This is a genomic window from Aquabacterium sp. (assembly GCF_036279675.1).
In the GTDB taxonomy this organism is placed as follows: domain Bacteria; phylum Pseudomonadota; class Gammaproteobacteria; order Burkholderiales; family Burkholderiaceae_C; genus Aquabacterium.
This window is the reverse complement of record NZ_DASUIS010000053.1, coordinates 1-43,955: the sequence shown is the minus strand read 5'-3', so window position 1 is coordinate 43,955 and position 43,955 is coordinate 1. Positions and strand designations below refer to the sequence as shown.

The window sequence follows — 43,955 nt, the reverse complement described above, 5'->3', positions numbered from 1 at the left end:
GAGCAGACCGCCATCCTGGGCGATGCCTTTGACGAGCTGATTCTGTTTCAGGATGCCTGTCAGCGTGGCCGTGAAGATGGCGAGGTGCTCAACCTCCTGCGCGAAGGCCTGGCCAAGGCGCAGCGTGCCCAGAAGGTCGACGAGGTCCGCGGCGAGTTCGTGGCCATTGATCTGGCACTGGACCGCCTGCAGGCCGGTGACCTGTGCCTGATCCTGGTCGATCAGGTGGAAGAGGCGCTGGCCCACCTGGCCAGGCGTTGCGCGGAGGCTCAGCAGGCAGCCTGATCCAGCGCCATCGGGTTGAGTCAAAGCGCGGCCGGGGTGTGCGAAATGTGCACCCCGGCCGCGTGCTTTTCTGGGAGATCCAACCATTGGGCGGTTGGTGGTGCCATGATGGCGACACTGCGAAAGTGGAGTCCCGAACATGCTCAGAGCTTTGTCTGATGACGCCCTGCAAGACCTGATTCAAGAGGACGCCCCCTACGGTGACATGACCACCCTGGGCTTGGGGCTGGGTGACATGCCGGGTCGCGTCGTGATGGCGGCCAGACAGCCCATGACGGTATGCGGCACCGAAGAGGCTGCCCGCTTGTTCGAGCTGTACGGCGCCACCGCCACGGTGATCGCGCCTTCAGGCAAGCATGTGCTGGGCGGTGCCGAGTTGATCAGTGCCCATGGCCGTGCCGCCACCTTGTTGCTGGTCTGGAAGGTGGCGCAGACCCTGATGGAATACGCCAGTGGCATCTCCAGCGAGGTGGCGCGCATCGTGACCGAGTTGCGAGCCGCAGGGCATGCTCAGCCACTGGCTTGTACGCGCAAGACCTTTCCGGGCACACGGGCCCTGGCGGTCAAGGCCGTTTTGAGTGGCGGTGGGATCATGCACCGCATGGGCCTGTCAGAGACCATGTTGCTGTTCCCCGAGCACCGTGTCTTTCTGGATGTCAGCACCGATGACATGGTGGGCCGCCTGCGCAAGTACCAGCCAGAAAAACGCCTGGTGGTGGAGGTGGGCAGCATGCAGGAAGCCCTGGCCATGGCCACGTCATGTGCCGACGTGCTGCAACTGGAGCGCTTCACGCCCGAGGCCGTGAGGCAATGCAAGGTGGCCTTGCACACCAGCCACCTGCATCCGACGCTGGCCGTGGCCGGTGGTGTGAACGCCAGCAACGCCGTGGCCTATGCCGAGGCAGGTGCCGACATCCTGGTGTCGTCGGCACCCTATCACGCACCGCCACGCGATGTGGAAGTACGGTTCTCTCGCGATGTCTGAGCGGCCATCGTCAAGCCGCCGTCGATCCAGTCGCCCTTGAGTCAGTTCGCGTCGCTGCCCTTGCGGCCGGGACGGCGTGGGCGTTCACCGCGATGGTCCTTCACGGCCTCCTTGCATTCGGCCGATACCTCGTCCTTGTGCTCCTTCAGGCAGGCGGCAATGCGACCACCGCCGGGCTTGACGCCGTTGCACAGGGTCTTGGCGTCCTCCTTGCAGGCGTCCCGGACCTTGTCTTCAGCGTGCGCGACGCCGCCCAGACCCAAGGTGAGCGAGAGAGCCAGGCCCATCAAGGCTGATTGATGCAGTTTCATGATGCAGTTTCCTTGTCGTGCTGTGTGGGGGAATCCAAAGAATCAGGGTTGCGCTTGCCCGTTGAGCCAGGCTGCGCGGATGAGTCGCCCGCAATCTACCGATTGCACAGCGGGCTTCTGATCGGGATCGTCCGAGCGCATGCCGCTGCGGTCTTCACGTGCGAGCACGCCGTAGAAGGTCTTGCTGGCATCGATCCAGGGGTAGAAGCCGAATGCACCTGGGCTGCTGAAGGCGCCGTCGCCTACCTTGGGGTCGTCTTCCACCCAGTGGCCGATCGAGTAATGCCAGGTCTCGGTTGGCGGAATGGGTGTCTTGAGGGCCTCATTCGGGCAGGTAGCAGGGTTGGTGCACACCGCATGTGTGCCAAGCAGAGCGCCGATCTGCAGATCGTTGCGGAGCACGGCTCGCAGGAAGCGGCTGTATTGCGATGCCGTCCCCACCGCGCCGCCTGCCAGTTGTGCCTGGCTGTAGCTGATGTCCCAGCCTGGTCCGATCGGGCGCAGGCCGCGCTGGATGGCCACTGCCAGCGCGTCCTTGTTGAGCATGCTCAACCCCATCAGGGTGGCGTGTTTCTGCATGTGCCCGCCGTTGTAGTCGAACAGGTTGCTGGTCTGCAAGTCGATGCGGCCCCGGCCGTTGAGCAGGCTGGCCTGGCATTCGCCTACCGTTTGCCCTGGCAGACAAACCTTGAAACGGGTGTAGCCGCTTTCAAAGGTGAGGAAGCGGATGTCTTCATTGCTGAGCTTGCCTTGCCGCTCTTGCGCAACGTAGGCGCCATACAGCCATTTGGAGGCCGAGGCCAGCGCCAGCCGGGTTTGCGCGTCGGGCGCCTTGTCGCCAGCCTGGCCTGCGGCAAGGGGGCGTTCCGCGTTGCCGATTTCCCAGAAAAAGGGCTGGGCTGCCTTGCAGGCCGCGGCCTCGTTGGCCGTGGTGCGAGCGGCTTCACTGCGCTGTGACAAAGGGATGCGTGTGGCGAGATCAGCGGCATGGCCAGACAGGGCCGTGACGAGTCCCAGTGTGCTGAGCGTGAGGGTGCGCATGGATGGTCCTTGTGTTGTCGCCGGCGTTGCAGTTCACAGGTGTGTTGGAGGTGTGAAGTGACTGTGTCGCAAACGCGGGCCGACTACCAGACAGACAACGTGACATCCATGGCAAGCGATGACATCCACGCGGCGCGTGTCATCGTTTGTCATGATTTCGTGCGGCGCGTTGTGGGTGAGGCCATGGACCGCCGCCTTCGGCCGCCTATCATGCTGCGCAGAAGAGTTGAACGACCATGAACGAAGCGCCCCGAATCCTGATCGCCGACGATGAAGCGGAACTGCGCAGCCTGCTGCAGCGATACCTGGGCGAGCAGGGCATGCAGGTGCGCGCGGCGGCCGACGCTGCAGCGGCCGAAAAGCTGCTGGCCCGCGAGCGCTTCGATGTCCTGGTGCTGGACGTGATGATGCCGGGCGAAGATGGCTTGTCCCTGTGCAGGCGTCTGCGGGCTCAAGGTGAAACGGTGCCTATCCTGATGCTCACGGCCCGGGGCGATCCGGTCGACCGCATCCTGGGCCTGGAGATGGGCGCAGACGACTATCTGCCCAAACCCTTCTTGCCACGCGAGTTGTTGGCGCGTGTGCAGGCCATGGTGCGCCGGCAGCGCCTCCTGGGCGCGCATGGCGGCCCGCTGGGCGAGGAGCCCGTTTTGTTCGGGCGGTTCAAGCTCCTGGCGGCTCAGCGCCGCCTGCTGCGCGATGAGGAGGACGTGGCCCTCAGTACCGTGGAATTCAACCTGCTCCATGCCCTGGTGATGAACGCCAACCGGCCGCTCGGGCGTGATCGCCTGATCGAACTCACACGCGGACGCGATCACGAGGCCACGGACCGCAGCATCGATGTGCAGGTCATGCGCCTGCGGCGCCTGATCGAGGCTGATCCGGCCAGCCCTCGCCATATCCAGACGGTATGGGGAGTGGGCTATGTGTTTGTGCCCCATCCTGACAAGGCGGGCTCATGAACTGGCTGCCTCGCTCTCTGTTTCACCGCAATCTCCTGTTGATTGTGGTGCTGATCATCGTGGCGCAGATCAGCAGTGCAGGCCTGTTCCGCGAGTTGGTGATGAAGCCGCGTGTGCGGCAGGCTGCGCTGAGTGCAGCCCGGCACATCCAGGCCTTGCAGGCCGGCCTGTCCGGCTTGCCGCCAGCGCAGCGCAAGGCTTTTGTTGAACGCTTGAATGACCGGGAGCTGGCCTTGCTGGCCCAGGCGCCGGACGCCGACAACCGCCCCCGTGATCTGAAGCGATTGACGGCGCTCGAGCAGGTCTATGTGGATCAGATTGCGCAGGCCCTGTCCGTGCAGTCAGCAGACCTGGCCTGGCGTCGCGAACATGGGCGGATTCTGGCTGTGTCCATCTCGCTGGACGGCGTACCGTACTGGTTGACGGTGCCAGGGCTCGTGCCTGGGCACGCCTTGTCTCGCGCCTGGGTGTGGGGATCGGTCGTGTCTGCCTTGCTTGCCATTGGCGGTGCCTGGCTGATACAGCGCAGGCTCAACCAGCCTTTGACGCGTGTGATGGAGGCCGCTCGCGCTTTGGGACGCGGCGAGCGACCGCCCGTCTTGCCGGAAGATGGGCCGGCAGAAATCGCCACAGTGGCCCGAGGCTTCAATGAGATGGCGGCCGATCTGGCTCGCCACGAGCAGGAGCGTGCCTTGATGCTGGCGGGCCTGTCGCATGATCTGCGTACACCGCTGACCAAGATCAGGCTCGCCACCGAGATGCTCAAGGGGCAGGGCGACGCAGCGCTGCTGGCGAGCCTGGATCGCAGCACGGATGGCATGGCGCACTTGCTGGAGCAGTTCATGGATTTCACGCGCGCCAGCCATGGCGTGGGTGATCAGCCCTTGGAGCCGCTTGTGTCCGTCGACGTGAACGATGTCGTGCGCGAGGTCGTCGCCATGTGTGTGCTGGATGGCGCGGTGGCCGACGAGGTGGGCCTGCAACTGGCTGATCTGCCGCGCATGACCTTGCCTGTTCAGGGGGTGCGCCGCGTCTTGACCAATCTGGTCGTCAATGCGCAAAGGCATGGTCGCCCGCCGATAGCGGTGCGCACCGGCTGGAACGAGGGCCATTTGCTCATTGATGTGATGGACCGCGGGCCGGGGATCGCGCCCGAGTTGCTCGAACACGTCAGGCAGCCCTTCGCACAGGGCAGCGAGGCGCGCTCACAACGGGAGGCCGGTGCCGGCCTGGGGCTGGCCATCGTCGAGCGCATTGCCAAGGCGCATCACGCCAGGCTTGAGTTGCTGGCGCGAGAAGGCGGCGGGCTCGTGGCGCGGGTGCGCTGGCCTGTGGCGATCAATAGTTGATCGCGTAGCGGTAGCCTCGGTACTTGAACACCGCTGATTTCAGGCGGATCTCTTCCAGCACCAGCCCTTGATAGGGTTGATCGCCTTCATGGAAGACCTGGCTGTTGATGATCAGCATGCGGCTTGATGGTGTCTCGGAGTACATGGCACCACCAATCACCAGTTGGGGCAGGTCGCGCCGAACGTCGTCAGGCAACTCGTTGACGGAGGGCACGCGGGCATTGGCCTGTGGCGCGGTGGCCGTCGCCGACGCATTCGTGGTGGTGCGGGCTGGAGTGGGGGCCGGTGCCGCCGTTGGGGCGGGTGCGCGCGCCACATCAGGTTCTCTGGTTGGCGGGGCCGGCGGTGGTGGGTAAGGCACGGCGTGACCAGGTGGGTTCGCTGGCGCTGGCGAGACAGGGACCGTCGCCATCTCAGGCGCGGGCATCGGCGCCGCAGCTTGTGGCGCCGGCTCACGCATGAGCAGTTGCCAGCTCAATACGGCGATCAGGCAGATGCCTACGCCCGCACCAATCCACACAGCCGGTGCGATGGCCTTGCGACCCCCCGCGTCATCGTCTTCGACCTGGCCCAGCGGCTGCGAGTGCAAGCCCGGCACCGTGCCACGCTCGCGTTCGGCATCCGCCTTCTTGAGGGCGTCAAGGATGTAGGACATCGTTTCGTCTCGCAGTGGTCTGGCCGGTTTGCAATCGAGGCTCCTCAATGCCGACAGCCCGGTTGATCAGCATGAAGGTGGTGGCACCCACGACACCGTCAGGCTTGAGGCCCTGGGCCATCTGGAAAGCGTACACCCGCGATTGCATGGTGGCATCAAAAACCTGCTTGCCCGAGGGCGCGGCAGTCTTGTCGATCTTGCTGAGCTGGATGGCGAGCCAGTCCACCACGACACCCGTGTTGCCAGGCAGGATCTTCATCCTGAATTCAGGTGGCGTGCGCCAGAAGGTGGTGAAGTCGCCGCGCCACATGCTGGCCAGTGCGCTCAGCGGCAGGGCATAGGTGTGGCCATCGAACTGCAATAGCGCAGTCTGGTCCTTCAGGCCGGTCAGCACGGCGTAGATGGCCTGGTTGTGGTCGTCATGCAGGGCCAGCACGACCGGGCGCTCCAGTTGACGTATCAGTGCCAGGCCGCCACTGTTGCGGAAGCAGGCAAGGTTCTGTTGCTGCGCCTGGGTGCAGGCATCGCCGCCGTCGCCCAGCGTGACCTGCCACATCGGAGCCAGGGCCCGCAGCGCATCCTTTTCCTTGCGGAAGGCCGATTGGTAGACCATGCGGGCGTCGATCGGCGGTGCGGCCAGTGAGGTACTCATGGCCCCGCCAGAAGCAGATGATGCCGTGTGCTGGGGCGCGCTGGCCGCGCGCGAAGCTGAAGCTGCGCCGGCCGCGTCCTTGCCAGGCAGCTTCGATGTCTGGTTCTTCTGGTGTTGATGCAGCCAGGCAGCACCGCCTATCCCGGCAATGGCGGCAAACAGCAGGCCGCCAGCCAGCCAGGGCATCCAGGGTTCCTGCTTGCCCTTCTTGCGGCGAGGTGGTGTGCCTGAGGCGCTGGTGGACGCGGTTTTGGACGTGCCTTGATGTGCTGGACCAGTCTTGGCGGTCTGGAAGACCTCCTGGGCTGCCTTGTCCACGATCTGCCGATCGACCTTGCTTTTGTTTTCGACATAGGCGCCCAGCAGGGCCCGGTCGCACAGCAGGTTGATGCGGCGCGGCACGCCACCCGTGAGCTGGTGAATGCGGCGCACCGCCTTGCTGTCAAACAAGCGGCCCCGTTTGAGCCCGCCAATGGACAGGCGATGCTGGATGTATTGCCCGGTCTCTTCTTCGGTCAGCGCCTCCAGGTGGAAGTGCGCGATCACGCGTTGGGCCAGCTGCTCCAGTTCAGGCTGGGCCAGCATGGTGCGCAACTCGGGCTGGCCGATCAGCATGATCTGCAGGAGCTTGCGCTCGCTGGTCTCCAGATTGGTCAGCAGGCGCAACTGCTCCAGCACGTCGGTGGACAGGTTCTGGGCTTCGTCGATGATGAGGACGTTGTTCTGCCCGACGGCGTGCGTCTTGAGCAGGAACTCGTTGAGCGGGTCAACGTAGTCCTTGATCGTGGCCTGGCCAGGGCCCTGGTGCTCGTAGGGGATGCGGAACTCGTCGCACACCGACTTGAGCAGTTCGGCCACCGTCACCTTCGGGTTGAAGATGTAGGCCACGTTCGTGCGGCGCGGGATCTGTTCCAGAAAGCAGCGGCAGACCGTGGTCTTGCCCGCGCCGATCTCGCCCGTGAGCACCACGAAGCCACCGCCACCGCCCACGCCATACAGCAGGTGAGCGAGCGCCTCGCGATGGCGTTCGCTCATGAACAGGTAACGCGGGTCGGGCGCGATCGAGAACGGCGCCTGTTTCAGGCCGAAATATTGCGCGTACATGGGGCAAGCATAGCCTTACTGTGGCCCAGTCCGTGACAGTGGACATCCCACCACAGGCGGGCGGGCGTCTCAGGGGCAAAATGAAGTGTCAGCCCGCTCCATCCATGTCGCATTCCCGTCACCCCGTTCCCCCCGCCACGCCAGACGGCCCCGGTGCAGCGACCTACGTCGTGGACACCAATGTGATCCTGGTTGCCAACGGCCAGCACCCCGGCGTCACGCAGGATTGCATCCGGCGCTGCGTACTTTGGCTGGAGGCCCTCATGGCCTCGGGGCGTGTGGCGGTGGACGAGGGCTTCGAGATCGTGCGCGAATACCAGCACAAGACCCACGCCAGCGATGGCCAGGGCAAGGGCGATGCCTTCCTGCGCTGGCTGCTGCACGAACTTGACAACCCGGCGCGTTGCGATCAGGTGGCCCTGATCGCGCAGGCCGAACGGGGTTTCGAGGCCTTTCCCGATGACCCGGCGCTGGCTGCTTTTGATGCGGCGGATCGCAAGTTCGTGGCCGTGGCCCGCACGCATCCGGAGTCGCCTGTGATCCTGCAGGCGGCCGATTCCAAGTGGCTGGACTGGTCACCCGCCTTGCTGCGGCATGGGGTGCGCGTCCAGTTCCTGTGCGATGCCGAGTTGCACCAGTTCCACCTCCACAAGTTTGGCCAATGAGGTCCGAGCATGAATGAGTTCTTCCGTTTTCCTCACACGCCCCACATTGCCTGGTTGTCCAAAGGCTCACCACGGGATGACAAGGTGCTGGCACCCGATGAGATCAAGGCCTTGCTGGATCACCCCGTGGTGGTGGAAGAAAAGCTCGACGGCGCCAACATGGGCATCTCCTTCAACAGTGAAGGCGTGCTGCATGTGCAGAACCGCGGTCAATACCTCAACAAGCCCTATGGCGGCCAGTTTGCCCGCCTGGACGAATGGCTGGTGATCCGCGAAGACGCGCTGTTCGATGCCCTGGGCGACCAGCTCATGCTGTTTGGCGAGTGGTGCGCGGCCAAACACTCGCTGGACTACGAAACCCTGCCGGACTGGTTCCTGGCCTTTGACGTGTATGACCGCGCCACGGGCCGCTTCTGGAGTACGAGGCGCCGCCATGAACTGGCCGAGAAGCTGCAGATCCGGCAGGTGCCCCGCGTGAGCCAGGGGCGGACCACGCTCAAGGAACTGACAGACTGGGTCGAGTCTCATCGCAGCCATTACCGCGACGGCAATCTGGAGGGCGTGGTCGTTCGCCATGAGGACGACGACTGGCTCATCAACCGTGCCAAGCTGGTGCGGCCTGATTTCGTGCAGAGCATCGAAGAGCACTGGCGCAGCCGCGCCTTGCAGTGGAACCGCATCAGCTGGGACGCGGGCGAGCAGGCCTGAGGCCTTCCACGATCAGGTTCATCGATGCGATCAAGGTGGCTTCGGCCTGTGTGATGTCCACCTGCCACTGCGGCAGTTGGCCGTCCACGTGCATGCGGGCCAGGCCATAAGCGAGTGCGCGCAAGGCCAGGGCGAATTCAGGCAAAGGGCCGGGGGGCAAATCCCCGGCTTTTTGCGCCTGGGCAACCAGATCCAGGGTGATCTGGCGCACCGCATCGAAATGCACCGGCAGGCTGGCCGAACGGTCGAATTCGAACAGCCTGCGCGAGGACAGCAGCTTGAACTGCGTCGGGTTGTGCAGGGCCCACTGGATGAAGGAACGGCCCAGGGTCTTGAGCCGGTCGATGGGCGCGGGCGGGGCATCGAGCAGATCTCGCTCGACCCGCAGACGCAGTCGCATGAGCGCCTCTTCGGCGACCGCCGTCATCAGGGATTCGCGGTTGGGGAAGTGCCGAAACGGTGCGCCGGACGACACCCCCAGGCGGCGCGCCACCTCCCGCACGCTGATGAGATCCTTGCCGGTTTCCTCGGCCACCGTCACGGCCATGTCGATCAGGGCCTGCTTGAGCTTGCCGTGGTGATATGGGCGTGAGGGTGGGGTGGGCATGGGCAGTGGGTCTGGCGGGCGGTTCAGCGGGCAATCAGGCAGGCAATGTAAGCACTGCGTATTTTGCTTGGTGTTGCGCGAACGTGCCACCTAGGATCGCGCCGACATGGACACAACAAGGAGCGCGGTCATGAACTTCCCAGGCAGGAGCAGCCCCAGCGAGGCAGGCGGCGAGTGGGGTCAAAGCGGCAGATTGGTTGGCGGAGGCGTAAGGCCCTGGTTAGTCTGGCTGGTGGGGGCCGTTCTCCTGGGCCTCATGGCCGCGAGCTGCCTGCTGTGGCTGCCGGGCGTGGATGGCGTGCGCCTGCTGATTCGCGCCACGGCGCGTACCTCGCTCGTGTTTTTTCTGCTGGCCTATACCGCCCAGGCGGCGGTGTTGACCTGGCCGGGTGCCTGGTCAAGCTGGCAGCGCCGTTACCGCCGGCAATGGGGCTGGCTGCTGGTGACCTCGCACGGGCTGCACTCGGCGGCCATCATCAGCCTGGCCATGATGGCGCCGGTGTTGTTTGCCACCTTGTCGCCCCCGGCGCAGCGCATCGGGCCGGGCCTGGCCTATGTGTTCATCGCGTTGATGGGCTTGACGTCGTTTGATCGCACGGCAGCCTGGCTTGGCAAGGTCTGGTGGGCTCGCCTGCACACCTGGGGCATGCACTACATCTGGCTGAGTTTTCTGGTGGCCAACGGCAAGCGTGTGGCCGCGCATCCCGAGTACGCCATGCCAACTGGCCTGTTGATCGCCGCCTTCCTGTGGCGCCAGTGGTGTCGGCGAAGCCGTGTGATCAGGGCTGAGCCAGCCAGCGCTGGGCCAGCTTGACCCACAGGGTGGCACCCAGCGGGATCAGGTCGTCATTGAAATCGTAGCTGGGGTTGTGCAGCATGCAGGGCCCCAGGCCATGGCCCGCATCGCGGTGCGTGCCGTCGCCATTGCCGATCACGAAGTAGGCGCCTGGCTGCGCCTGCAGGAAGAAGCTGAAATCTTCCGCGCCCATGGTGGGTTCGAACTCCAGCACCTTGTCGGCACCGGCCACCTCGGTCATCACCTGGCGCGCGAAGGCCGTCTCGGCCGGGTGGTTGATGGTGGGCGGGTAATTGCGGCTGAACTCGAAATGCGCCGTGGCGCCGTAGGCCGCGCACACGTGTTGTGTCATCTCGCGCATGCGGGTTTCGATCAGGTCCAGCGTGTCGTTGGTGAAGGTGCGCACCGTGCCCTGCATCGTCACCGAGTCGGGGATCACATTGGTGGCTTCACCGGCCTCGATCATGGTCACCGAGATCACGCCCGTCTCGATGGGGCGCATGTTGCGCGTCAGGATGGTCTGGAAGGACTGAACCAGCTGGCAGGCCACCGGCACCGGGTCCACGCCCAGGTGGGGCATGGCGCCATGGCAGCCCTTGCCGCGGATGGTGATCAGGAACTCGTTGCTGGAGGCGAAGCAGGGGCCGCTCTTGATGGCGAACTCGCCCACGGCCATGCCCGGCCAGTTGTGCATGCCGAAGATGGCGTCCATCGGGAAGCGGGTGAACAGGCCGTCGCGGATCATCTCGCGCGCGCCACCACCACCTTCTTCTGCGGGCTGGAACACCACGTACACGGTGCCGTCGAAATCACGTGTGGCGGCCAGTTGCTGGGCGGCGGCCATCAGCATGGCCGTGTGACCGTCGTGACCGCAGGCGTGCATGCGGCCCTGGTGGCGGCTGGCATGCGCGAATGTGTTGTGCTCGGTCATGGGCAGCGCGTCCATGTCGGCGCGCAGGCCGACGGCCCGTTTGCCTGGCCGCCCCTTGATCACCCCCACGACGCCCGTCTTGCCCAGGCCCGTGTGCACCTCGATGCCCCAGTTGCGCAAGGTTTGCGCGATCAGGTCGGCGGTGCGTTCTTCCTCGAAGCACAGTTCGGGGTGGGCATGGATGTCGCGACGCAGCGCCCTCATGGCATCAGCCTGGTCCAGCAACTCGGGCAGGACGGTCGGGGGCAGTTCAACGTGCGACACAGTCATACATTCAGGGGACTTTTCGAACAAGTTCCAGATATTACCCGGCCGAGCTTATTTATAGTGTGCAGGCGTTACGACCAATGAGGAGATTCGCCATGAGCGACGTCAAGTTTTCCCAAGCACACACCCTGGGTCTGGAGAAGGCCCGCGAGCTGGCCAAGCAGTGGGCCGAAGATTCGGCCAAGAAAATGGGCCTGGATTGCAAGCACACCGAAGGCGCCGACAAGGACACCATCACCTTCGAGCGCATGGGCGTCACCGGCCTGATGACCGTCACCGGCACCAGTTTTGACCTGGACGTCAAGCTGGGCATGATGATGAAGGCCTTCAAGCCCATGATCGAATCCGAGATCGCCAAGAACCTCGGCCGCATCATCGACAAGGCTTCGGGAAAGGCCTGATCCCAGGTCGCTGAAAATGCAAACGGGCTGCGCAATGCAGCCCGTTTTGCTTGTTGCGCGCGCCGCGATGGCGCCAGCGGCTTACTTCTTGAGCGACTCGACCAGGTCGATATAGCCTTGCTTGGCTTCGTCCTGGCTCTTGCCCTTCAGGGCGGCCCAGGCGTCGTACTTGGCGCGGCCCACGAAATCGGTGAAGCCGGGGCGGTCGCCGGTGGCGTCGCCCACGCTGCCTTGCTTGAACAGCGAGTACATCTGCAGCAGGGTGTTGTTGTCAGGCTTGGCGGGCAGCAGCTTGGAGTCTGCCAGGGCCTTGTCGAAGCGGGCTTGAAGATCGGACATGTTTGTCTCCTGTGAAAACGCAGGCGCATGTTACTGCCCGTTTGACGAAGCTGCATCACCGCGGGCCCCCTCAAGCCAGTGCCAGAGAAACCATGGGGTCATCCAGGATTCTCTAGAATCCTTCCCCTCATGAGCGCAGTTTCATTCCAGAACGTCACCAAAACCTTCCAGTCGGGCGATCGCACCGTGCGCGCACTGCAAGGCGTCAGCTTCGACATCGAAGAGGGTGAATTTTTCGGCCTGCTGGGCCCCAACGGTGCCGGCAAGACCACGCTGATCAGCATCCTGGCGGGCCTGAGCAGGGCTTCGTCGGGCAAGGTGTCTGTTCAGGGGCACGATGTGGTGGGCGATTACGCCGCCGCTCGCAAGGCCCTGGGCGTCGTCCCGCAGGAACTGGTGTTCGACCCCTTCTTTTCGGTGCGTGAAACCTTGCGCATCCAGAGCGCCTACTTCGGCCTGCGCCGCAACGACGACTGGATCGACGAGCTGCTGGCCAACCTGGGCCTGAGCGACAAGGCTGATGCCAACATGCGCCAGCTGTCCGGCGGCATGAAACGGCGCGTGCTGGTGGCGCAGGCCCTGGTGCACCGCCCACCCGTGATCGTGCTGGACGAGCCCACCGCCGGCGTGGACGTCGAGCTGCGCCAGACGCTGTGGCATTTCATCGCCCAGCTCAACAAGCAAGGCCACGCCGTCTTGCTGACCACGCACTACCTGGAAGAGGCCGAGGCCTTGTGCGGCCGCATCGGCATGCTCAAACAGGGGCAGCTGGTGGCGCTGGACCGCACCTCGGCTTTGCTGGCGGGCACGGCCTCCACCATGTTGCGCTTCAAGACCGATCAAGCCCTGCCGCCCGAGCTGGCCGCGCATGCCCGGATCACGGGCCGCATCGTGCAATTGCCCGCGCATGATGCCAACGAGATCGAGCAGATCCTGGTGCAGCTTCGCCAGGCCCGCTGCCACGTGGAAGACCTGGAGATGGGTCGGGCCGATCTGGAGGATGTCTTCCTGTCCATCATGCAGGGCCACCACGGCACGCAAGCCAAGGCGGAGGTGGCCGCATGAACTGGGTTGATTCCGTTCAGGGCGCGCGCCCGCTGTTCATCAAGGAAGTGCTGCGTTTCTGGAAGGTGAGCTTCCAGACCATCGGTGCGCCGGTGCTGACCTCCGTGCTCTATCTGCTGATCTTCGGCCATGTGCTGGAAGACCATGTGCAGGTGTTCAAGGGTGTGGGCTACACCCGCTTCCTGATCCCGGGGCTGGTGATGATGAGCCTCCTGCAGAACGCCTTTGCCAACAGCTCCTCGTCGCTGATCCAGAGCAAGATCACGGGCAACCTCGTGTTCGTGTTGCTGACGCCACTGTCGCACCGCGCCTGGTTCATCGCCTATGTCAGCGCCTCGCTGGTGCGTGGCCTGGCGGTGGGGGCGGGCGTGTTCGCCGTGACGGCCTGGTTTGCGCCGCCCGGCCTGGCCGAGCCCTGGTGGGCGCTGATCTTTGCCGTGCTGGGCGGCACGCTGCTGGGCTCGCTGGGCCTGATCGCCGGGCTGTGGGCCGACAAGTTCGACCAGATGGCAGCTTTCCAGAACTTCATCATCGTGCCCATGACCTTCCTGTCGGGCGTGTTCTACTCGGTGCACTCGCTGCCAGGTTTCTGGCAGGGCCTGTCGCACCTCAACCCCTTCTTCTATCTGATCGACGGCTTCCGCCGCGGCTTTTTCGGTGCGAGCGACGTCAGCCCCTGGCTCAGCCTGGGTGTGGTGGCGACTGCCACACTGGGTGTTTCCGCCCTGGCGCTGCATCTTTTGAAGACCGGGTACAAAATCCGTTCCTGATTTCCCTTCTTTGTCCTTTTCAGAGTCCACCATGGCCAATCCCACGCCCGCCCAGATCCAGCAATACATCGCCGCCGGTCTGCCCTGCGATCACCTGGAAGTGGAAGGTGACGGTGAGCACTTTTTCGCCACCATCGTGTCGGCCGAGTTCGAAGGCAAGACCCGAATTGGTCGCCACCAGCGCGTTTACCAGGCCCTGGGCGATAGAATGCGGGCTGAGATCCATGCCCTGTCCATGAAGACTTTGACGCCCGCCGAGTGGGCGACCCAGGCTCCCAAGGCCTGATTTCACAGTCTGAAGTGGCCGCAAGGCACTCAGCCAGTTTTATCCCTCTCTAATCAGGCGCGACTACCGCTTTGGCGGCAGCTTCGCGCCCTTTGTGTTTCCTCATGGACAAACTCCTGATCCGCGGCGGTCGTCGTCTGCAAGGCGAAGTGATCATTTCCGGTGCCAAGAATGCCGCCTTGCCAGACCTGTGCGCCACGCTGCTGAGTGCTGAGCCAGTCACGCTGGCCAATGTGCCGCAACTGCAGGACGTGTCCACCACACTCAAGCTGCTGGCCAACATGGGCGTCGTGGCCGAGCGCCATGCCGATGACGCCAGCACCATGACCCTGGATGCCGGCCGTGTGGACAAGCCCGAAGCACCGTATGAGCTGGTCAAGACCATGCGCGCCTCCATCCTGGTGCTGGGCCCGCTGCTGGCGCGCTTCGGCCGTGCTCGCGTGTCGCTGCCCGGCGGTTGCGCGATTGGTTCGCGCCCCGTGGACCAGCACATCAAGGGCCTGCAGGCCATGGGCGCGCAGATCTCGGTGGAGCATGGCTACATCGAAGCACGCACGCCCCTGGATGCCAACGGCCAGCCCACCCGCCTGAAGGGCGCCCGCATCACGACCGACATGGTCACCGTCACCGGCACGGAAAACCTGCTGATGGCCGCCACGCTGGCCGAGGGTGAAACCATCCTCGAAAACGCCGCGCAAGAGCCTGAAATCACCGACCTGGCCAATCTGCTGATCGCCATGGGCGCGAAGATCGAAGGGCAGGGCACGCACCGCATCCGCATCCAGGGCGTGGACAAGCTCCATGGCCTGAGCGGCGCGCAAGCCCACCAGATCATCCCCGACCGCATTGAAACCGGCACCTTCCTGTGCGCCGTGGGTGCCACGGGCGGCGACGTGACCTTGCGCAAGGCCGATGCCGAGCACCTGGAGTCCGTCATCGAGAAGCTGCGTGAAGCCGGTGTGAGCATCGAATCCGGCGAAGGCTGGATCCGCGTCAAGGCCGATGTGCGCCCCAAGGCCGTGGGCTTCCGCACCCGCGAGTACCCCGCCTTCCCGACCGACATGCAGGCCCAGTTCATGGCGCTCAACTGCGTGGCCGAAGGCACCGCCGTGATCCACGAGACGATCTTTGAAAACCGCTTCATGCACGTCAACGAGCTGATCCGCCTGGGTGCCAGCATCGCCGTGGACGGCCACAGCGCCGTGGTCACGGGCGTGCCCAAGCTGTCGGGCGCCACCGTGATGGCCACCGACCTGCGTGCGTCTGCCAGCCTGGTGATCGCCGGCCTGGTGGCCGAGGGCGAGACCCTGGTTGACCGCATCTACCACCTCGACCGTGGTTATGACCGCATGGAAGCCAAGCTGCGAGGCATCGGCGCCGACATCGAACGCGTCAAGGCATAAGGCGCTGCAACAACATGATCACCCTTGCACTTTCCAAAGGCCGCATCTTCGAAGAAACCTTGCCCCTGCTGGCCGCAGCCGGCATCGAGGTGACCGAGGATCCGGAAAAGACCCGCAAGCTCATTCTGCCCACGACGCGTCCTGATGTGCGCGTGGTGCTGGTGCGCGCCTCCGATGTGCCCACCTATGTGGAATACGGCGGTGCCGACATCGGCGTGGCCGGCAAGGACATCCTGATCGAGCACGGTGGCGACAACCTTTACCAGCCGCTGGACCTGAACATCGCCAAGTGCCACATGAGCGTGGCCGTGCGTGCCGACTTCGACTACGAAGCCGCCGTGAAGCAGGGTTCGCGCATCCGTGTGGCCACCAAGTACACCACCATCGCGCGTGATCACTTCGCCAACAAGGGCGTGCACGTGGACCTGATCAAGCTGTACGGCTCGATGGAGCTCGCTCCGCTGACCGGCCTGGCCGATGCCATCGTCGACCTGGTCTCGACGGGCAACACGCTCAAGGCCAACAAGCTGGTCGAAGTCGAGCACATCATGAACATCAGCTCGCGTCTGGTGGTCAACCAGGCCTCGCTCAAGCTCAACCGCGAGCCGATTCGCGCGCTGATCCAGGCTTTCGAGTCGGCCATCCCGAAGAACAAGTAAGCCAGCCAGAAACAAGCGCTATGGCGTTCATCGTGAATGCCCATCGCGCCAGTGCCCCACCCACGTCTGATTTCTGAGATCCTCTCGCTCATGACAGTCCAGATCCGCCACCTCGCTACCACTCAGCCCGATTTCGATGCCGCCTTCCAGAAGGTGCTGCATTGGTCGGCCGAGACCGACACGGCCATCGAAGACCGCGTGGGCGCCATCCTGGCCGATGTTCGCCTGCGTGGTGATGCGGCCGTGCTGGAGTACACCGGTCGTTTCGATCACCTGCCGGTGGACAGCATGGCGGCACTGGAGCTGGGCCAGGCGGAGTTGAAGGCCGCTTTCGACAGCCTGCCCGCCGTGCAGCGCGACGCCCTGGAAAGTGCCGCGAAACGCGTGCGCAGCTACCACGAGCGCCAGAAGGAGGCCTGTGGCCTGAGCTGGCAATACCGCGATGAAGACGGCACCTTGCTGGGCCAGAAGGTCACGCCGCTGGACCGCGTGGGCATCTACGTGCCCGGTGGCAAGGCTGCTTATCCCTCGTCCGTGCTGATGAACGCCATCCCCGCCCATGTGGCCGGCGTGGCCGAGATCATCATGGTCGTGCCCACGCCACGCGGCGAGAAGAACCCGCTGGTGCTGGCCGCAGCCTATGTGGCCGGCGTGAGCCGCGCTTTCACCATCGGTGGCGCCCAGGCCGTGGCCGCGCTGGCTTACGGCACGGCCACGGTCCCGAAGGTCGACAAGATCACCGGCCCCGGCAATGCCTATGTGGCCAGCGCCAAGAAGCATGTGTTCGGCCAGGTCGGCATCGACATGATCGCCGGCCCCAGCGAAATCCTGGTGCTGGCCGATGGCTCCACGCCGCCCGACTGGGTCGCGATGGACCTGTTCAGTCAGGCCGAGCACGACGAACTGGCCCAGAGCATCCTGCTGTGCCCGGACGCCACCTACATCGCCAAGGTGCAGGCCGAGATCGACCGTCTGCTGCCCACCATGCCCCGCGCCGACATCATCCGCGCCTCGCTGGAAGGCCGTGGCGCCCTGATCCACACGCGCAGCATGGAAGAGGCCTGCGAGATCTCCAACCGCATCGCGCCAGAGCACCTTGAAGTCAGCAGCAACGACCCGCACAAGTGGGAGCCCTTGCTCAAGCACGCCGGCGCCATCTTCCTGGGTGCCTACACCTCCGAGTCGCTGGGCGACTACTGCGCTGGCCCCAACCACGTGCTGCCCACCTCCGGCACAGCCCGTTTCTCGTCGCCCCTGGGTGTGTACGACTTCCAGAAGCGTTCCAGCCTGATCGAGGTGAGCGAAGCCGGCGCGCAAGTGCTGGGCAAGACGGCCGCGGTGCTGGCTTATGGCGAAGGCCTGCAGGCCCACGCCCAGGCCGCTGAGTTCCGTCTGAAGAAATAAGCCATGAGCCTGCTCGACGTTTTCCGCCCCGATGTCCGCGCCATGCACGCTTACGTGGTGCAGGACGCCGCTGGCTACATCAAGCTCGACGCGATGGAGAACCCCTTCACGCTGCCGCCTGAGCTGCAGGCGAAGCTGGGTGAGCGCCTGGGCCAGGTGGCCATGAACCGCTACCCCGGCGTGCGCGTCAATGACCTGCATGCCGCCTTGCGGGCCTATGCCCACGTGCCCGCCGATCACGGCCTGGTGCTGGGCAATGGTTCGGATGAACTGATCTCGCTGCTGTCGGTGGCCTGTGCCCAGCCAGGTGCCGTGGCCCTGGCGCCGCTGCCGGGCTTCGTCATGTACGAGGCCTTTGCCAAACAAAGTGGCATGCAGTTCGTCGGCGTACCCCTGACGCCCGATTTCGAGCTGGACGGCCCCGCCATGCTGGCCGCCATCCGCGCGCACAAGCCCGCGTTGACCTACATCGCCTACCCGAACAACCCCACGGCCAACCTGTGGGACGACGCGGTGATCGAGCAGATCATCGACGCCGTGGGCGCCAACGGCCAGGGGCTGGTCATCATCGACGAGGCCTACCAGCCCTTCGCCAGCAAGAGCTACCTCGAACGCCTCACGAAGCACCCGCACGTGCTGCTGATGCGCACCCTGTCCAAATTTGGCCTGGCCGGCATCCGCCTGGGTTACATGATGGGCCGCAAGGACCTGATCGAGCAGGTCGAAAAAGTGCGTCCGCCCTACAACATCAGCGTGCTGAATGTGGAAGCGGCGCTGTTCGCCCTGGAGCACGCCGACGAGTTCGCCCGCCAGGCCGAAGTCATCAAGTCCGAGCGCGAGCGTCTGCTGTCGGCCCTGGCCACCATGCCTGGTGCCCAGGCTTACCCCAGTCAGGCCAACATGATCCTGGTGCGCGTGAATGACGCGGCTGGCACCTTCAACGCCCTGAAAGCCAAGGGCATTCTGATTAAAAATGTGGCGGGCCTGCACGGTTTGCTGGCAAACTGTATCCGCCTGACCGTAGGGAAACCCTCGGAAAATGACGCGCTCATCGCGGCATTGACCGAACTCCTGCGCGAACCCCTGAATTCCAACCCCGCATGAACGCTCCTGACATGGTTGCCCAAGCTGGCGCCGACCGCGTGGCCGAGGTCACTCGCAACACCGCTGAAACCCAGATCACCGTCCGCGTCAACCTGGACGGTACCGGCGCGGCCAAGCTGCACACCGGCATCGGTTTCTTCGACCACATGCTCGACCAGATCGCACGCCACGGCCTGATCGATCTGGACATCCACGCCGTGGGCGATCTGCACATCGACGGCCACCACACGGTGGAAGACGTCGGCATCACCCTGGGCCAGGCTTTTGCCAAGGCCGTGGGCGACAAGAAGGGCATCCGCCGCTACGGCCACGCCTACGTGCCTCTGGACGAGGCCCTGTCGCGCGTCGTGATCGATTTCTCCGGCCGTCCCGGCCTGCACATCGACATCCCCTTCACGGCCGGCAGCATTGGCGGCTTCGACACCCAGTTGACCTACGAGTTCTTCCAGGGCTTCGTCAACCACGCTGGCGTCACCCTGCACATCGACAACCTGAAGGGCGTCAACGCGCACCATCAGGCCGAAACCGTGTTCAAGGCCTTTGCCCGTGCGCTGCGCGGCGCGCTGGAGCGCGACCCCCGCATGGCTGGCGTGATCCCGTCCACCAAAGGCTCGCTGTGAGCCCGTGCCCCTGTAGTGATGCTTTCTTCTTGACTCCATGAGCCAGACATCGACAGTGGCCGTCATTGACTACGGCATGGGCAACCTGCGTTCCGTCTCGCAGGCGGTTGAACACGCAGCCAGGGATCTGAACCTCAAGGTCGTGGTGACCAATGACCCGGATGTGGTGCACGCTGCCGAGCGTGTGGTGCTGCCCGGGCAGGGCGCCATGCGCGATTGCATGCGCGAACTGCGCGGTGCCCATGGCGGTGGCCTGCTGGGCGCCGTGCTGGATGCCGCCGCGAACAAGCCCCTGATGGGCGTGTGCGTGGGCATGCAGATGCTGCTGGATCACTCCGAAGAGCAGGACACCCCCGGCCTGGGTCTGCTGCCCGGCAAGGTGATCAAGTTCCGCCTGGATGGCATGAAACAACCCGATGGCAGCCGCTACAAGGTGCCCCAGATGGGCTGGAACCGCGTGCACCAGCCCCGCCATGAAGGCGTCTGGGGTGGCCAGCCGCATCCGGTCTGGGCAGGGATTCCTGACGACAGCTACTTCTACTTCGTCCACAGCTACCATGCAGTTGTGGATAATCCCCAACATAGCGCAGGCGAGACCGAGTACGGTGTCCGCTTTACCTGCGCCGTTGCCCGGGATAACATTTTCGCCACCCAGTTCCACCCCGAGAAGAGCGCCGAACACGGGCTGGCCCTGTACCGCAATTTCCTGCTCTGGAAGCCTTGACCAGGCGCTTCCAGGGTTTTCTGACGATTTCTCCACCCAACCCGCACCACAGCCATGCTGCTGATCCCTGCGATTGACCTGAAAGACGGCAAATGCGTGCGCCTTAAGCAAGGCGACATGAATGACTCCACCACCTTCGGCGAGGACCCGGCCGCGATGGCCCGGCGCTGGCTGGATGCCGGCGCTCGACGTCTGCACCTGGTGGACCTCAATGGCGCCTTTGCCGGCAAACCCGTCAACGAAGCGGCCATCAAGGCCATCATCAAAGAAGTCGGCAGCGAGATCCCGGTGCAACTGGGTGGCGGCATCCGCGACCTCGACACCATCGAGCGCTATCTGGACGACGGCCTGAGCTACGTCATCATTGGCACGGCTGCGGTCAAGAATCCCGGTTTCCTGCGTGATGCGTGCACCGCCTTTGGTGGTCACATCATCGTGGGCCTGGACGCCAAGGATGGCAAGGTGGCCACCGATGGCTGGAGCAAGCTCTCCGGTCACGAAGTGGTCGATCTCGCCAAGAAGTTCGAAGATTACGGCGTCGAAGGCGTGATCTACACCGACATCGGCCGTGACGGCATGCTCTCGGGCATCAACATCGAAGCCACCGTCAAGCTGGCGCAGGCACTCACCGTGCCCGTGATCGCCTCGGGCGGTCTGTCCAACATCAAGAACATCGAAGAGCTGTGTGCTGTCGAATCCGAAGGCGTGGAGGGTGTGATCTGTGGTCGCGCCATCTACACCGGTGACCTCGATTTCGCGGCCGCTCAGAAGCGCGCCGACGAACTCAATGGCGAAGGCTGATCGAGCAAAGGCCTTCCAGTGCTAGCCAAACGCATCATTCCCTGCCTGGACGTCACGGGCGGGCGCGTCGTCAAGGGCGTCAACTTTGTCGAGTTGCGTGACGCCGGCGACCCGGTCGAAATCGCGGCGCGCTACAACGAGCAAGGCGCCGACGAGCTCACCTTCCTGGACATCACCGCCACCAGCGATGGTCGCGACATGATCCTGCACATCATCGAAGCCGTGGCTTCGCAGGTCTTCATCCCGCTGACGGTGGGTGGTGGCGTGCGCACCGTGGATGACGTGCGCCGACTGCTCAATGCAGGCGCGGACAAGGTCAGCTTCAACTCCGCTGCCTTGGCCAACCCGCCAGTGATCCGTGATGCCTCGGACAAATACGGTTCACAGTGCATCGTGGTGGCCATTGATGCCAAGCGTCGCCAGGGCGATGACCTGGCCGCACGTGGGCCGGGCTGGGACGTCTACAGCCATGGCGGCCGCAAGAACGTGGGCCTGGATGCCGTGGCCTGGGCCAGGCAGATGGCCGAGCATGGCGCCGGCGAGATCCTGCTGACCAGCATGGACAAGGACGGTACCAAGTCGGGCTTCGATCTGGAGCTGACCCGTGCCGTGAGCGATGCTGTGGGCGTGCCCGTGATCGCCTCGGGTGGCGTGGGCAACCTCGATCACCTGGCCGATGGCGTGCAGCAGGGCGGGGCGGATGCCGTGCTGGCTGCCAGCATCTTCCATTACGGCGAATACACCGTGGCGCAAGCCAAGGCCTTGATGGCGCAACGAGGCATTCCCGTTCGCATCTGACGCCAGCGCAACCCAGGTTCAAGCCCGGTGCACAAGGCATCAGGCGAGAGACCCCGAAAGGCCGCATCTTGCGGCCTTTTCTTTTGGCGTGAACGACATCACATCTCTGCCAACATGGGTTTGAGTCCGTGTGCCATGACGCCGACATATCAGGCGTAATGTGTGTCTCGGGAATACATCTTCGTCAGGAGTGACTCATGCCCCAAACCCATCGCTTCAAGCCGCTGCCACTGTCGTCCATGACGCACGCGCCCGAGCTGCCCAAGGTGCAGCGCCTGGCCCAGCCGCATGATGCGGCGCTGAGTCTGTTGACCGATCTGCACCACAGTGCCTGCGTCGTGGCGCATCAACAGGATGGCCTGGATCAGACCATGCATCTGATGATGCGTGCGGGTGTGCGCATGGTGTTCGTGTCCGGTGTCCATGGTGAACTGATCGGCATGGTCACGGCGGAAGACATCCAGGGCGAGCGCCCCGTGCTGCGGGCATCCAGCCAACTGGTGCCTCACCGCGAATTGACCGTGGCCGATGTCATGGTGCCCGTGACCCAGTGGGACACCGTGGACCTGGCCGCCGTGCGCACCGCCCGCCTGGGTGACATCGCCGAGACCATGCACGAGCATGGCCTGCGCTACCTGCTGGTGACGCAACAGAAGCAAGGCAAGACCATGCTGCGTGGCATGTTCTCTGCCCGCCGCCTGGAAATGGCCATGAACACCACGATCGAGCCGGATCTGCACTCACGCAGTTTTGCCGAGCTGGAGATGGTGTTGGCGCACTGAGGGCCCGCGAGCCGGCCTCATGCCTGGCCCGATGTGGCTGGTAGCCAGAGTTCGAAGCAAGCCCCTTCGCCGGGCTTGTTGATGACCTTGACCTGCCCGCCGTGGCGCCGCGCCACCGTGTCGATGAAGACCAGCCCCAGGCCGATGCCGGCGGCCAGCTTGGAAGGGCGCCCCTGTTCAACGCGTTCATAGCGTTTGAACAGCCGCCCCAGTTCCGACTCCGGGATGCCGGGGCCCTGGTCGCGCACGGCAATCACATGCCAGTCATGATGCTGTGTGACGGCCACCGAGACTTGCCCACCCTTGGGGCTGAACTTGATGGCATTGCTCAGCAGGTTGATCACGGCGCGGTGAACCAGGTACTCGTCAAACGACAAGGGCTGTTCACGGCCGGGTGGCCAGTTGCCCGACAAGGTGATGTCCTTGGTGCGTGCCTGCAACTGCATGTCGTTCAGGCAGTCCTGCGCCAGCTTGATCAGGTCACCCTGGGCAGGTGAGATGGCACGTGTCTCCGCCCGCATCACCTGCAGCAGCTCTTCACACAGCTCCAGCGTGTGGCGAGCCATGGCTTCCACATGTTTGAGCGTTTCCTCCTGCGACATGTGGCCGCCAATCCGATGCAGCTCCACCAGCGAGATCAGCGACGCCTGCGGCGAGCGGATGTCGTGTGCGATGAAGCCCAGCAGTTCAGCGCGCTGGAGTTCGGCTTCCTGCAAGGCGGTGACATCGGTGGCGCACACGATGGCGCCGCTGTCCGGCATCGCATCATCGGCCGCCACCATGGCCACCAGATACTGCTTGCCGCGCGGGTGCACGGCTTCCGTGCTCAAGGCCTGGTGCCCCTGACGCGCCTTGTCCAGCAGCATGTCCCAGGTCGGCGCTTCGGTGGGCGTCAGGGGGGACAGCACCTCGCTCAGGCGCCGGCCTGTCAACGCAGACGGATGGCTGAAGCCGGTCATCGCGCAGGCTTGCTGATTGGCCTGGGTCACGATGTGCCGCGCATCCACGACAAACACCGCATCGGGCAGGGTGGCCAGGGTGTGCGCCAGCAGTTGCCGCGCCTGTCTCAGCTGTGCGCCAGCCAGGCTGATGGCGTCCGTGCGCCTTTGCATGAAGTCCGCGCCTGTTCGTTCATTGGCGGGAGGCAGGGCAGAGCGCACATCGGGCTCGCTGGCCATCGCTTGCAGTTCCAGCTCCAGATCGTGCGCGGTGGCTTCCAGCCTGCGCCAGCTCCATACCGGATAGCTCAACAGTGCCCCCAGGACCAGCCCGAATGGCGGCCACCAGATGCCCCATGCCATCAGGCCCCACGAGGCCAGCACGGCGCCTGCCGCCAGGCTGGCGCTGGCGATCAGGGCCTGGCGCGGTGCGGCATGCCGGAAGAACCACAACAGGGCGAGCACCAGCAAGGCTGACAGTGTGGCGCTGGCTGCGGCCGGCAGGACCTTGATGCGTTGCCCTTGTCGCAGCGCATCCAGCAACTGGGCAATGACTTCCACGCCGGCCATGCCTTCGCCCAGTTGGGATACCGGTGTCTGGAAGGTTTCGCCCAGGCCGTGGGCCGTCACACCAATCAGCACATGGCGCTGGCGAAAGGTCTCGGGCGCGACCTCGCCTCGCAACACCGCAGCGTACGACACATGGGCAATGCGCCCCGGTGCGCCCAGAAAGGGTATGGCCATGGCTTGATCGCGGTGCCAGTAGGCCGATGTCGATGGCATGTGCTGCCCGGCCTGTCTGGGGATGTCTGGTGGCCACTCGCCGGCCACTTGCAGCATGGCCAGCGCCGGATGGGGGTAGCGGTTGGCCTGGCTGCCTGCCCACAGATAGGCCCAGCGCACGGTGCCGTCCACATCCAGGGCGGCATCCGCGTGGGCCAGCGTGGTGCCTTCCTGGAACTGGGGCAAGGGCCGCAGTTCATGGCCATGCCCCGTGCCATCCAGGGCATGGCTGACAGGCAGCACCACCTTGCCGGATTCGCGCATGGCCTGTGCCAGCACGCTGTCTTGCTGTGGGTCGGTATCGGCCTCGCTCAGCAGCAGGTCGATCATCACCGATTTCGGCCCAGCCTGTTGAATCTGCTTCAACGCCTGCGCATGAACGGCGCGCTTCCAGGGCCACCGGCCAATTGCCTGCAGGCTGGCATCGTCAATGGCGACGATCACGATGTCCTTCGCGGGCGCCCGCAGCCAGGTGCTCTGTGCCGCGTCATAGACAGCCTGATCGAGATGCCAGGTCCAGTGCCACCAGCAGGCAGCGCTGGTCAGCACCATCAGGCAGAGGCTGACCAGCCACCATTCACGTTGCTGACGGGTGGTGCGCGGTTCGGACGTCATGGTTGCGAGGTGACGAAGCGTTCACTGCCGCGCACGCATGTGCCGTTGCCACTGCGCACGCAGCTGGGCAGCAGCACCAGTTGGGGTGAAGTGTAGGGGCCCACGAAACCGTCGGGATCAATGGCCCGGTATCGCACATACAGACGCCCGCCTTCGGCTGGCCTGGGCAAGCTCACCTCTGGTGAGTCCGACGAGACAGCCTTGATCAGGTCAGCGAAACCGTCGTCTCGGGCCATCTGGAACTCGAATCGTTGGCCAGGTTCAGCCTGCAGGGTGAACTGGAGCGTATCCGGGGTGAGCTTCGGTGGGGGTGGTTGAGCGGGCGGCTCGCGCATCATCAGGGCCTGGGCGTCGCCCCATGGGCCCGGATCAGGGGTGCCTGTGCTGGTCGACGCCGTCGTGGCGATGCGCCAGAAGTAGTCGCCGGCAGGCAGTGGTGCGATCAACTGTGTGTCGCGGATATCGGCGTGCTCCACCACGAGTTGCTTGAAGTCTGCATCGCGCGCGATTTGCAGGCGGTAGCGTGTGGCCTGCGGGTGGCTGGTCCAGTTCAGCGTGGCTTCGCGGGCCCTCAGCTTGGCCTGGTGGCCGGGCGCGGTCGGAATGGGGGGCTCCGGCCTGGCCTTGAGCTGGAAGGTGGCCTGGGCGTCCTGACCCTCCAGCCCCTGGGCATTGGCCACGCGCATGCGCAGGAAGTAAACGCCGTCAGGCAGCTCGCTGACCCTGAATCGCGGCTGTGTGTCGGTCAGCTCGGCGCGCACACGGCGGAAGTCGGCATCCTCGGCAATCTGAAGGCGGTAGCTGGTCGCGCCGGGTGCGGTAGGCAGATCCATGCGCAGCAGCGGGCGCTCGAACAAGGCAGGCAAGGGTGTGAGGTCTGGCGCAGAGGGCAAGGGCACGGGTGGCGCAACCTGGCTGCCGCCAACTGCCACCGTACCCTGTCCTGCGCCGAGCAGGGCGGCCTGCTTGCCACTGGACACGGCCACCGTGCCGGTCAAGGTTTCGCCCAAGGTACGGCGGGCGTCGGAGGCCACGCGGAAGGTCGTGCCACGCACGCCGAGCACCGCCTGCGGCGTCTTGATCTGATAGCGGGGCTGGCCGCCGGTCAGGTGGGTGACCAGTGACTCGACGCGCCCGCGCAGGACCGACCAGACGGATGCGTAAAAGCCCGCTTCCTCGTAATGCTGAGAGCTGTCCAGCCGGGCCTGGGTGTCGGCCTGGATCTTGAGGATGGAGCCATCGGCGAGCTGCACCGTCACATAGCCGTTCGGGCTGGTGCGCAAGGTCATGCCGGGGGGCACCGCGTCGCCCTTTCTGACCTCTTGCGGCACGGTAGCCAGTCCCGCCCTGCTGTCCTGTTGGGCCGTGGCCTGGCCGACTACTTCCAGCACCACGCCAGGCCTGGGTGTGGCCTTCATCTGCTCGACGGGGATGCACAGTGCTGTCCCGATCGGAATGCGCCGCGGGTTGGGAACATGGTTGACGTGCGCCAGCACCTGCCAGTGCTGCGGCTGCGCCAGATAGCGCTGGCTCAAGGCGATGAGGGTGTCGCCCGCCACCGCCGTGTGCGTGTGGCAGGACGCCGTGCCCGCCAGGACGAGATCAGGGCAGCATGTCAGTGATGCTGCGCACATCCAGACACCTGCCCAGGCTGTTCGATGGGCGAGCAGCATGGCCAAAACTTCCCGGGTTTGTTTGATTCGCGCAGAGCTTACGCGATGCCCGGGAGCGCGGCAATGAGGTCAATCAGGCTCAGGCGGGATTGTCGATATCCAGAAACGCATGTTGCAAACCCAGATTGACTTCCAGGTGGCGGCCAACGGCCTGCACGCCATAGCGTTCGCTGGCGTGGTGGCCGCAAGCCAGGAAGGCCACGCCGGTTTCCCGGGCGTAGTGGGCCTGGGGTTCTGAAATCTCGCCCGTGAGGAACACGTCCACCCCGGCGGCAATGGCACCTTCAAAATACCCTTGCGCGCCTCCGCTGCACCAGGCCGCGCGCTTCAACGGGCGCCCATCTCCTGGCACCACGACTGGTGCACGCCCCAGCTTGCGTTTCACGAGTTCGCTCAGGCGAGGCAAGTCCAGCCCATCGGGCACCGGGCCGATGAAGCCCAGGTCCTGATCACCAAATCGCGCGTCGGCCACCAGGCCCAACTGCTGCCCCCACTGGGCGTTGTTGCCCAGCGTGGCGTGGGCGTCCAGGGGCAGGTGATAGGCGAACAGGTTGATATCGTGCCTGATGAGTTGGGCCAGGCGTTGTTTCATCCAGCCCGTGACCCGGCCATCCTGCCCGCGCCAGAACAGGCCGTGGTGCACGACGATGGCATCGGCCCCGGCGGCAATGGCGGCGTCGATCAGTGCCAGACTGGCGGTCACGCCCGTCACCACCTTGTGAATCTCGCGCTTGCCCTCAACTTGCAGACCGTTCGGCCCATAATCCTTGAATCGGTCGGCCTCCAGCAGTTGTTGCAGATGGCCTTGCAAGGCGTCTCGGTCGATCATGGCTGGCCTTTCTGGCGAACGTTGTTCATGGTTCCTGGCATTCATGCGTAAAACCTGGCTGATTTTCTCGCAGACCGTGACCGTATCGGTTGCCGTGCTGTTTGTGGTGTCGACATTCAAACCACAGTGGATCCAGGCGGTGTCCTGGCGGCAAGTCCTGCCCGGCGCGACGGTGGCCGTGGCACCCGCTGTGCCGGCTGCGCCGCCCAAAGGGCAGGGCATGCCGGCGCTTGGGTTCAGGGAGGCCGCGCAACGTGCCGCTCCCACGGTTGTCAGCGTGGTGACCAGCAATTCCGCTGCGCGCAATCCGCGTCGCAACGACCCCTGGTTCCGCTACTTTTTCGGTGATCAGGAGGGGCAGCCGCAATCTGGCGTGGGCTCCGGCGTGATCGTGTCGCCTGAAGGCTATGTCCTGACCAACAACCATGTGGTCGACCGCATGGACGATATCGAGGTCATGCTCACTGACGGGCGCAAGGCTTCCGCCAAGGTCATCGGTACGGATCCGGATACCGATCTGGCGGTGCTCAAGGTGGATCTGGATCGCCTGCCTGCCATCACTTTGGGTGATTCGGATGCCATCCAGGTGGGCGATGCCGTGCTGGCGATTGGCAACCCGTTTGGCGTGGGGCAGACCGTGACGGCCGGCATCGTCAGTGCCCTGGGGCGCAATCAGCTGGGCATCAACACCTTCGAGAACTTCATCCAGACCGATGCGGCGATCAACCCCGGCAACTCCGGTGGTGCGCTGGTGGACACCAACGGCAATCTGGTGGGCATCAACAGTGCCATCTACTCTCGCTCGGGTGGCAGCCTGGGGATCGGGTTTGCCATTCCGGTTTCCACTGCGCGTCAGGTGATGGAGAGCCTGATCAAGGAAGGGCAGGTCACACGAGGGTGGATCGGTGTCGAGCCCCGTGACCTCACCCCCGAAATGGCAGAGACCTTCAGCCTGCCCGTGAAGGATGGCGTGCTGATCACCGGGGTGCTGCACAACGGCCCGGCAGCCCAGGGCGGCCTGCGCCCGGGTGATGTGGTCGTGGCGGTGGCGGGTGCCAAGGTGGCCAATACGGCGCAGTTGCTGGCCACAGTGGCCGCGCTCAAGCCGGGTTCTCCAGCCGTGGTGAAGGTGCAGCGTGGTGGCGAAGTGCTCACGCTCAATGTCGTGGTGGCCAAGCGCCCCAGAATACCGGTTCAGCAGCGCAACCAGGACGATCAGTAAGCCCCGGTCGTCAGGGACATCAGGAGGACGCTGCGGCGTCCTCGCTTTCCTCTGGTGCCTTCGTGTGCTTGACGAACAGCTGGGCGGCCCAGATGCCGACTTCATACAGCAGGCACATCGGAATGGCCAGCGAGAGCTGAGACACCACATCCGGTGGGGTGATCACCGCGGCGATGACGAAGGCGATCACGATGAAGTAGCTGCGGAATTCCTTGAACTTCTCCACCGAGACGATGCCCATGCGCGCCAGGATGACGAGCACCACCGGCACCTCGAATGCAGCGCCGAACGCAAGGAACATGTTGAGCACGAAGCTCAGGTAGGCCTCGATGTCAGGCGCGGCCGTGATGCTCTTGGGCGCAAAGCTCTGGATGAAGGTGAACACCTTGCCGAATACGAAGAAGTAGCAGAAGGCCACGCCGGCAAAGAACAACACCGTGCTGGACACGATCAGGGGCAGGACCAGCCGCTTTTCGTGGGTGTACAGACCAGGTGCCACGAAGGCCCAGATCTGGTAGAGCACCACGGGCAAGGCCAGCATGAAGGCCGCCAGCATGGTCACCTTGATCGGCACCATGAAAGGCGAGATCGGATTGGTGGCAATCAGCGTGGCGCCCTTGGGCAGATGCTGTACCAGCGGCATGGCCAGCCAGTCATACAGTGTCGCGGGTGATGGATAGATGGCCAGCACGACGAAACACACGCCGATGGCAATGACGGCCCGAATCAGGCGGTCACGCAGTTCGATCAGGTGGGACACGAATGGCTGTTCGCTGCCATTGAGCTCGTCAGGTTTGTTGGAATCGCTCACACAAGACTCTGTTTAGCGGGGGCCAGGGCGGAAGCGCGCCACGCGCGCTGCGCCGGACTGTACGTGCCGGCGCACACCCGCGCGCTGCTTGTACCAAAGGGGCGTGGCGCCACGCTTGAGACGCCAGTTCTTGCGCACCGGCGGGCCGTAGCTGTAGTAGGGCGCAGGCTCATGACTGGTTTCAGGATAGCCGTCGGCCTGCGGATCGGTGTAGATCGCGTTGCGGGCTTCGTTGATGCGGTCTTCCACCGTTTGCCCGGCGTCACGCGCAGCGTCCTCAAGACCGGTCTTCACCTTCTTGAGTTCTTCGAGCTCGATCGAACGATTGACCTCGCTTTGAACCTGCGACACGTAGCGCTGAGCTTTGCCCAGCAACACCCCCACCGTGCGTGCCACCTTGGGCAGTCGCTCGGGGCCGATGACGATCAGGGCGACCGCGCCGATGATCGCCAGTTTGTCGATACCGAAATCAATCATGGATGACGCACGGCCTCACGGCTGCGCGGTTAAGGCTGATTGACCGATCAGGTTTTGCTCTTGGCATCGACGTCAACCGTGTTGGCGTCGCTGCGAGCGGCATTGGTGACTTGCTGGGGCGCAGCCGAAGCGTCAGCCGAGGTGGTGCCGTCCTTCATGCCATCCTTGAAGCCCTTGACGGCGGCACCCAGATCCGTGCCGACGTTCTTGAGCTTCTTGGTGCCAAACACCATCACCACGATGAGCAGCACGATCAGCCAGTGCCAGATGCTGAATGAACCCATGATCTTCTCCAAAAAGTCAGTCGACTTGAAAACAAAGACGTAATTCTGAGGCGTGCCAGCGAACCGCGTCCGCATAAGCACATGTGTATTCTGATGAAGTTAAGCCTGCATCATTTGTTTTTTGCACTACGGGAGGCGAACTCTTCCAGGCCTGACAGCCCTTCGCGGCGCGCCAGTTCAGCCACCACATCGTGTGGATGCAGGCCCAGATGGGCCATGCCCACCATGGTGTGAAACCACAGGTCGGCGAACTCGCCAACCAGGGCCTTGCGGTGGGCTTCCGAGGGCGCCGCGGCCATGTCCTTGCCGGCCATCACCGTCTCAGTTGCTTCCTCGCCGATCTTTTTCAAGACGGTGTCGGTGCCTTTGTGAAACAGGCGCGCCACGTAACTCTTGTCCGGATCGCCGCCCTTGCGGGATTCGATCACCTCGGCCAGGCGCGTCAGCACGTCCAGCGGGGTGAGCGGTGCGTTGTTCGGGGTAGGGGGCGTGGCGCTCATTTGCGGTAGATGCTGGCAGGGTCCTTGATCACCGGGTCAACCGAGACCCACTGACCATTCTCGTATTTCTGGAAGAAGCAGCTGTGACGGCCGGTGTGGCAGGCAATACCGGGCTCGTGCCCCAGTTGCGTGATGCGCAGCAGCACGACATCGTTGTCGCAGTCCATGCGGATGGCGTGCACCTTCTGGATGTGGCCGGACTCTTCGCCCTTGTGCCACAGCTTCTGGCGCGAGCGGCTCCAGTACACCGCCTCGCCCTTCTCGGCGGTCAATGCCAGGGCCTCGCGGTTCATCCAGGCGAACATCAGCACGTCGCCCGTCGTGTCTTCCTGGGCGATCACGGGTACCAGCCCATTTTCATCCCAGCGGATCTCTTCTAACCAAGTCATGGGTGACAGTGTAGCAATCGAGGGGCCAGGGGCCGTCCGACCTTGCTGTCCGAGGTGACAATCTGGCCTGTCGGGCCCAATTCCCCCCATTTGAAAGGGTGCCACTGTGGCGCAAACGTCTTTTCCTGCCTCTCCATCCGGCGTGCTGGCGCTCACCATGGGTGATGCCTGCGGTATTGGCCCGGAAATCATCGCCAAATGGTGGGTTTCGGCCAGTGGCCCGGCCGTGGTCGTGGGGTGTCCCCAGGTGATGCAGCGCGCCATCGGCTGGCTGGGGCTGAGCGAGCAACTGGAGGTGGTGAAGCTGAGCGCCGTGGCACAGCACACCAGCCTGGCGCCAGGGCAGATGGGGGTGTGGGTGCCACCGGGCCTGCCCGTGGATCTGCTGGATGCGCCGACAGGGCAGGTGGATGTTCGTGCGGGTCGGGCGGCGGCGGCCTGCATCCGCGAGGCGGTGCGCCTGGCTCAGCAAGGGCAGGTGGCCGGCATCGTGACGGCCCCCCTGCACAAGGAAGCGCTGGCCCTGGCGGGCGAGCCTTACCCTGGGCACACCGAGTTGTTGCAGGCCGAAGGCAGCCCGGCCGGGCAGGCGCCTGCACCGGTCCGGATGATGCTCGCCAATGACGAGCTCAAGACCGTGCTGGTCACCATCCACGTGGCGTTGCGCCAGGCCATCGAGCAGGTGACGCACGCCTCCGTGCTGGAAACCATCCGCATCACCCACGCGAGTGCACAACTTTGGGGCATGACCAGGCCGCGCATCGCGGTGGCCGGGCTCAACCCGCACGCCGGCGAGGGGGGCTTGTTTGGCGATGAGGAGCTGACCATCATCGGCCCGGCCATCGCTGCAGCAAAGGCCGAGGGGATCGACGCGAGTGGCCCCCATGCCCCCGACACCGTATTCATGCGGGCCCGCCACGCACCGGGGCATCCCGGCGAGTTCGATGTGGTGATCGCGATGTACCACGACCAGGGACTGATCCCGGTGAAGTACCTGGGCCTGGATCAGGGCGTGAACGTCACTTTGGGTTTGCCCTTCGTGCGGACCAGCCCTGATCACGGGACGGCGTTCGATCTGGCGGGGACGGGGCGAGCGGATGAAGCCAGTTTTGCCCAGGCCGCGCGCATGGCGCGGGTGCTGGTGGCAGGGCGAGCCGTCGGTCAGGCTGGGTCAGGCGGCTGAGCGGGCGCGTGCCGGCGCGCTGTGGCCACTGCCGCCGCCACTGAGTGCGGCCAGCTGGCGGCGGGCGCGCACCGTGGCGCGTTCGATCAGCTCGGCTTGTTCGAAGGCCTTGAATCGGCCCGAATCGCACATCTTCGCCAGCGTTCTGGCTGTCAGCGAGATGGTCTGCTTGTGCGTGTGGCCGTGGTTGAAGATGAAGAAGGTGCGACCGTCGCTGACCCAGGTCAGGCGAACCTTCTTCCACTGGCCCTGCATCATCATCTGATAGGCGGCGCCCTTCTGGATGTGGTGCACCAGTTGCAGCCCGGCGGATGGCGGGGCGGGTGCGTCCAGATTGATGTCGATTTCCGTGAGGCTGGGGTCGTTGTCGCCGGGCAGGTTCAGGTCGATGTCCAGCGGGCCCTCGGCCACCACGGCCGCTTCGGGCAGGAAACCGGCTTCCTTGATCTCGGTGGGCGACAGGGCCGGTACAACCGTCAGGACCGGTGGGGCCTTGATGTCATTGAGCGCTTCCGGCAGCGGATCGTTGGCGGCTTCTTCGCGGCTGGGAATGGCGATCTGCTCGACCTTGGTCAGCTGATGCTCCAGCAGGCGCTGCGTCAGGTCATGCTGCGGCGCGGTTTTCAGGCACTCGGCGTGGGCGGGCAGCAATTGCGCGAAGAAGGCCTGTTTGGCCTCTTCCGCCCACTGGATCAATGCCAGCCCCTCGTTGAGGTCCTTCATCAACTGCGGCAGCTTGAGCAGGAATTCCTTGCGCAGTTGCGGGTGCCCCTTGGGCTGCACACTCAGCGCCAGATTGTGACCAGCGGCCTTCATGCGCGCCGCCAGTGGAGACTGCGCACCATCGCGCGCAGCGGCCATCACCTGCACCTGGCTCCAGATCTGCGACAGGAAGTCCCGCAGGAAGTCCGGCATCTCGACGTCGGCCAGCTCCCGCTTGAGGATCTGCATGTAGCGCTGGTGCACGCGCAGGTCGGCTTCCTTGCCGTTGAGCATGGCCGCCACCGCTGCGTTTTCAGCGGCTTCGCGGGCGTTTTCACCGTCGATGAAGGTTTCCAGCTCGGCCAGCTTGGACTCATAGGTGTCCATGCGGTCGAAATCACCGTCCACGATGTCGTTGACCAGCGCGGTGATGCGCTCCAGGCAGGCCTGGCCCGGGCCGCTGTCGTAGTCGTCGAACGAGGCAGAGAGTGTCGCGATGCGGTTCACGAAGCGCCGCACCGGGTGCTTGCGTGAATTGAAGAAGCTCATGTCCGCCAGCGCCACCCGCAGGACGGGCATTTGCAGGCGGGCGATCTGGCGGGCCATCTGTGGCGACACCTTGGGGTCGGACAGCACCTGGTCGAACAGGGCGGCCACGATGTCGATCACCATTTGATCGAGTGCCGCGCCGCCGCTGGCCTTGACCAGCTCTTCACGGTGCGCGCGAATCAGGTTGACGGCCATCAACGGTCCGGCAAAACCGGCGCCGGCTTCGCCAGGCGCCATGCCGTACGCTGCGGCGCCCCCCTCTGCGGGCAGGCCGCCAGGGAAATCGGCAGTCCAGCCTGGTGGCGGCGATTGGGCGGCGATCTGGCGCAGGAGGTTCTGGAAGTCCGGGCTGACGGCCGGCAGCGCGCCCGGCTGGCGCGGTGCAGCGCCTCGCAGCCCCATGGGCGTGGCGCCGTCCGCCATCGGCATGGGCATGGAGACACCGAACATCTCGCTGAGCGCCTGGGCCGCCCGCATGTGCGTTTCGGCATTCAGGGGCGCCGTGTTCTGGTAGCCGGACGTCACGCGCCCACCCATGCTGTCGGGGAAGGTCCCTGGCTGTGTGGGTTGAGGTAGCTCACCGCTGAGGCTGCCGGGGTTCGTGGGCGACATGCCGCCATGCACGCTGGTGGTGCTGCGCGTGCGGTTGACAGTCAGGCCTCGTGGCGTGACGCCCTGACTCCGCAAGTCCGCCACGATCTGGCCGTAGCACGTGGCCAGTTCCGGGCCCAGGACGCGCCCCAGGTGCTGTGCGAGCACCTGCACGACGTCGTCGGCACTGTTGAGGTCGGCGATGGCTTCCAGCAAGGCCCGTGCGACTTCTTGCGGGCGAAGCGGATTGCGTTCCGGATTGGGGTCGTTCATCAGGGCCGTCATGTAGGCGGCCAGGGACTCCAGTTCGGCATCGCATTCATGGGTGAGCGCCTGCGCCAGGCGATCGGCGGTGACGCCGCGCTCCACCTCGGCGTTGTCCACCAGGGACAGGGAGGCCCAGTCGGTCTCCGTGGCCAGCACCTGGTGACCGCTGTGCTGTGCGCGGGCGCTACCCGCGATCTTGTCCACCTGCTGGCGGAACCGTTTGCCGAAGGCACTGCGCAACTGGTGGGATTTGAGCTGCAGATCACGTTCGGCGCTCATCAGCACCTGCCGCTGCAGGTTGCTGGTGGCCGACAAGGTCAATGGACCGAGCTGGGTCGCGACCTTGTCGACGGCATCCGACACCGCCGTGTTGACGCGGCTGATGGCGCGGTCAATAACGAGGTCGAAACGTGGGTCGGTCACAGGACGGGTCCAATCAGATCAAAGGGGCACATGTACTGTCCCAAAAAGGCATTGCCTTTGATCGTTGGATATCGGCCGGTCCTGCCCGGCCTTTCGTTATTTTTTCAAACTGTCACGAATCTCACGAAGCAACACGATGTCTTCGGGCGTGGGGGCGGGGGCTGCCGGAGCGGCTGCAGGGGCCTCTTTCTTGATGCGGTTGATCTGTTTGATCATCAGGAAAATGATGAAAGCCAGGATCATGAAGTTCAAGGCGACGGTGAGGAAGCTGCCGTAAGCGAAGACGGCGCCAGCCTTTTTGGCGTCTGCCAGCGTCAGCCCGGCCTGCTGCCCGGCCAGTGCGATGTAGTAGTTGCTGAAATCCAGCCCGCCGACCACCTTGCCGACCAGCGGCATGATCAGGTCATTGACCAGCGAATCGACGATTTTGCCGAATGCGCCACCGATGATCACACCGACGGCCAGATCGACCACGTTGCCCTTGACGGCAAATTCCTTGAACTCGCTGAAAAAACTCATGGCTGCATCTCCAATGCTTGAGGGAAGTTAATTTGTCATCCTCAGTAACTGTAGGCGTGTCGCACGTGTTTGCCTGTGACGCCGACGCGCTCTTTGGCGGGGTTCAAAGCCAGTTGTTGCCAAAAAGTTACAGGCTGAATCCGTCCTGAGTCTGATCAACAAGTTGGGTCGAGCGGGAGAGGGGCCGCTGACGTCCGTTAGAATGCGAGGTTGACCCCAATCTCATCGTCCCATCAGTCCTCTATAAGTCCAAAAGGATACCCATGAGCAATCAGCCAGTGGATCAAAGCCGTCGGACCTGGGTGACCATGGCCTGCGCCGCCGGTGGCGTGGGCGGCGTGGCCACCGCCATCCCCTTCGTTTCGACCTTCCAACCTTCAGAACGTGCTCGCGCAGCGGGTGCTGCCGTTGAGGCTGATATCAGCAACCTCAAGTCGGGCGAGATGATGACGGTGGAATGGCGCGGCAAACCCGTGTGGATCATCAAGCGTACGCCCGAACAGGTCGCCGGTCTGTCCAAGATCGATGGCCAGCTGGCTGATCCCAAGTCCGAGCGCAAGCTGGAAATGACGCCGGAATACGCCCGCAACGAGCACCGCTCCATCAAGCCTGAAGTGCTGGTGGCTGTCGGTATCTGTACCCACCTGGGTTGCTCGCCTTCGTCCAAGTTCCAGGCCGGCCCTCAGGCTTCGCTGCCTGATGATTGGCCGGGTGGTTTCCTGTGCCCTTGCCACGGTTCGACCTTCGACCTGGCTGGTCGCGTGTTCAAGAACAAGCCCGCTCCAGACAATCTGGAAATCCCGCCTCACATGTACCTGTCTGACACCAAGCTGCTGATTGGTGAAGACAAGAAGGCCTGACAGGAGACACGCAATGGCTGAATTCAAGCAAGCGCCTGCCGGCGCCTCGGCAGGCGAAAAGTTGATGACCTGGGTCGACAACCGATTCCCGGCCACCAAGATGTACAAGGAGCACATGTCCGAGTACTACGCGCCGAAGAACTTCAATTTCTGGTATTTCTTCGGTTCGCTGGCCATGCTCGTGCTGGTGATCCAGATCGTGACCGGCATCTTCCTGGTCATGAACTACAAGCCCGATGCGGCCCTGGCTTTCGCCTCGGTCGAGTACATCATGCGTGATGTGCCTTGGGGCTGGTTGATCCGCTACATGCACTCGACGGGCGCTTCGGCGTTCTTCATCGTGGTGTACCTGCACATGTACCGTGGCCTGATCTACGGTTCCTACCGTACCCCACGTGAACTGGTGTGGATCTTCGGTTGCCTGATCTTCCTGTGCCTGATGGCTGAAGCCTTCATGGGCTATCTGCTCCCATGGGGTCAGATGTCCTACTGGGGCGCCCAGGTGATCATCAACCTGTTCTCCGCCATTCCTTTCGTCGGTCCTGACCTGGCCATCCTGATCCGCGGCGACTACGTCGTGGGCGATGCCACGCTGAACCGCTTCTTCTCGCTGCACGTGATTGCCGTGCCCCTGGTCCTGCTGGGCCTGGTGGTGGCGCACATCATCGCGCTGCACGAAGTGGGTTCGAACAACCCCGACGGTGTGGAAATCAAGCAAGGCCCCAAGGATGCCAACGGCCATCCGCTGGATGGCGTGCCTTTCCACCCCTACTACTCGGTGCACGACATCGTGGGCGTGGTGGGCTTCCTGATCTGCTTCTCGGCTGTGATCTTCTTCATGCCCGAGTTTGGCGGCTACTTCCTGGAAACGCCCAACTTCATCCCGGCTGACCCCTTCAAGACACCAGCGCACATCGCACCGGTCTGGTACTTCACGCCTTTCTACTCGATGCTGCGTGCCACGACCGACCAGATGATCACCGTGCTGACCGTCATCATCGGTCTGGCTGCCTTCCTGAACCTGATCAAGGGCAAGGGTACCGGTCAGGCCAAGATTGCTGGCGTGGTGGCTGCTGCCGTGCTCATCGGTCTGCTGAAGGTGTTCGAAGCCAAGTTCTGGGGCGTGGCCGTGATGGGTGGTGCCGTGGTGATCCTGGCTGGTCTGCCCTGGTTCGACAAGAGCCCGGTCAAGTCCATCCGCTATCGTCCGAGCTGGCACAAGATTGTTTACGGCATCTTCGTGATCAACTTCGTCATCCTGGGTTACCTGGGTGTGCAGCCTCCCTCTGAAATCGGCGGCTTGGTGTCCATGGTTGGCACGCTGCTGTACTTCGGCTTCTTTGTGCTGATGCCCTGGTGGAGCCAGTTGGGTACTTTCAAGAAGGTGCCTGACCGCGTGACCTTTACGCCCCACTGATAGACGGAAGCAGGAAACACAGACATGAAAAAAATCCTTGCCTCTTTGCTGGCTGCGTTTGCCCTGGTCTCGGGCGCGCACGCCAATACCGAAATGGTGTTGGACAAGTTCCCCAAGGAACGCGTCACCGACCTGGCTGCCCTGCAAAACGGTGCCAAGCTGTTCGTCAACTACTGCTTGAACTGTCACGCTGCTGCTTTCATGCGCTTCAACCGCCTGAGGGACATTGGCCTGACCGAGCAGCAGATCAAGGACAACCTGCTCTTCCCGACCGACAAGGTGGGTGAAGTCATGAAGGTGTCGCTGGATCCCAAGGACGCCAAGGCCTGGTTCGGTGGCGTGCCGCCTGACCTGACGCTGATCGCACGTTCGCGCGCCAGCAGCAGCGGCAGCGGTGCAGACTATCTCTACACCTACCTGCGCAGCTTCTACCGCGACGACACCCGTCCGACCGGCTGGAACAACATCGTGTTCCCCAACGTCGGCATGCCGCACGTGCTGTGGGAACTCCAGGGCCAGCGCAGCGCCAAGTTCGTGGAACACGCTGATCCGCACAACCCGGCCAAGGTCGAGCATCACTTCGAAGGTTTCGAAGACATCACCAAGGGCACCCTGTCTGCGACCGAGTACGACAGCGCCGTGGCCGATCTGGTGGCCTATCTCCAGTGGATGGGTGAGCCTGTGCAGAACCAGCGCACCCGCCTGGGCGTGGGCGTGCTGATTTTCCTGGGTATCTTCTTCTTCATCGCATGGCGCCTGAACGCTGCCTTCTGGAAAGACGTGAAGTGATCGAGGCGCTCTCGCTGAGTCTTCAGTGAGTGCGTTGATGGCGCAGTGGCCTGCTGCAAAGCAGTCACTGCGCTTCGTTGTTTTGTGGTGCCCGTGGCACCGCGAGCCTTTTTAGACTGACTTTTAGGAGCCCACCGCCATGATGGTGCTTTACTCCGGAACGACCTGCCCTTACTCGCATCGTTGCCGCTTCGTGTTGTTTGAAAAGGGCATGGATTTCGAAATCCGTGACGTCGACGTCTTTGCCAAGCCGGAAGACATCGCCCTGATGAACCCGTACAACGAGGTGCCCATCCTTGTTGAACGCGATCTGATCCTGTATGAGTCGCACATCATCAACGAGTACATTGATGAGCGCTTCCCGCATCCTCAGCTGATGCCTGGTGACCCTGTCGCCCGTGCACGCGTTCGCCTGTTCCTGCTGAACTTCGAAAAGGAGTTGTTTGCGCACGTGAACCTGCTCGAAGGCCGTGGCGGTCTGAAGGGCAACGACAAGCAGCTGGAAAAGGCCCGTTCGCAGATCCGTGATCGCCTGACTCAGCTCGCTCCGATCTTCCTGAAGAACAAGTACATGCTGGGCGACGATTTCTCCATGCTGGACGTGGCGATTGCCCCGCTGCTGTGGCGCCTGGATTACTACGGCATCGAGCTGTCGAAGAACGCACTGCCGCTGTTGAAGTATGCTGAGCGCATCTTCTCGCGTCCGGCCTACATCGAAGCCCTGACGCCGTCTGAAAAAGTGATGCGCAAGTAAGTGATCCGATTCCGGTCTGAAGAGCAGCATGTCCACTGAACAAGATTCCCAGGGTTCATCCACCCGGCCGTACCTGATTCGTGCCTTGCACGACTGGTGCACCGACAACGGGTTCACGCCCTATCTGGCTGTTTATGTGGACCGCTCCGTTCAGGTGCCGCAGGAATACGTCAAGAACAACGAGATCGTGCTCAATGTCAGCTTCGAGGCCACAAGCCAGTTGCAGTTGGGCAATGACTACATCGAGTTCAAGGCGCGTTTCGGCGGCATGGCGCGGGATATCTGCGTGCCCACCGATCACGTGATTGCCATCTATGCCCGTGAGAACGGGCAGGGCATGGCCTTCCCCGTGCCGACATCCCTGGGGGGTGAGGGCGTTGATTCGCCTTCCTCGCCGGATGACGGCAGTGATGTGGCGGTTCTGCATGCGACCCTGCCTGCAGATCACCCGGCAGAGCGTGGGCCTTCATTGAAGCTGGCCAAGGCGGGCAAGAGTGACGGCAAGGAACCTGCCGCTGTACCTGCGCCCAAGGATCGCCCCAAGTCGGTCAAGCCGGTTGAGGTGGAGTCTGCGCCGAAGCTGGTGGATGGCGGTGACGAGCCTCATGATCCTCCCCCGACTGGCGGTGGTCGCCCGGCGCTGCGACGCATCAAATAAGCCTGATTCCCGTAGTAGAATATCGGCTTCTGATCTCGCAGTCCTTGATTGCAAAGATCTGATGCCGGCTTAGCTCAGTTGGTAGAGCAACCGCCTTGTAAGCGGTAGGTCGTCAGTTCGAATCCGACAGCCGGCACCATATTAAAAAGCCTGCAACCCCTCATAAGGTTGCAGGCTTTTGTCTTTGCGGGCCTGGCTTAGCGCGGATGGTCTGCGCTCGGGCACTGATAGGCCTTGCCGCTCAGGCTCGTGGTGTCATAGCCCACGTTGGGCTTGTCCCAGACCACGTGGGTAGCACCCATGCCGTCCGCTTGTCGCAACAGGGTCTGCTTGATGTTGTCGACGCCCTTGGGCGCAAAGAAACCAGTCAAGCCAGAGCTGCTGCTCAAGGTGTCCAGAAGCTTGCAGCCCACCACCATGTCGGCGTTGCCTTCGATCACATGGCCGGCATAACGCTCATGATGCTGTGGTGCGCTGCTGCAGGCAGCCAGCGCGGCCACCAGCGTGGCGCAGGTGAGCGTGATCAGGCGCTTGGGTGTCATGTTGTCTCCTGTCGAATCGGGTGCGGTTGTATTCAATGTAGCGCATGCATTCTGTGCTTCATAGCGTTCCAGCTTGCGCCATCACAAAGAACAAAGGCCCGCACGTGGCGGGCCTGCTGCAAGGGCGTTGGCCTGAATGCCGTCAACGAGCGCTGGTTTATTGCGCCACCAGCTTGTTGAGGTCGACCAGGTCGTCGGCCTTCAGGGTGCCGGCCGCCTGCTTGAGCTTGATGGAGCCCACGATGACGTCGTAGCGGGCCTTGTAGAGGTCCTTCTGCGTGGAGGTCAGTTGGGTCTGGGCGTCCAGCACGTCCTTGTTGATGCGCACGCCAACACGGTAGCCCAGTTGCGTGGCCTCGAGTGCCAGCTTGGCCGAGGCTTCAGCAGCCTCATAGGCCTTGACCTGGGCCAGGCCGGACTGCACGCCTGAGAACGCCTGGCGCGTGGCCAGGGCGACGCTGCGCTTCGCGTTGTCCACATCTCGTTCGGCCTTGTCGGACAAGGCCAGCACTTCCTTGATGCGGTTCTGGATGGCGCCACCAGCGTAGAGCGGCACGTTCAGTTCAACACCGATCAAGGCCGTGGTGCCGGAGCCTGCCGTTGCAGACGTGGAGTTGGAGTCGATCTTGCTGCGAGACAGGTTGGCCACGGCATCGAGTGTGGGCCAGTGACCTGCCTTGGCTTTCTCGATTTCCAGCTTGGCCACCTTCAGACCCACTTCGGCCTTGCGCACGGCAGGTGCGTTGGCAGTCTGGGCCACCCAGTCGTCCATTTGACCTGGGGCCAGTGTGTCGAGCTTGGACGGTGCGAGCAGGGGGCTGGGCGTCACGTCCGTGCGGCCCACCAGTTGATCCAGGGCGATGCGCTTGACGCGCAGGTCATTGGTGGCCGCAATTTCCTGGGCTGATGCCAGGTCGAATCGGGCCTGGGCTTCGCGGGTGTCCGTGATGGTGGCATTGCCCACTTCGAAGTTGCGCTTGGCCGACGCCAGTTGTTCGGCCAGGGCCTTCTTGTTGGCCTGGGTCGTGTTGAGCACGTCCTGGGCCGCCAGCACATCGAAATAGCCTTGGGTCAGGCGCGCGGCGAGGTCGTTTTCAGCGATGGTCAGATCGGCCTGGGCAGCGATCAGCGACTGTTCAGCCTGATCCACCTTGGCGGCATCAGCGCGGTTGAGCAGCGGCATCTTGCCCGCCAGGGCGATGCTCTTGGTCGTGGTGTTCGCGTTGTAGGTGGTTTGCCCCAGCATGGCGTATGCAGAAGGGACATCCGTATCTGCGCCGAAGTGGCTGCGGTTGATCGACCCTTTCAAGCCCAGGCTGGGACGCAACAGTGCATAGGTCTGCTCCACCTGATATTGCACCGACTCGGCCTGCGCCTTGGCAGACAGGTAGGCGGCGTCATACCCTTTGGCGGCCTGATACAGGTCCACCAGATTTTCGGCTTGCGCATGTGTCCAGCCCGCCAGGCTGAGAAAGGCCGCAGAGCAGGCCATGGCGAGGGCACGCTTCTTGGCGGCAACGCGTTGGCCAGTGGGCGACACGGCCGTTTTGACGGACTTGGACATCATGATTCCTCAATCAAATGGGTATGGTTCTTCAGAACTGGAACCGGCTGGGCTCGGTGAAGCCGGCCAGTCGGGGCGCGATCGTGTCAAACAGCACCTGGCTGCTGAACTGCGCGTCGTTCACACGGGTGTAGAGCGTGGCCTGCATGATGGGCTCCTGCCCAACGATGGCCAGCAGGCGACCGCCAGTCTTGAGCTGGTCCAGCAGGCTCTGGGGAACCTGTGCGACCGAGCCGGTCAGCAAAATGGCGTCGTACGGTGCCTGGCCAGGGAAACCGGCGCTGCCGTCGGCTTGCACCACTTCCGCATTGTTCACAGCGGCGTTACGCAGATTGGTGCGGGCCGCTGTGGCCAGGGCTGCATCGGCTTCCAGTGCAATCACGCGCTGCGCCTTGTGGGCCAGCAGGGCCGCGACGTAGCCGGTGGTGGCACCGATCAGCAGCACGGTGTCGCGCTTGCTCAGGTTCAGGTCCTGGACCATGCGGGCTTCAACACGGGGAGCCAGCAGGGAGCGGCCTTGACCCAGCGGAATCTCCAGGTCCATGAAGGCCTGGGCGCGGTGGTCGGCGGGGATGAAATCTTCGCGACGAACGGCAGACAGCAGGGCCAGCACCGAGGTGTCCAGGACATCCCAGGGGCGGATCTGTTGCTCGATCATGTTGAAACGGGCTTGTTCGACGTTCATGCTGGGCATCCTACGGGAGACGGTAAGTGAAAGTAATCCGGATAAAACATAGATTTTAAGAAGAGCCGCAGGGTTTGCCTTAATGCGACAGTGACTTGTCCGAATTAAAGCGATTTTTTACCCACATGCTGAAATCGTCCAGGAAGGTGTAGATCACGGGCACCACCACCAGGGTCAGCAGGGACGAGGCGATGACACCACCGATCACGGCCTGACCCATGGGCGCCCGCTGTTCGGAGCCCTCCGTCAGGGCAAAGGCCAGCGGCACCATGCCGAAGACCATGGCCAGGGTGGTCATGAGGATGGGTCGCAGCCGCACACGGGCAGCCAGCAGCAGCGCTTCTCGGCGGGGCAAGGGCTCGGTGTTGTCGGTCTCGCCACTGTGGCCCAGGCGCGCCCGGTTGGCGAAATCGACCAGCAGGATGGCGTTCTTGGTGACCAGGCCCATGAGCATGATGATGCCGATGACGGAGAACATGTTGAGCGTGGAGCCGAACACCAGCAAGGTCACGACCACGCCGATCAGGGTCAGTGGCAGCGAACTCATCAGGGCAATGGGTTGCAGGAAGCTGCGGAACTGCGAGGCCAGGATCATGTAGATGAAGATCACGGCCAGGCCCAGCGCCGAGGCGGCGTATTCGAAGGCCTCCTTCATGTCCTTGGTCGAGCCACCGAAGCGATAGTGGTAGTTCGTGGGCCAGGGCGTCTTGTCCAGGATGGCCTTGATGTCGGCAGAGACCTCGCCCATGGAGCGGCCCGTCACGTTGGCGGTGATCTCGACCTCTCGGTTGAGGTCGCGGCGGTTGATCTGCGTGGGGCCCAGGCCTTCGATGACGTCGGCCACCTGGTGCAGCTTGACGATGCGGGGGCGGCCCTGTGCATCGGTGCCCGCCACCAGGGGCAGGTTGCGCAGGTCTTCTGCGGTGCGGCGGTCTTGCGGACGCAGGGACACGCGGATGTCGTAGTTCTGCTCGTCGGAAGCCAGCCAGCTGCCCACCGTCTTGCCTTCCACCAGCACGGACAAGGCGTTGCTGATCGCATCCACATTGAGGCCCAGGTCGGCGGCCGCATCGCGGCGCACGCGGATGTCCAGCGTGGGCTTGTTGGGCTTGAGGCTGGTGTCCAGGTCAACCAGGCCCGGCACCTTGCTCAGCTTGTTCAGGGTTTCCTGAGACAGCTTGCCGAGTTCGGCCAGGCTGGTGCCCTGGATGGAGAGCTGAATGGGCTTCTGGCCGCCCACCGAATCCAGCAGGCCGACGTGGGTGACGGTGATGTCGGGCAACTGGCTCAAGGCTTGCCGGAGCGGTGCAGAGAGCTGGTCCACGCTGCGTTGACGTTGATGCCGATCCTTCAGGCGCACATAGATGCTGACCTGGTTGCGCCCCAATGAAAAGCCCGTGTTGATGGTGGACAGCGTGTAGCTGACTTCGGGCATGTGGCGGATCAGCGCTTCGACA

Annotated in this window: 47 protein-coding genes, 1 tRNA gene and 1 pseudogene; 28 read left to right on the top strand and 21 right to left on the bottom strand. The window is 63.7% G+C overall.

The window, feature by feature from the left end:
• Nucleotides 1-285 (top strand): annotated as a pseudogene (locus tag VFW93_RS05995) (cyanophycin synthetase); the annotation flags it as partial.
• A 139-nt stretch (nt 286-424) separates the two neighbouring features.
• Nucleotides 425-1,270 (top strand): ModD protein, encoded by an 846-nt coding sequence (modD, locus tag VFW93_RS05990; RefSeq protein WP_329693076.1) that lies wholly within the window; start codon nt 425-427, stop codon nt 1,268-1,270.
• 41 nt (nt 1,271-1,311) lie between these two features.
• On the opposite strand, the gene VFW93_RS05985 is transcribed toward modD, so the two are convergent.
• Both VFW93_RS05985 and VFW93_RS05980 read right to left on the bottom strand, forming a co-directional pair.
• Nucleotides 1,312-1,581, bottom strand: a complete 270-nt coding sequence (locus tag VFW93_RS05985) for a cysteine rich repeat-containing protein (RefSeq protein ID WP_329693075.1) — start codon at nt 1,579-1,581, stop codon at nt 1,312-1,314.
• 42 nt (nt 1,582-1,623) lie between these two features.
• A complete protein-coding gene (locus tag VFW93_RS05980; protein ID WP_329693074.1) occupies nt 1,624-2,622 on the bottom strand; it encodes a hypothetical protein in 999 nt (332 codons plus the stop codon).
• A 236-nt stretch (nt 2,623-2,858) separates the two neighbouring features.
• Here VFW93_RS05980 and ompR point away from each other — a divergent pair, with 236 nt between their 5' ends.
• Entirely contained in the window at nt 2,859-3,584 is a 726-nt protein-coding gene (gene ompR, locus VFW93_RS05975; RefSeq protein ID WP_329693073.1) for a two-component system response regulator OmpR, read from the top strand.
• Entirely contained in the window at nt 3,581-4,933 is a 1,353-nt protein-coding gene (locus tag VFW93_RS05970) for an ATP-binding protein (protein ID WP_329693072.1), read from the top strand. The genes ompR and VFW93_RS05970 overlap by 4 nt, the downstream gene beginning before the upstream one ends.
• Here the strand turns inward: VFW93_RS05970 and VFW93_RS05965 are convergent.
• Complete coding sequence (locus VFW93_RS05965; protein WP_329693071.1) at nt 4,923-5,588, bottom strand: general secretion pathway protein GspB; 666 nt, start codon at nt 5,586-5,588, stop codon at nt 4,923-4,925. The two genes, VFW93_RS05970 and VFW93_RS05965, sit on opposite strands and share 11 nt — an antisense overlap.
• Complete coding sequence (locus tag VFW93_RS05960) at nt 5,572-7,344, bottom strand: ExeA family protein (protein WP_329693070.1); 1,773 nt, start codon at nt 7,342-7,344, stop codon at nt 5,572-5,574. The genes VFW93_RS05965 and VFW93_RS05960 overlap by 17 nt, the downstream gene beginning before the upstream one ends.
• A gap of 104 nt (nt 7,345-7,448) precedes the next feature.
• Between VFW93_RS05960 and VFW93_RS05955 the strand changes: the two genes are divergently transcribed.
• Complete coding sequence (locus tag VFW93_RS05955) at nt 7,449-8,009, top strand: hypothetical protein (protein ID WP_329693069.1); 561 nt, start codon at nt 7,449-7,451, stop codon at nt 8,007-8,009.
• Between the two features lie 9 nt (nt 8,010-8,018).
• Complete coding sequence (locus tag VFW93_RS05950) at nt 8,019-8,717, top strand: RNA ligase family protein (RefSeq protein WP_329693068.1); 699 nt, start codon at nt 8,019-8,021, stop codon at nt 8,715-8,717.
• Here the strand turns inward: VFW93_RS05950 and VFW93_RS05945 are convergent.
• A complete protein-coding gene (locus VFW93_RS05945) occupies nt 8,689-9,324 on the bottom strand; it encodes a TetR/AcrR family transcriptional regulator (RefSeq protein ID WP_329693067.1) in 636 nt (211 codons plus the stop codon). The genes VFW93_RS05950 and VFW93_RS05945 overlap by 29 nt on opposite strands.
• A 130-nt stretch (nt 9,325-9,454) precedes the next feature.
• Here VFW93_RS05945 and VFW93_RS05940 point away from each other — a divergent pair, with 130 nt between their 5' ends.
• Entirely contained in the window at nt 9,455-10,138 is a 684-nt protein-coding gene (locus VFW93_RS05940) for a hypothetical protein (protein WP_329693066.1), read from the top strand.
• On the opposite strand, the gene VFW93_RS05935 is transcribed toward VFW93_RS05940, so the two are convergent.
• The gene (locus VFW93_RS05935) at nt 10,104-11,255 is read right to left on the bottom strand and encodes a M20 aminoacylase family protein (RefSeq protein ID WP_414639599.1); all 1,152 of its coding nucleotides are present in this window, start codon (nt 11,253-11,255) and stop codon (nt 10,104-10,106) included. The genes VFW93_RS05940 and VFW93_RS05935 overlap by 35 nt on opposite strands.
• Nucleotides 11,256-11,413: 158 nt before the next feature.
• Here VFW93_RS05935 and VFW93_RS05930 point away from each other — a divergent pair, with 158 nt between their 5' ends.
• A complete protein-coding gene (locus tag VFW93_RS05930; protein ID WP_329693064.1) occupies nt 11,414-11,719 on the top strand; it encodes a polyhydroxyalkanoic acid system family protein in 306 nt (101 codons plus the stop codon).
• 81 nt (nt 11,720-11,800) lie between these two features.
• Here the strand turns inward: VFW93_RS05930 and VFW93_RS05925 are convergent, their stop codons facing one another.
• Nucleotides 11,801-12,058: an acyl-CoA-binding protein gene (locus VFW93_RS05925; protein ID WP_035035437.1), complete on the bottom strand. Its 258-nt coding sequence runs from the start codon at nt 12,056-12,058 to the stop codon at nt 11,801-11,803.
• A 129-nt stretch (nt 12,059-12,187) separates the two neighbouring features.
• Between VFW93_RS05925 and VFW93_RS05920 the strand changes: the two genes are divergently transcribed.
• From VFW93_RS05920 to VFW93_RS05865, 12 genes are all read left to right on the top strand, one after another.
• On the top strand, nt 12,188-13,123 hold the full coding sequence (locus VFW93_RS05920) for an ABC transporter ATP-binding protein (protein WP_329693063.1): 936 nt from the start codon (nt 12,188-12,190) through the stop codon (nt 13,121-13,123).
• Entirely contained in the window at nt 13,120-13,893 is a 774-nt protein-coding gene (locus VFW93_RS05915) for an ABC transporter permease (RefSeq protein ID WP_329693062.1), read from the top strand. Before VFW93_RS05920 ends, VFW93_RS05915 begins: the two co-directional genes overlap by 4 nt.
• A 31-nt stretch (nt 13,894-13,924) precedes the next feature.
• On the top strand, nt 13,925-14,179 hold the full coding sequence (locus VFW93_RS05910) for a BolA family protein (RefSeq protein WP_329693061.1): 255 nt from the start codon (nt 13,925-13,927) through the stop codon (nt 14,177-14,179).
• A gap of 104 nt (nt 14,180-14,283) precedes the next feature.
• Nucleotides 14,284-15,582: a UDP-N-acetylglucosamine 1-carboxyvinyltransferase gene (murA, locus tag VFW93_RS05905; RefSeq protein ID WP_329693060.1), complete on the top strand. Its 1,299-nt coding sequence runs from the start codon at nt 14,284-14,286 to the stop codon at nt 15,580-15,582.
• A gap of 14 nt (nt 15,583-15,596) precedes the next feature.
• Nucleotides 15,597-16,241: an ATP phosphoribosyltransferase gene (hisG, locus tag VFW93_RS05900; RefSeq protein WP_290640985.1), complete on the top strand. Its 645-nt coding sequence runs from the start codon at nt 15,597-15,599 to the stop codon at nt 16,239-16,241.
• 90 nt (nt 16,242-16,331) lie between these two features.
• Complete coding sequence (gene hisD, locus VFW93_RS05895) at nt 16,332-17,645, top strand: histidinol dehydrogenase (RefSeq protein WP_329693059.1); 1,314 nt, start codon at nt 16,332-16,334, stop codon at nt 17,643-17,645.
• A 3-nt stretch (nt 17,646-17,648) separates the two neighbouring features.
• The gene (gene hisC, locus VFW93_RS05890; RefSeq protein ID WP_329693058.1) at nt 17,649-18,749 is read left to right on the top strand and encodes a histidinol-phosphate transaminase; all 1,101 of its coding nucleotides are present in this window, start codon (nt 17,649-17,651) and stop codon (nt 18,747-18,749) included.
• Nucleotides 18,746-19,369, top strand: coding sequence for an imidazoleglycerol-phosphate dehydratase HisB (hisB, locus tag VFW93_RS05885; RefSeq protein ID WP_290678365.1), 624 nt, complete (start codon nt 18,746-18,748; stop codon nt 19,367-19,369). The genes hisC and hisB overlap by 4 nt, the downstream gene beginning before the upstream one ends.
• 37 nt (nt 19,370-19,406) lie before the next feature.
• Nucleotides 19,407-20,093 (top strand): imidazole glycerol phosphate synthase subunit HisH, encoded by a 687-nt coding sequence (gene hisH / locus VFW93_RS05880; protein WP_329693057.1) that lies wholly within the window; start codon nt 19,407-19,409, stop codon nt 20,091-20,093.
• A 54-nt stretch (nt 20,094-20,147) separates the two neighbouring features.
• Nucleotides 20,148-20,894, top strand: a complete 747-nt coding sequence (gene hisA, locus VFW93_RS05875) for a 1-(5-phosphoribosyl)-5-[(5-phosphoribosylamino)methylideneamino]imidazole-4-carboxamide isomerase (protein WP_329693056.1) — start codon at nt 20,148-20,150, stop codon at nt 20,892-20,894.
• A gap of 18 nt (nt 20,895-20,912) precedes the next feature.
• Nucleotides 20,913-21,692, top strand: coding sequence for an imidazole glycerol phosphate synthase subunit HisF (gene hisF / locus VFW93_RS05870; protein ID WP_329693055.1), 780 nt, complete (start codon nt 20,913-20,915; stop codon nt 21,690-21,692).
• Nucleotides 21,693-21,889: 197 nt separating this feature from the next.
• A complete protein-coding gene (locus VFW93_RS05865) occupies nt 21,890-22,474 on the top strand; it encodes a CBS domain-containing protein (RefSeq protein WP_329693054.1) in 585 nt (194 codons plus the stop codon).
• A gap of 17 nt (nt 22,475-22,491) precedes the next feature.
• Here the strand turns inward: VFW93_RS05865 and VFW93_RS05860 are convergent, their stop codons facing one another.
• From VFW93_RS05860 to VFW93_RS05850, 3 genes are all read right to left on the bottom strand, one after another.
• Nucleotides 22,492-24,810: a CHASE2 domain-containing protein gene (locus VFW93_RS05860; protein WP_329693053.1), complete on the bottom strand. Its 2,319-nt coding sequence runs from the start codon at nt 24,808-24,810 to the stop codon at nt 22,492-22,494.
• Nucleotides 24,807-26,483: a FecR domain-containing protein gene (locus VFW93_RS05855; protein ID WP_329693052.1), complete on the bottom strand. Its 1,677-nt coding sequence runs from the start codon at nt 26,481-26,483 to the stop codon at nt 24,807-24,809. The genes VFW93_RS05860 and VFW93_RS05855 overlap by 4 nt, the downstream gene beginning before the upstream one ends.
• A gap of 79 nt (nt 26,484-26,562) precedes the next feature.
• Nucleotides 26,563-27,312, bottom strand: coding sequence for a Nif3-like dinuclear metal center hexameric protein (locus tag VFW93_RS05850; protein WP_329693051.1), 750 nt, complete (start codon nt 27,310-27,312; stop codon nt 26,563-26,565).
• Between the two features lie 43 nt (nt 27,313-27,355).
• Here VFW93_RS05850 and VFW93_RS05845 point away from each other — a divergent pair, with 43 nt between their 5' ends.
• Nucleotides 27,356-28,534, top strand: a complete 1,179-nt coding sequence (locus VFW93_RS05845; RefSeq protein WP_329693050.1) for a S1C family serine protease — start codon at nt 27,356-27,358, stop codon at nt 28,532-28,534.
• 19 nt (nt 28,535-28,553) lie between these two features.
• On the opposite strand, the gene tatC is transcribed toward VFW93_RS05845, so the two are convergent.
• The 5 genes from tatC to hisI all read right to left on the bottom strand — a co-directional run bounded on the left by tatC (nt 28,554) and on the right by hisI (nt 30,995).
• Nucleotides 28,554-29,345 carry a twin-arginine translocase subunit TatC gene (gene tatC / locus VFW93_RS05840; protein ID WP_329693049.1) on the bottom strand — a complete coding sequence of 264 codons (792 nt, stop codon included), beginning with the start codon at nt 29,343-29,345 and terminating at the stop codon, nt 28,554-28,556.
• Between the two features lie 12 nt (nt 29,346-29,357).
• Complete coding sequence (locus tag VFW93_RS05835; protein ID WP_329693048.1) at nt 29,358-29,822, bottom strand: twin-arginine translocase TatA/TatE family subunit; 465 nt, start codon at nt 29,820-29,822, stop codon at nt 29,358-29,360.
• Between the two features lie 47 nt (nt 29,823-29,869).
• Complete coding sequence (tatA, locus tag VFW93_RS05830) at nt 29,870-30,106, bottom strand: Sec-independent protein translocase subunit TatA (protein ID WP_329693047.1); 237 nt, start codon at nt 30,104-30,106, stop codon at nt 29,870-29,872.
• A gap of 110 nt (nt 30,107-30,216) precedes the next feature.
• Nucleotides 30,217-30,606, bottom strand: coding sequence for a phosphoribosyl-ATP diphosphatase (locus VFW93_RS05825; RefSeq protein WP_329693046.1), 390 nt, complete (start codon nt 30,604-30,606; stop codon nt 30,217-30,219).
• Complete coding sequence (gene hisI / locus VFW93_RS05820) at nt 30,603-30,995, bottom strand: phosphoribosyl-AMP cyclohydrolase (protein ID WP_329693045.1); 393 nt, start codon at nt 30,993-30,995, stop codon at nt 30,603-30,605. The genes VFW93_RS05825 and hisI overlap by 4 nt, the downstream gene beginning before the upstream one ends.
• 157 nt (nt 30,996-31,152) lie before the next feature.
• On the opposite strand from hisI, the gene pdxA reads away from it, so the two are divergent.
• Nucleotides 31,153-32,178: a 4-hydroxythreonine-4-phosphate dehydrogenase PdxA gene (pdxA, locus tag VFW93_RS05815; protein ID WP_329693077.1), complete on the top strand. Its 1,026-nt coding sequence runs from the start codon at nt 31,153-31,155 to the stop codon at nt 32,176-32,178.
• On the opposite strand, the gene VFW93_RS05810 is transcribed toward pdxA, so the two are convergent.
• Together VFW93_RS05810 and mscL are read right to left on the bottom strand one after the other, a co-directional pair.
• On the bottom strand, nt 32,167-34,710 hold the full coding sequence (locus tag VFW93_RS05810) for a DUF1631 family protein (RefSeq protein ID WP_329693044.1): 2,544 nt from the start codon (nt 34,708-34,710) through the stop codon (nt 32,167-32,169). The two genes, pdxA and VFW93_RS05810, sit on opposite strands and share 12 nt — an antisense overlap.
• Nucleotides 34,711-34,806: 96 nt before the next feature.
• Nucleotides 34,807-35,229, bottom strand: a complete 423-nt coding sequence (gene mscL / locus VFW93_RS05805; protein ID WP_329693043.1) for a large conductance mechanosensitive channel protein MscL — start codon at nt 35,227-35,229, stop codon at nt 34,807-34,809.
• A gap of 263 nt (nt 35,230-35,492) precedes the next feature.
• Between mscL and petA the strand changes: the two genes are divergently transcribed.
• The 6 genes from petA to VFW93_RS05775 all read left to right on the top strand — a co-directional run bounded on the left by petA (nt 35,493) and on the right by VFW93_RS05775 (nt 39,846).
• The gene (petA, locus tag VFW93_RS05800) at nt 35,493-36,089 is read left to right on the top strand and encodes a ubiquinol-cytochrome c reductase iron-sulfur subunit (protein WP_329693042.1); all 597 of its coding nucleotides are present in this window, start codon (nt 35,493-35,495) and stop codon (nt 36,087-36,089) included.
• 13 nt (nt 36,090-36,102) lie between these two features.
• Nucleotides 36,103-37,506: a cytochrome bc complex cytochrome b subunit gene (locus VFW93_RS05795; RefSeq protein WP_329693041.1), complete on the top strand. Its 1,404-nt coding sequence runs from the start codon at nt 36,103-36,105 to the stop codon at nt 37,504-37,506.
• A gap of 24 nt (nt 37,507-37,530) precedes the next feature.
• On the top strand, nt 37,531-38,295 hold the full coding sequence (locus tag VFW93_RS05790) for a cytochrome c1 (protein WP_329693040.1): 765 nt from the start codon (nt 37,531-37,533) through the stop codon (nt 38,293-38,295).
• Between the two features lie 139 nt (nt 38,296-38,434).
• Nucleotides 38,435-39,049, top strand: coding sequence for a glutathione S-transferase N-terminal domain-containing protein (locus VFW93_RS05785; protein WP_125242292.1), 615 nt, complete (start codon nt 38,435-38,437; stop codon nt 39,047-39,049).
• Between the two features lie 28 nt (nt 39,050-39,077).
• Nucleotides 39,078-39,707 carry a ClpXP protease specificity-enhancing factor gene (locus tag VFW93_RS05780; protein WP_329693039.1) on the top strand — a complete coding sequence of 210 codons (630 nt, stop codon included), beginning with the start codon at nt 39,078-39,080 and terminating at the stop codon, nt 39,705-39,707.
• 63 nt (nt 39,708-39,770) lie between these two features.
• A tRNA-Thr gene (locus VFW93_RS05775) sits at nt 39,771-39,846 on the top strand.
• A gap of 58 nt (nt 39,847-39,904) precedes the next feature.
• Here VFW93_RS05775 and VFW93_RS05770 read toward each other — a convergent pair.
• The 4 genes from VFW93_RS05770 to VFW93_RS05755 form a co-directional block, all read right to left on the bottom strand.
• Nucleotides 39,905-40,249, bottom strand: a complete 345-nt coding sequence (locus VFW93_RS05770) for a hypothetical protein (protein WP_329693038.1) — start codon at nt 40,247-40,249, stop codon at nt 39,905-39,907.
• Nucleotides 40,250-40,406: 157 nt separating this feature from the next.
• On the bottom strand, nt 40,407-41,816 hold the full coding sequence (locus tag VFW93_RS05765) for a TolC family outer membrane protein (protein ID WP_329693037.1): 1,410 nt from the start codon (nt 41,814-41,816) through the stop codon (nt 40,407-40,409).
• 28 nt (nt 41,817-41,844) lie between these two features.
• Nucleotides 41,845-42,498 (bottom strand): protein-L-isoaspartate O-methyltransferase, encoded by a 654-nt coding sequence (locus VFW93_RS05760; RefSeq protein ID WP_329693036.1) that lies wholly within the window; start codon nt 42,496-42,498, stop codon nt 41,845-41,847.
• 79 nt (nt 42,499-42,577) lie between these two features.
• Nucleotides 42,578-43,955 (bottom strand): efflux RND transporter permease subunit (locus VFW93_RS05755; RefSeq protein WP_329693035.1); only part of this gene is annotated, 1,378 nt, incomplete at its 5' end.

What these genes read in the sequence shown, in the direction of transcription:
- ompR (WP_329693073.1), top strand. Translation starts at nt 2,859, where the DNA reads ATGAACGAAGCGCCCCGAATCCTGATCGCCGACGATGAAGCGGAACTG.
- VFW93_RS05915 (WP_329693062.1), top strand. Translation starts at nt 13,120, where the DNA reads ATGAACTGGGTTGATTCCGTTCAGGGCGCGCGCCCGCTGTTCATCAAG.
- VFW93_RS05770 (WP_329693038.1), bottom strand. Translation starts at nt 40,249, where the DNA reads ATGACACCCAAGCGCCTGATCACGCTCACCTGCGCCACGCTGGTGGCC.
- hisB (WP_290678365.1), top strand. Translation starts at nt 18,746, where the DNA reads ATGAACGCTCCTGACATGGTTGCCCAAGCTGGCGCCGACCGCGTGGCC.
- VFW93_RS05845 (WP_329693050.1), top strand. Translation starts at nt 27,356, where the DNA reads ATGCGTAAAACCTGGCTGATTTTCTCGCAGACCGTGACCGTATCGGTT.
- pdxA (WP_329693077.1), top strand. Translation starts at nt 31,153, where the DNA reads ATGGGTGATGCCTGCGGTATTGGCCCGGAAATCATCGCCAAATGGTGG.
- VFW93_RS05835 (WP_329693048.1), bottom strand. Translation starts at nt 29,822, where the DNA reads ATGATTGATTTCGGTATCGACAAACTGGCGATCATCGGCGCGGTCGCC.
- VFW93_RS05955 (WP_329693069.1), top strand. Translation starts at nt 7,449, where the DNA reads ATGTCGCATTCCCGTCACCCCGTTCCCCCCGCCACGCCAGACGGCCCC.
- hisH (WP_329693057.1), top strand. Translation starts at nt 19,407, where the DNA reads ATGAGCCAGACATCGACAGTGGCCGTCATTGACTACGGCATGGGCAAC.
- VFW93_RS05865 (WP_329693054.1), top strand. Translation starts at nt 21,890, where the DNA reads ATGCCCCAAACCCATCGCTTCAAGCCGCTGCCACTGTCGTCCATGACG.
- VFW93_RS05795 (WP_329693041.1), top strand. Translation starts at nt 36,103, where the DNA reads ATGGCTGAATTCAAGCAAGCGCCTGCCGGCGCCTCGGCAGGCGAAAAG.
- petA (WP_329693042.1), top strand. Translation starts at nt 35,493, where the DNA reads ATGAGCAATCAGCCAGTGGATCAAAGCCGTCGGACCTGGGTGACCATG.
- VFW93_RS05930 (WP_329693064.1), top strand. Translation starts at nt 11,414, where the DNA reads ATGAGCGACGTCAAGTTTTCCCAAGCACACACCCTGGGTCTGGAGAAG.
- hisG (WP_290640985.1), top strand. Translation starts at nt 15,597, where the DNA reads ATGATCACCCTTGCACTTTCCAAAGGCCGCATCTTCGAAGAAACCTTG.
- hisA (WP_329693056.1), top strand. Translation starts at nt 20,148, where the DNA reads ATGCTGCTGATCCCTGCGATTGACCTGAAAGACGGCAAATGCGTGCGC.
- VFW93_RS05960 (WP_329693070.1), bottom strand. Translation starts at nt 7,344, where the DNA reads ATGTACGCGCAATATTTCGGCCTGAAACAGGCGCCGTTCTCGATCGCG.
- VFW93_RS05935 (WP_414639599.1), bottom strand. Translation starts at nt 11,255, where the DNA reads ATGAGGGCGCTGCGTCGCGACATCCATGCCCACCCCGAACTGTGCTTC.
- VFW93_RS05970 (WP_329693072.1), top strand. Translation starts at nt 3,581, where the DNA reads ATGAACTGGCTGCCTCGCTCTCTGTTTCACCGCAATCTCCTGTTGATT.
- hisD (WP_329693059.1), top strand. Translation starts at nt 16,332, where the DNA reads ATGACAGTCCAGATCCGCCACCTCGCTACCACTCAGCCCGATTTCGAT.
- VFW93_RS05985 (WP_329693075.1), bottom strand. Translation starts at nt 1,581, where the DNA reads ATGAAACTGCATCAATCAGCCTTGATGGGCCTGGCTCTCTCGCTCACC.
- VFW93_RS05780 (WP_329693039.1), top strand. Translation starts at nt 39,078, where the DNA reads ATGTCCACTGAACAAGATTCCCAGGGTTCATCCACCCGGCCGTACCTG.
- VFW93_RS05855 (WP_329693052.1), bottom strand. Translation starts at nt 26,483, where the DNA reads ATGCTGCTCGCCCATCGAACAGCCTGGGCAGGTGTCTGGATGTGCGCA.
- VFW93_RS05825 (WP_329693046.1), bottom strand. Translation starts at nt 30,606, where the DNA reads ATGAGCGCCACGCCCCCTACCCCGAACAACGCACCGCTCACCCCGCTG.
- hisC (WP_329693058.1), top strand. Translation starts at nt 17,649, where the DNA reads ATGAGCCTGCTCGACGTTTTCCGCCCCGATGTCCGCGCCATGCACGCT.
- VFW93_RS05965 (WP_329693071.1), bottom strand. Translation starts at nt 5,588, where the DNA reads ATGTCCTACATCCTTGACGCCCTCAAGAAGGCGGATGCCGAACGCGAG.
- murA (WP_329693060.1), top strand. Translation starts at nt 14,284, where the DNA reads ATGGACAAACTCCTGATCCGCGGCGGTCGTCGTCTGCAAGGCGAAGTG.
- VFW93_RS05945 (WP_329693067.1), bottom strand. Translation starts at nt 9,324, where the DNA reads ATGCCCACCCCACCCTCACGCCCATATCACCACGGCAAGCTCAAGCAG.
- VFW93_RS05760 (WP_329693036.1), bottom strand. Translation starts at nt 42,498, where the DNA reads ATGAACGTCGAACAAGCCCGTTTCAACATGATCGAGCAACAGATCCGC.
- tatA (WP_329693047.1), bottom strand. Translation starts at nt 30,106, where the DNA reads ATGGGTTCATTCAGCATCTGGCACTGGCTGATCGTGCTGCTCATCGTG.
- VFW93_RS05940 (WP_329693066.1), top strand. Translation starts at nt 9,455, where the DNA reads ATGAACTTCCCAGGCAGGAGCAGCCCCAGCGAGGCAGGCGGCGAGTGG.
- VFW93_RS05950 (WP_329693068.1), top strand. Translation starts at nt 8,019, where the DNA reads ATGAATGAGTTCTTCCGTTTTCCTCACACGCCCCACATTGCCTGGTTG.
- VFW93_RS05910 (WP_329693061.1), top strand. Translation starts at nt 13,925, where the DNA reads ATGGCCAATCCCACGCCCGCCCAGATCCAGCAATACATCGCCGCCGGT.
- VFW93_RS05790 (WP_329693040.1), top strand. Translation starts at nt 37,531, where the DNA reads ATGAAAAAAATCCTTGCCTCTTTGCTGGCTGCGTTTGCCCTGGTCTCG.
- VFW93_RS05850 (WP_329693051.1), bottom strand. Translation starts at nt 27,312, where the DNA reads ATGATCGACCGAGACGCCTTGCAAGGCCATCTGCAACAACTGCTGGAG.
- VFW93_RS05765 (WP_329693037.1), bottom strand. Translation starts at nt 41,816, where the DNA reads ATGATGTCCAAGTCCGTCAAAACGGCCGTGTCGCCCACTGGCCAACGC.
- VFW93_RS05920 (WP_329693063.1), top strand. Translation starts at nt 12,188, where the DNA reads ATGAGCGCAGTTTCATTCCAGAACGTCACCAAAACCTTCCAGTCGGGC.
- VFW93_RS05925 (WP_035035437.1), bottom strand. Translation starts at nt 12,058, where the DNA reads ATGTCCGATCTTCAAGCCCGCTTCGACAAGGCCCTGGCAGACTCCAAG.
- modD (WP_329693076.1), top strand. Translation starts at nt 425, where the DNA reads ATGCTCAGAGCTTTGTCTGATGACGCCCTGCAAGACCTGATTCAAGAG.
- VFW93_RS05785 (WP_125242292.1), top strand. Translation starts at nt 38,435, where the DNA reads ATGATGGTGCTTTACTCCGGAACGACCTGCCCTTACTCGCATCGTTGC.
- hisI (WP_329693045.1), bottom strand. Translation starts at nt 30,995, where the DNA reads ATGACTTGGTTAGAAGAGATCCGCTGGGATGAAAATGGGCTGGTACCC.
- VFW93_RS05860 (WP_329693053.1), bottom strand. Translation starts at nt 24,810, where the DNA reads ATGACGTCCGAACCGCGCACCACCCGTCAGCAACGTGAATGGTGGCTG.
- VFW93_RS05980 (WP_329693074.1), bottom strand. Translation starts at nt 2,622, where the DNA reads ATGCGCACCCTCACGCTCAGCACACTGGGACTCGTCACGGCCCTGTCT.
- mscL (WP_329693043.1), bottom strand. Translation starts at nt 35,229, where the DNA reads ATGAGTTTTTTCAGCGAGTTCAAGGAATTTGCCGTCAAGGGCAACGTG.